39 protein-coding genes and 1 tRNA gene (2 of these 40 cut by a window edge) are annotated in these 57671 nt (G+C 53.3%); 20 read left to right on the forward strand and 20 right to left on the reverse strand.

The window, feature by feature from the left end; all coding sequences use genetic code 11:
• From gldM to JS578_04110, 9 genes are all read left to right on the forward strand, one after another.
• Positions 1-886, forward strand: partial view of a gliding motility protein GldM gene (gldM, locus tag JS578_04070; GenBank protein QRX64431.1) — the 3' portion only. 665 nt of this gene lie to the left of the window's left edge; only the last 886 of its 1551 coding nucleotides appear in the window; its start codon lies off the left edge, out of view; its stop codon occupies positions 884-886.
• Positions 887-907: 21 nt separating this feature from the next.
• Positions 908-1873, forward strand: coding sequence for a gliding motility protein GldN (gldN, locus tag JS578_04075; protein ID QRX64432.1), 966 nt, complete (start codon positions 908-910; stop codon positions 1871-1873).
• Positions 1874-2162: 289 nt separating this feature from the next.
• Positions 2163-2516 carry a DUF2200 domain-containing protein gene (locus JS578_04080; protein QRX64433.1) on the forward strand — a complete coding sequence of 118 codons (354 nt, stop codon included), beginning with the start codon at positions 2163-2165 and terminating at the stop codon, positions 2514-2516.
• 376 nt (positions 2517-2892) lie between these two features.
• The gene (locus JS578_04085) at positions 2893-3885 is read left to right on the forward strand and encodes a sugar phosphate isomerase/epimerase (protein ID QRX64434.1); all 993 of its coding nucleotides are present in this window, start codon (positions 2893-2895) and stop codon (positions 3883-3885) included.
• 20 nt (positions 3886-3905) lie between these two features.
• Positions 3906-5072, forward strand: a complete 1167-nt coding sequence (locus tag JS578_04090) for a Gfo/Idh/MocA family oxidoreductase (GenBank protein ID QRX64435.1) — start codon at positions 3906-3908, stop codon at positions 5070-5072.
• A 33-nt stretch (positions 5073-5105) separates the two neighbouring features.
• Positions 5106-6458, forward strand: a complete 1353-nt coding sequence (locus JS578_04095; protein QRX64436.1) for a Gfo/Idh/MocA family oxidoreductase — start codon at positions 5106-5108, stop codon at positions 6456-6458.
• 85 nt (positions 6459-6543) lie between these two features.
• Positions 6544-6981, forward strand: coding sequence for a peptidylprolyl isomerase (locus JS578_04100; protein ID QRX64437.1), 438 nt, complete (start codon positions 6544-6546; stop codon positions 6979-6981).
• A gap of 91 nt (positions 6982-7072) precedes the next feature.
• On the forward strand, positions 7073-8422 hold the full coding sequence (locus JS578_04105; protein ID QRX64438.1) for a serine hydrolase: 1350 nt from the start codon (positions 7073-7075) through the stop codon (positions 8420-8422).
• Positions 8423-8490: 68 nt separating this feature from the next.
• Positions 8491-9735 (forward strand): hypothetical protein, encoded by a 1245-nt coding sequence (locus tag JS578_04110; protein QRX64439.1) that lies wholly within the window; start codon positions 8491-8493, stop codon positions 9733-9735.
• Between the two features lie 92 nt (positions 9736-9827).
• On the opposite strand, the gene JS578_04115 is transcribed toward JS578_04110, so the two are convergent.
• From JS578_04115 to nifJ, 13 genes are all read right to left on the reverse strand, one after another.
• Positions 9828-10262 carry a heavy-metal-associated domain-containing protein gene (locus JS578_04115; protein ID QRX64440.1) on the reverse strand — a complete coding sequence of 145 codons (435 nt, stop codon included), beginning with the start codon at positions 10260-10262 and terminating at the stop codon, positions 9828-9830.
• A 36-nt stretch (positions 10263-10298) separates the two neighbouring features.
• Entirely contained in the window at positions 10299-11849 is a 1551-nt protein-coding gene (locus JS578_04120; GenBank protein ID QRX64441.1) for an efflux RND transporter periplasmic adaptor subunit, read from the reverse strand.
• A gap of 14 nt (positions 11850-11863) precedes the next feature.
• Positions 11864-13183 carry a TolC family protein gene (locus JS578_04125; protein QRX64442.1) on the reverse strand — a complete coding sequence of 440 codons (1320 nt, stop codon included), beginning with the start codon at positions 13181-13183 and terminating at the stop codon, positions 11864-11866.
• Positions 13170-17015 (reverse strand): efflux RND transporter permease subunit, encoded by a 3846-nt coding sequence (locus JS578_04130; protein ID QRX64443.1) that lies wholly within the window; start codon positions 17013-17015, stop codon positions 13170-13172. The genes JS578_04125 and JS578_04130 overlap by 14 nt, the downstream gene beginning before the upstream one ends.
• 98 nt (positions 17016-17113) lie before the next feature.
• Positions 17114-17545 carry a hypothetical protein gene (locus JS578_04135; GenBank protein QRX64444.1) on the reverse strand — a complete coding sequence of 144 codons (432 nt, stop codon included), beginning with the start codon at positions 17543-17545 and terminating at the stop codon, positions 17114-17116.
• A gap of 244 nt (positions 17546-17789) precedes the next feature.
• Positions 17790-19316: a DUF1846 domain-containing protein gene (locus JS578_04140; protein QRX64445.1), complete on the reverse strand. Its 1527-nt coding sequence runs from the start codon at positions 19314-19316 to the stop codon at positions 17790-17792.
• Positions 19317-19441: 125 nt separating this feature from the next.
• Positions 19442-20761 (reverse strand): UDP-glucose/GDP-mannose dehydrogenase family protein, encoded by a 1320-nt coding sequence (locus JS578_04145; GenBank protein QRX64446.1) that lies wholly within the window; start codon positions 20759-20761, stop codon positions 19442-19444.
• 50 nt (positions 20762-20811) lie between these two features.
• A complete protein-coding gene (locus JS578_04150) occupies positions 20812-22050 on the reverse strand; it encodes an FtsX-like permease family protein (protein QRX64447.1) in 1239 nt (412 codons plus the stop codon).
• Positions 22051-22059: 9 nt separating this feature from the next.
• Positions 22060-22398, reverse strand: a complete 339-nt coding sequence (rbfA, locus tag JS578_04155) for a 30S ribosome-binding factor RbfA (protein QRX64912.1) — start codon at positions 22396-22398, stop codon at positions 22060-22062.
• Between the two features lie 6 nt (positions 22399-22404).
• Entirely contained in the window at positions 22405-23046 is a 642-nt protein-coding gene (locus JS578_04160) for a class I SAM-dependent methyltransferase (protein ID QRX64448.1), read from the reverse strand.
• Between the two features lie 26 nt (positions 23047-23072).
• A complete protein-coding gene (gene pyk / locus JS578_04165) occupies positions 23073-24545 on the reverse strand; it encodes a pyruvate kinase (protein QRX64449.1) in 1473 nt (490 codons plus the stop codon).
• Positions 24546-24585: 40 nt separating this feature from the next.
• Entirely contained in the window at positions 24586-25014 is a 429-nt protein-coding gene (aroQ, locus tag JS578_04170; GenBank protein ID QRX64450.1) for a type II 3-dehydroquinate dehydratase, read from the reverse strand.
• A 235-nt stretch (positions 25015-25249) separates the two neighbouring features.
• Positions 25250-28819, reverse strand: a complete 3570-nt coding sequence (nifJ, locus tag JS578_04175; GenBank protein QRX64451.1) for a pyruvate:ferredoxin (flavodoxin) oxidoreductase — start codon at positions 28817-28819, stop codon at positions 25250-25252.
• Positions 28820-29197: 378 nt separating this feature from the next.
• Here nifJ and JS578_04180 point away from each other — a divergent pair, with 378 nt between their 5' ends.
• Both JS578_04180 and JS578_04185 read left to right on the forward strand, forming a co-directional pair.
• The gene (locus JS578_04180) at positions 29198-31369 is read left to right on the forward strand and encodes a bifunctional alpha,alpha-trehalose-phosphate synthase (UDP-forming)/trehalose-phosphatase (protein QRX64452.1); all 2172 of its coding nucleotides are present in this window, start codon (positions 29198-29200) and stop codon (positions 31367-31369) included.
• A 15-nt stretch (positions 31370-31384) separates the two neighbouring features.
• On the forward strand, positions 31385-32494 hold the full coding sequence (locus JS578_04185) for a mechanosensitive ion channel (GenBank protein QRX64453.1): 1110 nt from the start codon (positions 31385-31387) through the stop codon (positions 32492-32494).
• Between the two features lie 8 nt (positions 32495-32502).
• Here the strand turns inward: JS578_04185 and JS578_04190 are convergent, their stop codons facing one another.
• Positions 32503-34299 (reverse strand): glycoside hydrolase family 15 protein, encoded by a 1797-nt coding sequence (locus tag JS578_04190; protein QRX64454.1) that lies wholly within the window; start codon positions 34297-34299, stop codon positions 32503-32505.
• A 132-nt stretch (positions 34300-34431) separates the two neighbouring features.
• Positions 34432-35475 carry a type I asparaginase gene (locus JS578_04195; GenBank protein QRX64455.1) on the reverse strand — a complete coding sequence of 348 codons (1044 nt, stop codon included), beginning with the start codon at positions 35473-35475 and terminating at the stop codon, positions 34432-34434.
• A gap of 184 nt (positions 35476-35659) precedes the next feature.
• On the opposite strand from JS578_04195, the gene JS578_04200 reads away from it, so the two are divergent.
• The 4 genes from JS578_04200 (at position 35660) to JS578_04215 (ending at position 40882) form a co-directional block, all read left to right on the forward strand.
• The gene (locus JS578_04200; protein ID QRX64456.1) at positions 35660-36082 is read left to right on the forward strand and encodes an OsmC family protein; all 423 of its coding nucleotides are present in this window, start codon (positions 35660-35662) and stop codon (positions 36080-36082) included.
• A 109-nt stretch (positions 36083-36191) separates the two neighbouring features.
• A complete protein-coding gene (locus tag JS578_04205) occupies positions 36192-37454 on the forward strand; it encodes a phosphoglycerate kinase (GenBank protein ID QRX64457.1) in 1263 nt (420 codons plus the stop codon).
• 150 nt (positions 37455-37604) lie between these two features.
• A complete protein-coding gene (locus JS578_04210) occupies positions 37605-40067 on the forward strand; it encodes a phenylalanine--tRNA ligase subunit beta (protein QRX64458.1) in 2463 nt (820 codons plus the stop codon).
• 104 nt (positions 40068-40171) lie between these two features.
• Positions 40172-40882 (forward strand): YebC/PmpR family DNA-binding transcriptional regulator, encoded by a 711-nt coding sequence (locus tag JS578_04215; GenBank protein QRX64459.1) that lies wholly within the window; start codon positions 40172-40174, stop codon positions 40880-40882.
• A gap of 378 nt (positions 40883-41260) precedes the next feature.
• Here JS578_04215 and JS578_04220 read toward each other — a convergent pair.
• The 5 genes from JS578_04220 to JS578_04240 all read right to left on the reverse strand — a co-directional run bounded on the left by JS578_04220 (position 41261) and on the right by JS578_04240 (position 52059).
• Positions 41261-41332: transfer RNA gene (locus JS578_04220), tRNA-Glu, on the reverse strand.
• Between the two features lie 74 nt (positions 41333-41406).
• Entirely contained in the window at positions 41407-42498 is a 1092-nt protein-coding gene (gene meaB / locus JS578_04225) for a methylmalonyl Co-A mutase-associated GTPase MeaB (protein QRX64460.1), read from the reverse strand.
• An 82-nt stretch (positions 42499-42580) separates the two neighbouring features.
• Positions 42581-42967 (reverse strand): DUF1573 domain-containing protein, encoded by a 387-nt coding sequence (locus JS578_04230; protein QRX64461.1) that lies wholly within the window; start codon positions 42965-42967, stop codon positions 42581-42583.
• Between the two features lie 78 nt (positions 42968-43045).
• On the reverse strand, positions 43046-48853 hold the full coding sequence (locus tag JS578_04235) for a hypothetical protein (protein ID QRX64462.1): 5808 nt from the start codon (positions 48851-48853) through the stop codon (positions 43046-43048).
• 194 nt (positions 48854-49047) lie between these two features.
• Positions 49048-52059 (reverse strand): phosphoenolpyruvate synthase, encoded by a 3012-nt coding sequence (locus JS578_04240; protein QRX64463.1) that lies wholly within the window; start codon positions 52057-52059, stop codon positions 49048-49050.
• A gap of 150 nt (positions 52060-52209) precedes the next feature.
• On the opposite strand from JS578_04240, the gene JS578_04245 reads away from it, so the two are divergent.
• The 5 genes from JS578_04245 to JS578_04265 all read left to right on the forward strand — a co-directional run.
• Positions 52210-53190 (forward strand): transglycosylase SLT domain-containing protein, encoded by a 981-nt coding sequence (locus JS578_04245; GenBank protein QRX64913.1) that lies wholly within the window; start codon positions 52210-52212, stop codon positions 53188-53190.
• Between the two features lie 33 nt (positions 53191-53223).
• On the forward strand, positions 53224-56055 hold the full coding sequence (uvrA, locus tag JS578_04250; protein ID QRX64464.1) for an excinuclease ABC subunit UvrA: 2832 nt from the start codon (positions 53224-53226) through the stop codon (positions 56053-56055).
• Between the two features lie 99 nt (positions 56056-56154).
• On the forward strand, positions 56155-56655 hold the full coding sequence (gene tpx / locus JS578_04255) for a thiol peroxidase (GenBank protein QRX64465.1): 501 nt from the start codon (positions 56155-56157) through the stop codon (positions 56653-56655).
• A 133-nt stretch (positions 56656-56788) separates the two neighbouring features.
• The gene (locus JS578_04260) at positions 56789-57010 is read left to right on the forward strand and encodes a hypothetical protein (GenBank protein ID QRX64466.1); all 222 of its coding nucleotides are present in this window, start codon (positions 56789-56791) and stop codon (positions 57008-57010) included.
• Between the two features lie 200 nt (positions 57011-57210).
• A protein-coding gene (locus JS578_04265) for a DNA translocase FtsK (protein ID QRX64467.1) crosses the window boundary here: on the forward strand, positions 57211-57671 show its beginning. It continues 2038 nt past the right edge of the window; only the first 461 of its 2499 coding nucleotides appear in the window; it begins with the start codon at positions 57211-57213; its stop codon lies off the right edge, out of view.

A 57671-nucleotide genomic window follows, 5' to 3' on the forward strand; every position in this document is an offset into this window, starting at 1 on the left:
CCGCCTGAACAGACTCAATGCCTGGCTGATCCCCGAAGCGGAGACCGTCCTTCAGGGAGGGAACTACCGTGCCCGCGTGGTCCTGGCAGCAGAAGATACCACCCAACGTCCCCGTATCGTGGTAGAGGGAGAGCCGCTGGAGGCGGGAGAGGATGGCTTCTTCACGCTGGCAGCACCTCGCAGCGGCACCTTCCCGGTGGAGGGATATGTAGAACTGACCGGCAGTGACGGCAACGTCACCCGCCGCGACTTCAGCAGCAGCTACACTGTGATCGAGCCCATGGCTACCGTTGCCCCCACATTGATGAACGTACTCTATGCCGGTATCGACAATGAAGTAAGCATCTCGGTGCCAGGTGTCCCACCGCAAGAGGTGAGTGCCCAGATGAGCAACGGCAGCCTCAGTCGCCGCGGCAACCTCTGGATAGCCCGTCCCGCAGCGGTAGGCAGCGAGGCTGTGATCACCGTCTCCGCCACCATGGCAGGGGGTGAAACACGCAATATGGCAACCCGATCATTCAGGGTACGCGCACTCCCCGACCCCACCCCCTATATCGAGTACCGCGATGCGGGAGGAAACCCGGTGGCACGGAAAGGAGGCAGCATCCCCAAGGCAGCCCTCCTGCAAAGCGACGGCCTGAAAGCGGCCATCGATGATGGCATCCTGCATGTGCCGTTCCGGGTGACCAGCTTTCGCACCATCCTCCTTGATGCGATGGGCAATGCCATTCCGGAGGTGTCTGATGGCAGCCGTTTCTCGGAACGACAGAAAGAGCAGATCCGGCGACTGACCCGCGGCAGTTATTTCTACATCTCCGGCATACGTGCTGCCGGTCCCGATGGCTCGGAGCGTGAGATCGCGGTGATGGAACTGAGAGTGAATTAATAAAGCTGAACACAAAAAAATATGACAACCAGAACAATATTCATCCTACTCGTATTACTGGGGCAAGTGAACGCCCTCTACCCGCAAACCACCCTGCACGAACGGATGGAGCAGCGGCGGCAGCAGGTCGAACAAGCTTCGGCAACCCCGAATATCAGAAAGAACCAGCCTGACACCAACTGGGAAGAGGTGATTGCTGACGCGCGCTGGTCGCGCGTCATCTACCGATACATCGACCTGTCGAAGGAGGCCAACATGCCGCTCTATCATCCGGTTACTCCCACTGCAGGGCAGCGCAACCTCTTCACCCTGATCTTCCGGTTGCTGCAGGAGGATCGCATCCGGGCATATGAATACCTCGACGGGCGGGAGGAGTTCACCGAGGAGTACCGCATCGATTTCAAGGGACTGGTCGACCGGTTCAACATCTACCATGAAACAGAGAATGGCCTGATCAGCGTGAACGATGCCGATATCCCCTCCAACGAAGTGCTGGGTTATTACCTGAAAGAGCTCTACTACTTCGGCAGCGCCACATCCGGTTTTCGGGTGATACCCCTCGCCCTCTGCCCCATCCTCTTCCGGCAGGAGGAGGTCGCATCGGCCAACACCCGCTATCCCCTCTTCTGGATCACCTATGATGAGCTGGCGCCCTACACCCGCCGCATGCCGCTGATGGCTTCGTCGCTCAACAACAGCAGCAGAGAAAGTGTGGATGACTTCTTCCGGAAACGAACTTACGAAGGGGAGATCTACAAGACAGGGACTCCCGGCAACAGGCCAATCTCACAATACACCACCACCCCGGAAGAGATGAAAGCAGAACAGGAGCGCATCGAACAGGAGTTGCTCGATTTCGAACAGCTCATCCGCCTGGAGGCAGAGGTACTCTCCTCGCCTGTTCCCGAGAGCAACCGGCGCGGCAACAGGCGTACCGCCGAAAGCAGCAGCTCCTCAGCACAGACCATGCGCGACCGGAGGTACTGAGAGCAACTCACCCTTTGCAGGTTTTTCGCCTGTTTTTGGAAGCTATTCTTTCATGCTAACCTTATTGCATCTTTGTATCCACTCCGATAATTTTTGGAGTGGATATAAGGGTGCTATAAGGATAGAATAAGGCTAGAGACACCGAATCCCCTGTCTCGTCATGAAATAGGGTTTAGGATATTGAGACTTAAAACAAAAAAAGGCTGTCTCATGTTTTATGAGACAGCCTCCTCAGTGATCCTGATTTGATGAATCGTCTTAATGTTTAAACAGTATCTAAAACGGAAGTATGAAGCATAAAGAGAAAATTTACAAATTATCATTTGCCGGTGTATATCCATATTACATCGCAAAAGCGGAGAAGAAAGGCCGCAGTAAGGCAGAGGTTGATGCAATCATATGCTGGCTGACTGGATACAGTGAAAACGATCTGCAGGAGATATTGGCCGGCGACATGGATTTTGAAACATTCTTCAGGCAGGCACCTCAAATGAATCCCAATGCATCCAAGATTACCGGTCTGATCTGCGGTATTCGAGTGGAAGAGATTGAAGACGAGATCGTACAAAAAATCCGATACCTGGACAAGCTGATTGACGAACTAGCCAAAGGAAAGGCCATGGAGAAGATTTTAAGAAAATGAATCTCCAAAGTCTCGAATACAATCGGGAAAATTATGGCCATGGCAATCGAGGAAGGAACACAAACCCTGGAACAGTTTAGTGGAATGGCTTAGGAGATGGGCATCACGTTGCTGAACCTCATGACAACCTCGTTCTTTGTTGAATTTGGCATGAGGGGATAATGAGGGGGGGGACAAGCCAAAGAACCGCCCTGTAGAGATTCAACAGCTGACCGGAGGAGTTAAAATGAAAATAACAGGCATCTATAGTACAGTCATCCAAAAAAAATGTATCTTTATTTTTTGAATCATCAAACGTCTGCATCAGGATGCAGGGCGAAAACCTGAAAACACCGCACATGATGATATGTACTAATCCCATAAAAATCTAACCAACATGGCTCGACTGGTCACACTTTATTCGCTTCAATGGGGAGACCTCTCCCTTGAAGAGGTATGCATCAAAGCAAAAGAATTCGGATACGACGGACTGGAACTGGGACTGCCGGATCACCTGGATGTGCGGCAAAAGGATCCGGCATATTACGAGGGTATCAAAGTATTGCTGGTAAAACATGGTCTGCAGCTGCGCACCATCTCCTCCCACCTGGTGGGGCAGGCGGTCTGCGACCGTATAGATGAGCGTCACAAAGCCATCCTGCCGGCCCACATCTGGGGAGACGGCGACCCGGAGGGTGTAAGCCGTCGCGCTGCGGAGGAGCTGATACGGACGGCGGAAGCGGCCAAGGTACTGGGTGTGGAGACGGTAGTGGGATTCACCGGCAGCCCTATCTGGCACCTGCTCTATGCATTTCCGCCCGTTACACAACAGATGATTGATGAGGGCTATCAACTGTTTGCCGAACGGTTCACACCCATCCTGGACGCCTATGAAAAACTGGGCATCCGTTTTGCGCTGGAGGTACACCCCACCGAGATCGCCTTCGACACCTTCTCGGCCGCGAGGGCGCTGGAAGCGCTGCACCATCACCCTGCTTTCGGCTTCAACTACGACCCCAGCCACCTGGGCTACCAGGGGGTAGACTATGTGGATTTCATCTACCAATTCCCCGAAAGGATCTTCCATGTGCACATGAAGGATGTATACTGGAGTGACACTCCCCGGCAGGTGGGTGTTTTCGGGGGGCATGTGCCCTTCGGTGACCCCCGTCGCTACTGGAACTTCAGGAGCGTGGGCAGGGGCAGTATCAACTTCGAGGAGATCATCCGTGCACTCAACGCCATCGGGTACCGGGGACCACTCTCCATTGAATGGGAGGATAGCGCAATGGATCGTGAGCAGGGTGCGCGTGAGTCATGCGCCTTCACCAAGCAGATCGATTTTCAAACATCGGGGCATGCATTCGATGCATTTTTCGCAAAGGATTAACCAACAACACAACATAGAAGATGAACAAGAAACTGAAAATGGGTATGGTGGGCGGCGGCACCACCGGCTTTATCGGAGCGATCCACCTACGGGCGGCAATCATGGAAAACATGGCAGAGCTGGTCTGCGGATGCTTCAGCTCGAAACCGGAGGTCTCCCTGGCGTCGGGACGGCAGTATGGCCTTCCCGATGAGCGCATCTACTCCAGCTATGAGGAGATGTTCGACAAGGAGATGGCACTGCCGGAAACAGAACGGATGGATTTCGTGGTGATCGTGACCCCCAACAAGCTCCATTTTGAGCCGGCAATGATGGCCCTCGAGCGGGGCATTCACGTGGTGCTGGACAAGCCGATGACCTTCTCGCTCGAGAAGGCGAAAGCATTGCAGCAGAAGGTGGAGGAAACAGGACTGGTGCTGGCCCTGACGCATGTTTACACCGGCTACCCGGCCGTGAAGGAGATGAAGGCCAGGATTGCGGCAGGTGAGCTGGGGAAGCTGCGCCGCATCTATGTGGAGTACCCTCAGGGATGGCTGTCGGAACGGATTGAGACGCAGAGCGGCAACAACGCCGGCTGGCGTACCGACCCGGCTCAGTCGGGCAAGGCAGGTTGTATGGGCGACATCGGCACGCACGCCTGGCATCTCTGCGAGTATGTATCGGGACTGAAAGTGCGAGAGCTGTGTGCCGAGTTAAACACCTTCGTGCCGGGGCGGCCAATCGACGATGACGGCGTGGCCATGATGCGGCTGGACGAAGGTGTGAAAGCGCTGCTCTCGGCCAGTCAGATCGCCGTGGGAGAGGCCAACGGTGTCAACATCCGCATCTACGGGGAGAAGGCAAGCCTGCGGTGGGTACAGATGGATCCCAACAGGCTGATCATCAAGAGCGGCGGCAACAGGGAGGAGATCATCCACATCGGCGGCAACCAACCCGATCTGGGTAAAGCAGCGCTCTGGAACATCCGCACCCCGGGCGGGCACCCCGAGGGTTTCATCGAAGCGTTCGCCAACATCTACCGCAACTTCACCCTTACCGTGATGGCACAACGCTCAGGTGAACAACCCACGCCCGAGATGCTGGACTTCCCAGACGTGCAGGATGGCGTGCGTGGCATGCAGTTCATCGAAACAATCGTGAAAGCGGGATGGAACGATGAGCAGAAATGGGTGAAATGGGAAGAATGAACGAATCAAACAAACTACTAAATAAAGAGTATCATGAAACGCAGAAAATTTTTAACAAACAGTGCCCTTTTGGGCAGTACCATCCCGTTGGGCATGGCATCGCCTGCAATCCTGTCATCCTGTACGGGAACTTCAGAAAAACGCTCCAAGGCTTCGTTTTCTCCTGAAGAGTTGGGGATGTTTTCATTTGTGGAGACAGCACCCGATGGAGCTCCGTTGAAAGCAGCCCTGATTGGGTGTGGCGACCGGGGAACGGGAGCAGCGGTCGATTTCTTAAGTGCCGGGCCCAACCTGGAGATCATCGCTTTGGCCGATCTCTTTCCTGACCGGATGGAACGTTGTCGCAACATACTTTCCGAGAGGAACAACATTGTGGATGACAGCAACTGCTTCTTCGGCTTTGATGCCTATCAAAAAGTGATGGCCATGCCGGAGGTGGAGCTGGTACTGCTGTGTACCCCCACACATTTCAGGCCTGAGCAGTTCAAAGCTGCCATTGAAGCAGGGAAACATGTATTCATGGAAAAACCCTGTGCTGTAGATCCAACCGGAATCCGTACGGTGATAGCCGCCTCGAAGGTGGCTACGGCAAAAGGACTGAGCGTTGTCACCGGCAACCAAAGAAGACATCGGCGTGATTACTGGGAAGCCTTCCTGGAGGTGAAAAACGGAATCATCGGTGAAATCATTTCGGCCACCTCCCACTGGAACCAGGGGGCATGGTGGAACAAACAGAAACAACCGGAATGGAGCGACATGGAGTATTGCATTCGCAACTGGTTTAACATCAAGTGGCTGAGTGGCGACCACATCCTTGATCAGGGCATTCACAACATTGATGTGGTCACCTGGTTCATGGGAGAGCAACCCATCAAAGCGGTTGGTTACGGTGGCTCGGCACGACGCCTGACAGGAGACATTTTCGATTTTTTCAGTGTGGATTACACTTACAACAACCACAAACGGATGCTGCATACTGCGCGACAGATCGATGGGTGCGACGGTAACATCTCGGAACAGGTGCTGGGTACAAAAGGGATTGCCCAACTGAATGATGCCGGAGAGATCAAGATCCTCGACTGGGAAGGAAATCTCTTGTGGGAATATGATTACGAAAACAAACCGGTACAGAACCCCTACAAGCAGGAACATGTACATCTTGTGGAATCGATCCGGTTGAACAAGAAAATTAATCAGGGGGAAGATCTGGCCTATTCAACACAAATCGCTATCATGGGTAGGGAAGCAGCCTACACCGGGCAAGCAATCAGCTGGGACCAGATTATGGCCTCCGGATTGCGATATGGTCCGGAGACCTATGAAATGGGTCCGCTGCCTGATTACCATGAGAAAGTAGTCCCTGTTCCGGGAAGAAATCCCTCCTAAGTCCTTTTTTCTGCCGGGTGATAATTTTTATATCACAGTTAAAACGGCTACTTTTGCAAATCATTCAAATCAAATAAGAAGAAATATGCTTACAGCTGAGATACACACCGGAAAAGGAGTAATGAAAGTGAAGTTTTATGAGGAAGATGCCCCCAATACGGTGGCCAATTTCGTGAAGCTGGCCGAGGGTGGCTTTTACGACGGACTGACATTCCATCGCGTGATCCCTAACTTTGTGATCCAGGGCGGTTGCCCCGACGGCACAGGTGCCGGGGGACCGGGTTACACCATCAAGTGCGAGCTGGATGGCAACAACCAGTACCACGATCGCGGCGTATTGTCGATGGCACATGCCGGCCGCGATACGGGCGGCTCCCAGTTTTTCATCTGCCACAGTCGCGACAACACCGCCCATCTGGACCGTCACCACACCTGCTTCGGCAAAGTGTACGAAGGAGTGGAGGTGATTGATCAGATTCGCCAGGACGATGAGATCGAGAAAATACTGATTTTTGAGGATTGACCATTGAACCATGGTAGAAATGAAGCAGGGTGCATAAATCATCCTGCTTTTTTTATCTATCTTTGTGCATTGAATCACTAAAACTGTTCCCATGAAAAGAGCAGGCGCCGTTCTATCGACACTTCTTCTGGTCATCCTCCTGGGAGGATTTCTCTACATGAGACCCCTGATGCCGATCATCACCGGTTATGCAGCCAAGAACCTCTCGTCGGGCATCTTCGTGGGCAACCGCACACAGGAATCGATGGAGGCGACCGATCTCAATTTCTCCTTCATCCGGTTCGTAAAAAACAGCGTCGACAGCAGGAGCAAGAGCGTCAAGAGTCGCTTCCTCTGGCACAACTCGCGCACCACCTTCGTAAACGGTTACGGCAGCATCCTGCTAAACGACTATCCGGTGGATGACATCCAGGCACGCCCCTACCCCATTGTGCCGCTCCTTCCCGAGAACCCCGACACCATCGCCTGGCCCATGGGGGACCTGATGGCAGACACCATCCCGAACGGTATCGACCTGCAACAGCTCAACAAGGCCCTGGATCAGGCTTTCGACGACACCATCCCCTACAAGGGGACCTTCGCGGTGATGGTCACCTACAAAGGTCAGCCCGTCGCGGAAAGATATGCAGAAGGATTTGGTCCCGAGAACCGCTTCCTGAGCTGGTCGATGGCCAAGAGCTTCACCAACACCCTGACAGGCATCCTGGTGCAAGAGGGAAGGCTGGATTTGGATGCACCTGCCGACATCGAGGAGTGGCAGCAGGATGAACGGCGCCAGATCACCCTCCGCCACCTGATGCAGATGAACAGCGGCCTTGAGTGGAACGAAGATTATGGTAACAGTTCCGACGTGAACAACATGCTGCACAAGGAGGGTGATATGGCAAAGTTTGCAATCTCGAAACAACTGGAGTATACACCCGGTTCTGTTTTTGAATATGCATCGGGATCCACCAATATTGTCTCATACCTGATGCGAAAGGCAATTGGCAACGATGCTGACTATTTAGCCTTTCCGCGGGAGAAGCTCTTCAACAGGATTGGCATGCGCAGTGCCATTTTCGAGGTAGATGCATCGGGCACGTTCGTGGGCTCCTCCTATCTCTATGCCACGCTGCGAGATTACACCCGCTTCGGCCTGCTCTACCTCAACAACGGCAACTGGCTGGGGGAACAGATCCTGCCCGAAAAATGGGTGGAATACAGTACCACTGAAGCCAACGGCTCTGACGGCACCTACGGTGCATTCTTCTGGTTGAATAAATCCGGCAGCGACTATCCAGATGTCCCACGCGACATGTTTTGCTGTCGCGGGCACGACGGGCAGTACATCTACATCATCCCCTCAAAAGAGCTGGTGATTGTCCGTACCGGTTTCTCCAAACAAGGGGAGTTCGACGAGAACGGATTCCTCGCAGGGATCCTGCAAGCAATCAGGTAAGAATGTGAAAGCAGCCACTGAAAGAGAATACACAATCCCGTTTTATAAAAATGAATCAACTGCAATCAATGAAAAGCGTATTTTTCCCGTTCGTATTGTTCTTTTGTTCCCTCGTCACAACCACTTTGGCGCAGGAGAACGATTCCCTCCGCAATGAGATCCTGAGCAGAGAAGCGAGTGACATCGAGATAATCACTAAAGGACGTTCACTCACCCTGGAGCACCTGCAAAAGGGCGATCTCTATGCCTTGAAGGAGGTGAAAGCATATCTTACCGCTGAGGCGGGGAACCCCTACAGGGCGTATCTGCCTGTGGAGTACTGGCTCCTCTCTTTCTGGAGCGAGGAGTATGAGATCCTCCTGCAGGAGGCGAAGCTGTTTTCGGCTGACATCGACTGGCAGGAGGAGGGTTTCTGGGAGATGCCCGAAAGATACAGACCTTCCTCACTGTTGCGCATGATTGCAGAGAACGATCGTTTGTCGCAGGAGGTGGGCCGTAAGTCGGCCGAATCCTATTTGCCACTGACGGTCACCATCGATGCCGCTGCACTGAATAACGAAGAGAAAGCGTTTCTCAAGCTATGGCTCTACGCGCTGCTCTTCACACCCGAGCGGGTGGACAACGAAGCGGAGATGGCAGAGTTGAACGGGATGGCTGACACTTTCCTGGAGGAGTACAGTGGGAGTGACTATGCCGACTATACCCGTCGTTTTATCCGGTATCGGTTCCGGCCGGGCAAATGGGGCTTTGGCTACGAACTGTTTTTGGGATACAACACCTTAACGGGGGGACTCAACCGTCATTTCGGCAACAGTATTGCGGGAGGGTTCGCCTTCAACGTCCTCTACCGCGACTTCGACCTCTCGCTACGCTTCAACTATGCCTCCGCCAAAAGCCGGCGGGAGGTGATGCACCGGGATATAACCTGGCCGGCAGATGTGGGGGGATACCTGGTTGGTGCCGACCTGGCACTCCACTATCCACTCTATCAAAGCAATGATCTCAAGCTGATGCCTTTCGTCGGTATCGGAGGAATGGGCATAGGCCCCACGGATGTGGAGATCAAAAACCATCCCGAACTGGAAGATTTCAAGGAGCTCTCCACGTTGAACTACCTGGTGGGGTTGGAGCTGAAGCTAAACAGCTGGAGCCGTGATGTTGATCTCTCCGGCAGCGGGGGTGGCTACCTGGGTATCCGCTACAGTTACTATATGCCACACTACAAGCGCACACACGAGCTGCTGGAAGGGAACATGCACATGATCACCCTCAGCTTCGGCGGTTTCGGTCGCCCCGTGAAAAGGGAACTATGAACATTCTGATTCCGACATCAATCCACACGAGATCAGAGCAGAAGGTCTACACCTTGTCACTTTTTACTGAGTAATACATTTCCCTATTGCGATCACTCCCTGTACTTGCAGCAGGAGGGTAACGCATCGTAGACAGCCTGTTCGGCTTTGTCCTTGTCCGTGTCATGTCCTGCAGCCGCGATCACTTTGCTGATCGCTTCGAGATTGGTTTTGGCCGGATCGAAATTCATATGCAGTTCCTGCTTTTCCATATCCCAGCTTGCAAAAGTGACACCTTCCACACTCTTTGCACCATTCTCGATCCGTTCCTTGCACATCTCACAGCTCCCCTTGACGCCCAGCATGGCATGTTCTTCGTCTTGGGCACCCTGCTGCATGTGTGCACCGTCATGCTGTGGATCACCCGTTGTCATCTGATTCATCTCCGTGTGTTCACGCTCTGATTGATGTTTGTTGGATGCGCCTGTATTACACGCGGTGAATAGGACTACACCCAGGATCATGATTGTTGTGATAAAATTTTTCATTGTTGTTGCATTTTTAAAGTTTATTGATTCAATGACCTAATCTCTGTATTTACAGCAGTCAGGCAAAGCATCATAGGTAGTCTTGTCTGCCTTGTATTGTTCTGTATCGTGCCCTGCTTTGGCAATGGCTTTGGCAACGGCATCGGCCGATGTTTGGGCCGGATCGAAACCGAGATGCAGTTGTTTGGTCTTCAGATCCCAGCTGGCCGTGTGGACCCCGTTTACTGCCTTCGCGGTTTTCTCGATGCGTTCCTTGCACATCTCGCACAATCCCTGTACCGTCAGCATCGCATGCTCACCCCCCATTTCATTGTTCATCATACTGCGCTTACCTGCCAGTTGGGCACTCGCATCGATGGTGAAGGCTCCATTGGTCACGATCTCATCACCATCGTTGATACCTGATAACACCACGTAGGCATCTCCCAGTGACGGCCCAAGTTCGACTTCCCGGAGCATGAACGCAGGAATTTCGGTGTCCGGCTGTTTCACGTATACGATAGAGCGCTTGCCGGTCCACAGGATGGCCGACTTAGGAATAACAACTTCATTGTTGTATAGTTTAAGCGGTGCGTCGATGAGGGCGTTGGCATACATCTCCGGTTTCAGCTCCATACGCGGATTGGTTGTCTCCACCCGCACCTTTGCGGTACGCGTGGACGGATCGAGAATGGGATTGATAAAGGAGATCCTTCCGGAGAATGTTTTGCCGGGGAGTGACTGGAGGGTATATTCCAATCGGTCACCCACTTTCAGAAAGGGCAGATCAGACTCGTATGCATCGAAAACAGCCCAGACCTGCGAAAGGTTGGCCACATCGAACAGCACGGTGCCGGTATTCACATAGTCGCCCTGGTTCACATTTTTGGAGATCACAATACCGCTGGTGGTAGCAACCACATCGATCAACGGAGAAACTTCACCCGATTGTTCAATGCGCGCAATCTGCGCATCGGTCAGCTTCCACAATCGCAGCTTTTCTCTCACCGCTTGTAGCAGTGCGGGCTGCAGTTCCTGCATTTTCACTGCTTCAATCAGTTCCTGCTGTGCACTTAATAATTCAGGCGAATAGATAGAGGCAATGGGTTGCCCCCGGCGCACACTCTCACCGGTGAAGGTGACAAACAATTTTTCGATACGCCCGCTCACATGGGATGTCTGCGACTGCGACAATCGCTCGTCCACCTGGATGGAACCGTAGAGCTGCACCTCTTTTACCGGGTTTTGTCTGCTCACCACCGTCGTTTGTACATTGGCCAGTGCAGCCGCTTCGGCACTCAACTGGATGGCATCGGGATCTATCGAGGCATCGCCCGTGCCGGTAGTCTGAAGGGGTATCAAATCCATCCCGCATAGAGGGCAGTCACCAGGTTCATCCATCCTGATCTGCGGATGCATCGAGCAGGTCCAGATGGTTGATTCAGCTTCATGATCATGTGCTTCTTCCACCGCAGCCGTTTGCTGTGGCGATTGCTTCCGGTTGCCGCCGGAGAATAGTAGCCAGCCGAGAAACAAGCCGGCCAGCAGGATCAATCCGTACCTGAAGTAAGGCTGATTGGTGATTTCTCTTATTTTATTCTTATCCATTATTATAGCTTTGTTTAATTGTTTGATTTGTCGAAGGAACGCAATTTTCGAATGGACGCCACCCTGGTGTTGTATTCGGCGATGGCTTCGGCCTCCCGCAGCTGGTACTCGAGCAGCTGCCTTTGCACCTGGATCACGTTGGTGAGATCACTCTTTGCCGATATAAACTCCTGCACCACCAACTGATAGGTTGTCCGTGCCAGTTGTTCCTGTTTCCGGTAAAGCGTAATCTTCCGCTCCGCATCATCAAGCTGGTGTTTCAGCCTGAAAAGGTCCGACTGAAGCATGTTCAACGTGTTGTTGTACTTCTCACGGGCCAATTGCCACAGAAAACGACTCTCGCGTTGCTGTGCCTTGTATTTATTCCGATAAAGTGGAATGGAGATGGAAACCATCGGCATGATCATATCCATGCCAGTCATTTCCGGTTCCATTCCCTGCTCCATCTGCGCTGTCGCACTTTCGTCTATCAGCATGTACTGCAGTCCGATGCCGAACATGGGATAACTCATTTTTTTTTTCATCTCACCTTTTGCCCGATAGGCCTGTTCTTCTTCGACCAGCATGTCCAGCATAGGGTTCCGGTTTTCAATCTCGCTCATGGTAACACCTTCATCAAAGAAAAAAGGTACTTTTGCGATGGAGTCGGGCAGGATGACTTCCCTGTCGGCAGAACGGTTCAACAACGCATTGAATATCGCTTTTTCGGCTGCAATCTCCGAGAGGATGCTCTCGATGTTGTTTTCGATCTCAGCCATCTCCAGTTGCACGCGGAGCACATCTGACATACCCGGGGCAGTGTTTCCCATTCCAGATGATATCCCTGATGAAGATGAGGAGACCTTGCGCAGGGCCAGCTCCTCCAGTTGCTTCAGCAGTTGCAGGTTCTCGCGGTTGTTCCGCAGCTGTTGCACCAACGTGGAGAGGAGATACCACTGGGTATATACCTCGAGGTAGAGGTTGTCCCTTGTCTCCGTGAATCGGGCATACGCCATTCTGGCCATATGCGTAGCTTCGGTCTGCGCAGCTTTTTTGGTGCCGAACCAGGGGAACATCTGCATCAGGGTGAAATCGGCTATCTGGCGCCCCCCCACAATATCCATCGGCTTCAGGAAAAAGCCGATGTCCAGCCTGGGATCGGACCAGGCACCGGCCTGCGGCACCTTTTCCAATGATGCCTTATAGGCCAGGAAATCGGCATTCAGACCGGGATTGTTCATCGCCGCTGTTTCCAGGTAACGGTCGAGTGAATCGGGTGTTTGTGCCATTAGAAGGTGGGGACCCATGAGTCCCAGCACCACCAGGAGGAGGCCGAAGAGGTTATATGGTTTCATAATCTGTCGTTTTAGCTTGTTGTTTTTCTTTTTTCCGGATCGCGCCTTCCCGCCACCAGCATTGAAGGATGGGTACGATAAACATGGTCATCGACTGGATCAGCATCCCGCCAAAGGTGGGGATAGACATGGGAATCATGATCTCGGATCCCTTGCCCGTGGAAGTCAGCACCGGCAGGAGTGCAATCAGCGTGGTGGCAGTGGTCATCACTGCCGGGCGGACCCTCTTTAAACCAGCGTGGACAACCGCTTCCCTGATCTCCTCCCTTGTCTGCGGGTCTCTTTCCAGGAAGGTATCGTGGATATAGGTTCCCATCAGCACCCCATCATCAGTGGCAATGCCAAAGAGGGCGATAAACCCTACCCACACGGCAATACTGAGGTTGATGGGATGCATGCTGAACATATCACGGATATTGACACCGGCAACCGAAAAATTCATAAACCACGGTTCACCGTACAGCCATAGAAGGATGAATCCTCCGGACAGTGCGACGAAAACCCCCGAAAAGTGAATCAGCGAGGCAGTCACCGTTTTGAACTGAAAATAGAGGATGAGCAGGATGATGAGCAAAGCAATAGGTATAATGATCATCAGTCGCTTTGAAGCACGGGCCTGCTGTTCGTAGTTGCCGGCGAAGGTATAGGAGACCCCATGGGGCAGGTTGATCTCACCGTTGCGCAGTTTCGCCTGTAACATCGCATCGGCCTCTTTCACCACATCTACCTCGGCCTTGCCAACCACCTTGTCAAAAATCACATAACCTACCAGGAACGTATTTTCACTCTGGATCATCTGAGCACCGCGGGTATATTCGATCTCCGCCACTTCTCCCAATGGTATCTGCGCCCCGGTTGCTGTGGGTATAATCAGCCGCGCCAACTCATCGGGGTTCTCTCTCAGTTCACGCGGATAGCGCAAGCGTACGGGAAAACGCTCACGTCCCTCAACCGTGGTTGTTAACGGCATGCCTCCTACTGCCGCCCCAATCACATCCTGCAGGTCGGCCACCGTGATACCGTATCGGGCCATATGCTGCCGGTTCAGCTTGATTTCGATGTAAGGGGCTCCCACAGCGCGGTCGTAGAATACAGTGGAAGAGAGGACAGAAGGCACCTGTTTCAAAGCGGCTTCCAGTATCTTGCCACCTTGCTCGATCGACTCCAGGTCGGGCCCCGACACCTTCACACCCATCGGTGCACGCATGCCGGTAGAGAGCATCACGGTACGTGCTTCAATGGGTTGCAGCTTCGGTGCCGATGTCAGGCCGGCGATATGAGATACATTGATGATCTCCTGCCAGATGTCATCTTCATTCCTAATTTCAGGACGCCATTGCCTGAAGTAATCACCCCTTCTGTCGGGAACCAGGCTATCCACGGGTATGAGCCTGAATCCCTCTTCCGGATCATAGGTTGTCTGGTCGATCAGGATAAATTCTCCTTTCCGGTTGACCTTGAAACGTTGCCGGTTACCGTCTTCATCCAGGATATATTCGGGACGGTAGATGATCGTGTTCTCGAACATCTGGGTTGGTGCCGGATCGAGTGCCGAATTGACCCGTCCCCATTTGCCGACGGTCGTCTCCACTTCCGGAATATGGCTGATTCGCTTGTCCAGTATTTCAATATATTGCTGGTTCTGCTCAATCCCCGTATGGGGCATGCTGGTTGGCATCAGCAGGAAGGATCCCTCGTTGAGGCTGGGCATAAACTCCTGTCCGATTCCCGGAAAACGGTGACTGGCTGTCTGCCAGAAACCGGTCTGTCGGAAAGTACCCCAACCCACTGTTTCAAAACCTTTTGCCACCATACCGAATGTCTTGTCGAAACCCATCCAGATGACCAGTCCAAAAAGTACCGTTGCGATAGGCAGTGTCATGAACTTCCACCGGTTGGCCAGGCTCCAACGCAGAATCTTTTCATAATAGATCACCAACAGCCAGAGAAGCGAGAGAATGAGCGCGATAATCAGGATCACGAACAACAGGTTGCGGGGTAGACCTGTCTGTGTGCCCATGGGCAGCCATTCCATCGTTAGCAGGTAGACTACCGCCAGCAGGGAAATCCCGATATTGAGGAAAGTGGGTATTCGCGGGTTCTTCCACCGTGGGGCAAACAAGTTGTTCAGTGCGAACAGTGTGAATGCAATATAAAGGCCGTAGCCGGTGACAATTACCAGCGTCATGCCGGCAACAGCCAACAAGATATTGGCCCATTGGAGTACTTTCTTGGAAGTGATCCTGATTGAGAAGATGTAATAGAAGAGTGTGGGGAGTACTGCGATTCCAAGGAGGTAGGCGGAGATGAGTGCGAAGGTCTTGGTAAAGGCCAACGGCGTGAAGAGTTTGCCCTCCTGAGCTTCCAGAAAAAAGACAGGGAGGAAACTGACGACAGTGGTGAGCTGCGCGGTGAGCACTGCTCCCGATACTTCACTTACACTCGTGTATATCAGATTGGTGAACGCTTTTCCCTTTCGAATGCCCTTGTTCTCCTCCATCTCCATGTGTCGGATGATGTTCTCGACAAAGACCACACCGATATCAATCATAATCCCGATGGCGATGGCGATACCCGATAATGCCACTATATTAGCATCAATGCCCGCATATCGCATGATGATAAAAGCAGCCAGCACCCCCACGGGAAGTATACTGGAGATAACGATCGATGCCCTGAGGTTCAAAATGATAACGATGACCACGATTATGGCAATGAGCGTCTCATGGGTCAGCGCGGTCTCCAGCGTGCCGATGGTCTCATGGATCACGCTGGTCCTGTCGTAAAACGGAACGACGGTGACTTTCGAGACGGTGCCGTCAGGCAGTATCTTCTGGGGTAATCCGGCTTCCATTTCCGAGATCTTCTCCTTCACATTGTTGATCACCTCCAGCGGATTGGATCCGTAACGTGCCACAACCACGCCACCTACAGCTTCCACACCTTCCTTGTCGAGGCCGCCGCGCCGCGTTGCAGGGCCGAGATTGACAAAGGCCACATCTTTGATTTTTATCGGCACTCCATTGCGGACCGTAATGACCGCCTCTTCGAGATCTGATACATTTTTGATGTATCCCAGCCCACGGACGAGGTATTCTACCTTATTAACCTCCACCGTCTCTGCACCAATATCGAGATTGCTCTTCTGTATGGCATTCATCACATCCATGATGGAGAGGTTGTAGGCGCGCATGGAGTTCGGGTTGATCTCCACCTGGTATTCTTTCACAAAGCCACCTACAGAGGCCACTTCGGCCACACCCTCAGCCGATGAAAGCGTATACTTTGCGTAGAAATCCTGAACGGTTCTCAACTCGTCGGGACCCCAACCACCGGTGGGTTCACCCGTATCGGGATTTCTGCCTTCCAGCGTGTACCAGTATATCTGGCCCAGGGCAGTTGCATCGGGTCCCAGGCTGGGTTGTACTCCTTCGGGTAATGTTCCCGATGGCAGTGAATTCAATTTTTCCAGAATGCGCGAACGACTCCAGTAGAATTCGATCTCCTCATCAAATATGATGTAGATAAACGACATCCCGAACATGGAGGTACTGCGGATGGTCTTTACACCGGGAATACCGAGCAGTGAGGTGGTCAGCGGATAGGTGATCTGATCCTGGATATCTTTGGGTGAGCGCCCCATCCACTCTGTGGCAACGATCTGTTGGTTGTCACCCAGGTCGGGGATGGCATCCACAGGCACCGGATCACGTGGCAACAGGCTATACCAGTTAAAGGGAGCCGTGGAGATGCCCCATACGATGATCACGAGGAGTAACAACATTGTGATCAGCCTATTGTGTAACAGGTAATGAATAACTTTTTGAAGCATGATGAAATATTTTGATTTGTACACATGAGGAATTGATCCTGCAATTGGGATTACAAGTATGACACAAGGGGTGGTTGCCTCTCAGCAACCCGGACAAATCAAAGTCGGTAGATACAGATCAGGGTGAGCAAGTTGGTGGTGAGCCTGCCCAAACCGGCAGGTGGGTAGAGTTGCAGCAGAGGTTGGGGTTCGTCGGGAAGAACCTGATGGAGGAGCGACCGGATCACTGCCCAGAGGGGAACGGTGACGGGTGTCTGGCTGCGATGGTTCTGCTGATCAACCTCGTGACTGAAATCATCCGTGGAGAGTTCCAGCGACTGGAAGTCACAGCAATCGGCATGATAGGTAGAAAAAGCAGGAGAGTTTTCCGGTGTAGCCGTCTCCGGAATGTCACAGCAGGTCAAAGGTGCAACCTCTTCAACCAGGGAGACAGAGAAGAGGTTACCTCCGCAGAGATGCAGCGAGAGCACCGGCTGGATGCCGGTCAGCAGCATGATCATTGTCAGCAGTATGGCGACTCCTTTTCTCATTTTTTATGCACTGAATCTTCGGTGAAAGAACAAATATAACAAATTCAAAACAAATTCTTCCCATAATTGTTTCAAAAAACGGCTTTAATAAATCAAAAGGGTAGGCAATTCATAGTATCTCGAATGAAACATAACACCTCAATCCGCAGGAAAAATGAAATATAAAAAGTAGAATGCAGCTACTATTTGGGATCAACGGTATGCGGGCAATGAATATATCTGTGGCATGGAGTTCAATCTCTCCTTATTCACTCACGAAGAGCCGCTTGCTGGAGAAAAGAGGATCGCAGGTAAAATTAATTTTCAATTTCCGGAGACCTGCTTCATCCCCGGGTGTGGGGATGTGAGAGGAGTGCATCTCACAGTTGTTCAACTCGGTGAGCTTGTGCAGGGCCATTTGAGCTGCAGGGTTTGATATCGCACTGATGGAGAGGGCAATCAACGTCTCTTCCACATCCAGGCTGACATTTTTACCGTTCAGGATATTCTTCTTCAGATGCGTGACCGAGTCAATGATGTTCTCCGGAAGGAGGATCATACTGTCGGGCAACCCGGCCAGATGTTTGGTCGCATTGAGAATCATGCTGGAGGAGGCGTGCAGCAAAGTGGAGTTCTTACCTGTGACAATGGTACCGTCATGCAATTCAATGGCAGCACCGCAATAGATGCCGCCATACCCCTTCTCGTTGAGTTCGGCATCTTTCGCTGCCCGGCGGGCGGGCTCAACCACCAGACGGTCTTCATCTTTGGCCCCTACTTTGTCCATGATCTCGGTGTTGCGGTTCACCGTATCTTTCCCAGCTCTTCCCGTGGCATATTCCACGAAACTTCTCAGGTGTCGGCGAATAATCTCCTGATAGGCAGCATCCTGACATATCTTGTCGTCGATGATCCCTGAACTGATACGGTTCACACCCATATCGGTGGGAGACAAGTAGACCGATGTTGACCCGGTGATCTTTTCCAGCATCTTTTTCAACAACCCAAACGCCTCTATGTCTCGGTTGTAGTTCACAACTTTCACGCCATAGGCTTTCAGGTGATGCGTATCAATCATGTTCACATCCCTCAGATCGGCTGTTGCCGCTTCGTAGGCAACGTTCACCAAATGATCGGCCGGCAGATCCCATACAGGAAAAGTTTCAAATTTGGCGTACCCGGCTTTCAGTCCCTTTTTGATGTCGTGGTATAAATTGCCCAGTGCGGTAGCCAGCTTGCCACTTCCCGGACCGGGTCCGGTCAGTACGACAATCGGCTTCGTGGTTTCGATGTATTCGTTGGCACCATATCCCTCGTCGCTGACAATCAGCTCCACATTCTTGGGATACCCTTTGGTGGGGTGGTGCAGGTAAACCCTGATTCCTTTCAGTTCAAGCTTGTTCTTGAATACAGTAGCAGCAGGCTGACCCTCAAAACGGGTGATCACCACCGCGGCCACATGAATCCCGTACCATTTCAGGTCATCAATGCTTTTCAGTACATCCACATCGTAGGTGATTCCAAAATCGGCCCTGATCTTGTTTCTTTCGATGTCTCCGGCAAAAACGCACATGATGACATCTACCTGATCCTTGAGGTTCTGCAACAAACGAATCTTCACGTTCGGGGCAAAGCCCGGCAGCACACGCGACGCATGGTAATCGTACAGGATTTTACCTCCAAATTCAAGGTATAATTTATCGCTAAACTGATTGACTCTTTCCAGGATAGCTTTGCTCTGTTCCTGTAGGTATTTCTCGTTGTCAAAACCTATACGACTTGTTTGTTCCATCTTCCCGAATCTTCCATTCCTAAATTCGGAATCAAAATTACCAAAATTGCGGGGGGATTGAAAGCATTTCGTTGGCTTTTTCGAAATAATCTTTCAACCTGCTCCGGATGCAGTAACTTGAGGCGTCATTTCTGCCCGATCCCGTGGTAGGCGAAACCAAGAGAAGTCAGTTCCGGGCCATTGTAGATGTTGCGGCCGTCTATCACCACGTGGCACCGCATGATCTTCTTCAAAACGTCCCAGTTTGGCAGGCGGAATTCTTTCCACTCGGTGGGTACGATCAATGCATCTGCATCGAGCGCCGCATCGTAGATGTCATTGGCGTAGTAGACAGCATCACCCAGTAGGTGGCGAGCCTCTTCAATTGCTGCCGGATCGTAGGTGCGGATAGTGACACCGGCATCAAGCAGGCTGCGGATCAGTGTGAGTGAGGGAGCATCACGTACGTCATCGGTCTCCGGCTTAAAGGAGAGCCCCCAGACGGCAACCGTCAGCCCCTTCAGCTCTCCGTTAAAATGTTTTGCAAACTTCTCAAAGAGGATGTTTTTCTGTTGGTTGTTCACCTCCTCCACCGCCTTGAGCAGTTTCATCTCATAACCTACCCCCTCGGCCACGCTGATTAGGGCGCGTATATCCTTAGGGAAACAGCTGCCGCCGTAACCGCACCCGGGGTAGAGAAAGCTGCGTCCGATGCGGGAGTCACTACCCATGCCCCGTCGCACCATGTTCACGTCGGCTCCCACCCGCTCGCAGAGGTTGGCAATGTCGTTCATGAAGCTGATACGCGTGGCCAGCATCGCGTTGGAGGCATATTTGGTCATCTCTGAGGAGAGGATGTCCATGAAGATTACCCGGAAGTTGTTGAGCAGGAAGGGGCGGTATAGCTTCGTCATCAGCTCTTTGGCCCGTTCGCTCTCCACGCCCACCACCACACGGTCGGGGCTCATGAAGTCATTGATGGCGGCACCCTCTTTCAGGAACTCAGGATTGGAGGCTACATCGAAAAACAGGTCCTGCAGTCCCCTGTTGTCGAGTCGCTGCCGCACCAGGTCACGGATGCGGTGTGAGGTACCCACCGGCACGGTGCTTTTGGTGACAATCAGCAAAGGTTTGGTAATGTGATCTGCTATGGTCTCAGCAACCTTCATCACATAGGAGAGATCGGCGTTGCCCCCCTCGTCGGAAGGTGTTCCCACAGCGATAAAAACGATTGACATTTGGTTGATCACCGATGAAAGATCAGTGGTGAAGTGAAGTCGCTCCGCCTCGCGGTTCCGTTCTACAATCCTGTTGAGTCCGGGCTCATAGATGGGAATCACGCCCTGATTCAATCCTTCTATCTTTTTCCGGTCGATGTCAACGCAGGTTACATCCACACCCATCTCCGCAAAGCAGGCACCTGAGACCAGTCCCACGTACCCCGTTCCAACTACAGCAATTTTCATATTATGTTTCTCTTTTCTTTGTATGCATTCACAAGGTTAGAATTACCTGCTTACAACTGATAAGTGACAGCCGACAGCTGTTTCCTCAGGTTATTCACCGGGTAGAGCACCGTGAGGATTCCGATCAGGCTCACCACACCAAAGACCACCAGCAGGTCAACAAAATTCACGATCACAGGATAGGCATCGATGATGTAGGCGCCCGGCACATTGCTCAGGCGCAACAGGCCAAAGTGCTGCTGGAGGAGGCAGAGCGCGAGTCCCGCCACCATTCCGCTGATGATGCCGATAAAGGTGATGAGCCAACCTTCGTAAAGGAAGATACGGGCCACGAGGCGATTGGAAGCACCCATATGCTGCAGGCTGCGGATGTCGGCTCGCTTTTCAACGATCAGCATGGAGAGAGACCCCACGACATTGAAAACGGCAATCAGCAGAATAAAAACCAGAATCAGGAAGGTGACCCATTTCTCGATCTGAAGCATCCGGAACGACTCACGTTGTTGCTCATAGCGATCCTCCACCAGAAAATCATCACCCAGGAATCGTTCAATTTGCTTTTTTGTTTTCTTCACCGACGCATCGGCAGTAAGCATGATATCGAGGGAGGTGACCTCATCCTCATAGCTGAAGAGCTCACGCGCCAGAGAGATGGGGATGATGGCCATCTGCTCATCCACTTCCGGCTGGTTAAGGGTGAAAACACCCCCAATCTGTGCATATCCAATCCTGAATGCGGCTGATGGGTTGGCCAGATTGACCCGTGCATCACGTCGCGGAGCATAGATCTCCACAGGGTTGATGAAGCCGGGGCGGGCACCTAGCGTGGCGGCTAATCCCGCGCCAAGCGTTGTGTAGTTGACCACATCTTCCTGCAGGCGAAAGGCACCATCCACCATAAGCCGTTCCATGTCGGTCATCAGACGAAACTCCTCGGGCACTCCTTTCACCCGTACCGGTACCTGCTGATCCTCGAACTTGAACAATGCATTTTCTTCAAGCGACTCGGAAACGGTCATTATCGTCGGGAGCTGTAACAACTTGTCAAATGCAGGAGTGTTGTAACTGAATACTTTCCCTTCCCTTGCCGTAATCTTGAGATGGGGGTCAAAGGCACTGAAGAGTCCCTCCACGATACCCCCGAAACCATTAAAGACAGAAAGCACCGTCACCATGGCCATGGTGGCAATGGCAATGCCGCAAACAGAGATGGCGGAGATCACATTGATGGCATTGTGTGATTTCCGGGCAAAAAGATACCGGCGCGCTATGAATAGGGATAGATTCAATCTGCCTGGTTAATCGTTTTTAAGCAATCGGTCAATGTTCTCGATATAGTCGAGCGAGTCGTCCAGGTGAAAGGTGAGTTCGGGTATCACCCGCAGCTGCTTACCCACCCGCTTTCCCAGGTCGTAACGCAATGACTTCACGTTGTCGTTGATATTGGTGATCAGCGTCTCTGCATTTTCTGAGGGGAAGATGCTGAGATAGGCGTGTGCAATACCCAGGTCGGGGGAGACCCTCACGTTGGTCACCGAGATGAAGACGCCATGCATCTTCTTTGTTTCCAGCAGGAAGATCTCGCTCAGTTCTTTCTGGATCAACCGGTTTATTTTCTGTTGTCTGTTCGATTCCATCATGTTTTATTTTTTCCTGATCAGCGTCAATCCGTCGCGGAGAGGTATGATCACCTTCTCTACACGGCTGTCGGCTGCCAGTCGTTCGTTAAACTCCTGTATCCCCAGTGTCTGCCTGTCGGCTGATCCTGCTGTTTCAAGCACCTTGCCATGCCAGAGGGTATTGTCAGCCAGGAGAAACCCACCCTTTTTGACCTTCGGCAGTGTTGCCTCATAGACCGACCAATAGTTCCGCTTGTCTCCATCGATGAAGGCCAGATCGAAGGAATCATCTTCAAACTGCGGCAGCAGCTCTTCCGCATCTCCAATGTGAAGTGTAATGCGCTCCCCATGTTTTGAGCGCTTGAAATTGCGACGAATCATCTCCTCCAGCTCATCATCGATCTCGATGGTATGCAACTCGGCTCCCTCCTCCAGTCCCTCGGCGATGCAGAGTGCCGAATAGCCGGTATAGGTGCCAATCTCAAGCACACGGGAGGGACCTATCATCTGCACCAGCATTTTCAACACCCTACCCTGGAGATGTCCCGAAACCATATAACCGTGCAGCAGCTTCAGATGTGTTTCACGGTGAATCTCCCGCAACAGTTCAGGCTCCTCATCGATGTGACGAAGCAGATACGCATCCATGGGATCGGTATTGATCATATGCCCTGCAAAGAACTTGCTATGGATTACTCGGTGTAATCCGGCAGGTTATACTTCTCCTTCGCTTCCATGATGCGCCATGCCTCGATGATCTCCAGGTAGGTTGTTCCTCCCACTTCACCAAAGCTACCGCCCAGGTAGGCCACACGATCTTTGCGTTCAATCAGTCCCCTCTCCAGCAAGCGCTTGATGGCAGCCACAAAGTATGCTCTACGGCTCTCCTTGGTGTTGCCATCACCCTTACCCTGTTGATACTCTGCCCATACACCATATGAAAGCGCCAGCTCCCGAGCGAGTCGCTCAGAGGTGGCAATGGCATATACAGTGCTCTTGCCGCGGAAGGCTGCCAGCACGCGTGCCGTACGTCCGGTATGACTGTCGGTCACGATTGCCTTTACGTTCATCCGCATAGTAGCTTTAACCGCCTGTTTGGCTAAGAACTCAGTCACCTCACGGTCATCATATTGCACGTATGGCACCCTGATGTCGTTCTCAGCCAGCTTGGTCTTCTCAGCTTCGTAAGCAGTTTTGGTCATGGTGCGCACCGCCTCAACAGGATACTTGCCATAAGCGGTCTCACCACTGAGCATCACAGCATCGGTACGGTAATAGATGGCGTTGGCGATATCGGTGATCTCCGCCCTTGTGGGACGAGGGTTGTGAATCATGGAGTGAAGCATCTGCGTGGCCACGATCACCGGCTTCTTGTGTTGTACTGCCTGTTTGATCAGCACCCGCTGAATGCCGGGGATCTTCTCCTGCGGCACTTCGATGCCCAGGTCGCCACGGGCAACCATGATGCCGAAGGCCACATCCAGGATCTCATCGGCATTGTCCACGCCCTCCTGGTTCTCAATCTTAGCGATGATCTTGATCGGACTCTTCAACTCGTCGAGGATCTCCTGTACCGCTATCACATCAGCTTTGCTGCGCACGAATGAGTGGGCAATGAAATCGACATCATGTTTGACTGACAATGCAATAAACTCACGATCTCGTTCTGTGATGGCCGGCAGACTGATGCGCACACCGGGGATGTTAACACTCTTGCGGCTCCCCACGGTGCCGTCGTTCTGGGCACTACAGAGCAGGTAACCGGGAGTGACGGCGATCACCTTCAGATCAATCTCACCATCATCAATCAGGATATCATCGCCCACCTTCATCTCTTCCGTGATGTTGGGATAGGAGATGCAGATGGTTTCGCGTGTGGAGATGCCGGCAGGATTGCCAACAATCTTCACCTGGTCGCCCGTCTTGAGATCAATGGGGTTTTCGGCAACGGTAGTCCGTATCTCAGGGCCCTTGGTGTCTACAAGAATAGCAATACGGTTTGATACCTCACGGGTGTTGTTGATGATTTTCAAAAAACCCTCTTCATCGAGGTGTGCTGAGTTAAGCCGCACCACATTCATTCCTGCCTCAAACAGTTCACGGAGAAAAGGCACGTCGCATCGCTTGTCGGAAATGGTAGCGATGATCTTAGTTTGTTTAAGCATATATTTCTTTTGGATTGTTCAATTTATGTAACGTTTGGATTTACTTTTTGTTTGCTTCCAGTAACGCTTCCAAAGCCAGTCGATAGGAGTCGAGGCCAAACCCGGCTATCACACCGCGGCAGACGGCCGACAGCAGGGAGTGGTGACGGAACTCTTCCCTGGCATGTACGTTGGAGATATGCACCTCCACAACCGGTGCGGGCACGGCTTTGATCGCATCACGCATGGCCACAGAGGTGTGGGTGTAGCCCCCGGCATTGAGGATGATGCCATCGCTTCCATAACCTGCCTCCTGGATCTTGTTGATCAACTCCCCTTCCACATTCGACTGGTAAACAGTGAGAGTGACAGCAGGGTAAGCAGCCTGCAATCTGTCCAGGTAGTGATCAAAAGATTGGCTGCCATAGGTCTCCGGTTCACGGAGACCCAGCAGGTTCAGGTTGGGACCGTTGATGATTTGAATCTTCATAAAAGTAATTTTGAGTACCGGATTTCCGATATCGGTCTAGGGCATTCACATCCCAAAACAGCGATATCAGAGTCCTTCTTTTCACTGCAAAGATACAACTATTTCCCGGTGAAAGAATCATTTCTGTCATTCAGTATTTCATCTTCAAAACCATCACGTTGATGCAAAAAAAACCGGTGGTGTCACATCAAAGCAACACCACCGGAATCAAAGTGTATGATCGTTATTATCAGTTTTATTCCTCAACAGTCCCTACCGCTTCTCCGGCCGGCTCACCATAGTGCGCCGCAGCCATCCGCTGGTAGGAGCGATAACGCCATTGCGCGTTATCACGGGCTGCATCGAACAGCTCGTCGGCCTGACGGGGGAAAGACTTGATCAGCTGCGTGTAACGCACCTCTCCCATCAGGAAGTCGCGGAACTTGCTCCAGTCCGGTTCCTTGCTGTCGAGTTGGAACGGGTTCTTCCCTTCATCTTCCAGGCGCGGATCATAGCGCCAGAGGTGCCAGTAACCGCATTCTACCGCTGCTTTCTCTTCCGACTGTGCAGTACCCATACCCTTTTTCAGTCCATGGCTGATACAGGGCGAGTAGGCGATGATGATGGAGGGACCGTGATAGGACTCCGCCTCTTTCAAGGCCTTGAGGTAGTGCGACTGGTTGGCACCCATTGCTACCTGTGCAACGTAAACGTAGCCATAGGTGGCGGCGATCATGCCTAGATCCTTCTTGCGGATCCGCTTGCCCGCTGCCGCGAACTTGGCTACCGCAGCCGTTGGTGTGGACTTGGAAGACTGACCTCCGGTGTTGGAGTAGACTTCTGTGTCGAGCACCAGGATGTTGATATCCTGACCGCTGGCCAGCACATGGTCGAGACCGCCGAAGCCGATGTCATAGGCCCAGCCGTCACCACCAAACACCCAGATCGATTTCTTGGTGAGGTACTTTTCCATCGAGAGGATCTCCTGTGCCACGGGATGATTGACTCCTGTGAGGGCAGCCACCAGCTGTGCAGAAGCTTCTTTCGATCCCTCTGCATCAGCTTTCTTCTCCAGCCATTGGGTAAAGAGATCTTTCTGTTCTGCGGTGAAGTCATCGGATGCAAGACCTTTCTGCATCAGCTCGCTGAGGTGGTTGCGCATGCTGTTGTGTGCAATAACGAAACCATAACCGAACTCGGCATTGTCCTCAAAGAGCGAGTTGGCCCATGAGGGACCCTTGCCCTCCTCGTTCGTGGTGTAGGGGGTAGCCGGTGCGGAAGCTCCATAGATGGAGGAACATCCGGTGGCGTTGGCAATCATCATCCGGTCGCCATAGAGCTGTGTGATCAGCTTGATGTAGGGCGTTTCTCCACAACCGGAACAGGCTCCGGAGAACTCAAAGAGCGGTTTGGCGAACTGTGTATTCTTCACGTTCAGCGTCACATCGACCAGGTGCGCCTTGCTGGAGACATTCTTCACCATGTAATCCCAGTTCTGCTGGTTGTCATACTGCGTACCGATCGGCACCATCTCAAGTGCCTTCTCGCCCTTCTTGCCGGGACACACATCAACGCAGTTGCCGCAACCGAGACAGTCGAGCACGTCGACCTGAATGCGGAAAGCCATTCCGGACAGTTGCTTACCCTGTGCCTTTAGCAACTCAACGCCTTCACCCAGACCCTGCTGTTCCGATTCATCGAGTACAAACGGACGAATTGTGGCGTGGGGGCACACATAGGCACATTGGTTACACTGAATACAAGTATCAGGATTCCATACAGGTACGCTGGCAGCTACACCACGCTTCTCGAATGCTGTAGTCCCCTGCTCCCAAGTTCCGTCCTCACGTCCAGTGAAAGCAGACACCGGAAGGTCATACCCGCGCTGAGCGTTCACGGGACGTACCACCTGATGGATAAAGGCAGGAGCATCATCGGTTGTTGTCTCAACAACACCCAGCGTTGCCCATTCTGGCAGCACCTCTACCTCTTCCACGTCACCACCGCGATCAACGGCAGCAAAGTTCATCTTCACCACCTCTTCACCCTTCTTTCCGTAGGACTTCACAATGAATTTCTTCATCTGCTCCACCGCCTGGTCGTAGGGGATCACGTTCGAGATCTTGAAGAATGCCGATTGCAGGATGGTGTTGGTACGGTTGCCCAGGCCAATTTCATCAGCTATTACCGTCGCATTGATGATATAGAAGCGAATGTTGTTCAACGCGAAGTAGCGCTTCACATTGTCGGGCAGGTGGTTGGCCACCTCTTCTTTGGGCCATACTGAGTTCAGCAGGAAAGTACCGTTCTTCTTCAATCCCTTGGTCACATCATAAAGATGCAGATAGGCCGGCACATGGCATGCCACGAAATTGGGAGTGTTCACCAGATAGGTGGAACGGATGGCATTGTCGCCAAAACGTAGGTGTGAACAGGTGAAACCGCCCGACTTCTTGGAGTCGTAGGCAAAGTATGCCTGCACATATTTGTCGGTGTTGTCACCAATGATCTTGATCGAATTCTTGTTGGCACCAACGGTACCATCAGAACCCAACCCGTAAAACTTGGCCTCATAGGTGGTCTCATCCATCGCAACCTCCTCCTTCATGGGGAGCGACTTGAAAGTGACATCGTCCACGATGCCGATGGTGAAATCATTCTTCGGCAGGTTCATCGAGAGATTCTCGAATACCGAGAGGATCTGTGAGGGAGTAGTATCTTTCGATGAAAGACCGTAGATACCGCCCACCACCTCCGGTGCATTCTCCTTGCCAAAGTAGCAGTCCTTCACATCCAGGTATAGCGGCTGACCGGTAGCTCCCGGCTCCTTGGTGCGGTCGAGCACCGCAATCCTTTTCGCAGTGGCTGGTACTGCCGAGAGGAAGGCGGATGCCTTGAAGGGGCGGTAAAGGTGTACAGCTACCACACCCACCTTCTCACCCTTGGCGGTGAGATGATCCACAACCTCACGGATGGTTTCCGTAACAGAGCCCATGGCGATCACCACCCGTTCCGCTTCCGGATCACCGTAGTAGTCGAACAATCCATACTTGCGGCCTGTGACGGCTGCCAACTTATCCAGATACTTCTCCACCACGTCCGGCACATTGGCATAGAATGGGTTGGAGGCTTCGCGTGCCTGGAAATAAATATCGTCGTTCTGTGCTGTTCCGCGTGTCACGGGTGCATCGGGCGAGAGGGCCCTGTCGCGGAATCCTTTGAGTGCTTCCTGATTGATCAGCGGTGCCAGGTCGTCGTTCGTCAATGCTTCAATCTTCTGGATCTCGTGTGAAGTGCGGAATCCGTCGAAGAAATGAAGGAAGGGGATACGACTCTCAATTGCTGCCAGGTGTGCTACCGCCGACATGTCCATCACCTCCTGCACCGAACCGGTAGCAAAGAGGGCGAAGCCGGTGGGGCGTGCAGCCATCACATCCTGATGATCACCGAAGATGGAAAGGGCATGCGATGCCAATGCTCGTGCCGACACATGAAAGACACCCGGAAGCAACTCCCCTGCCATCTTATACATGTTGGGCAGCATCAGCAGCAGTCCCTGTGAGGCGGTAAAGGTGGAGGTGAGGGCGCCGGCCTGCAACGATCCGTGCATGGCCCCGGCAGCTCCCGCTTCCGATTGCATTTCCTGCACCAGGACTGGCTGCCCGAAGATGTTTTTCCTCCCGGCAGCTGCCCACTCATCCACATACTCCGCCATGGTGGAGGAGGGTGTGATCGGGTAGATTGCAGCCACCTCGCTGAACATGTAGGCGATGTGTGCAGCAGCCTGATTCCCGTCGCAGGTCAAATAATTTTTCTGTTTTGCCATAATGATATGTTTACTAAAAATGTTAAATTTTAGTTAATAATGTGCTAATTTATTGGGCTTCGGACTACGAAATTACGATAAAAAAGCGGAAACAACAAAAGATGCTCGCTTTTTGTTCACTCTCGTCACCCCATTCCTCAGGAGAAAATTTAAAATATATTAATTTTTAATCTTTACCGGCATGTGAATGTTATAATAACGTATCATTGCATCTCATGCCTCTTCAATTGTCAGGGCATACTGACCTTTTATCAACCACAGGGGATTCAGACCACATCATCATGTTTGATCCTTTGAAATAAATCGATGCTGAGGGGCAAACAATACAGATGATACTGATGCGACATTCACAATTGAAACAAATACAACAAAGACCATATGAAGATTGTAATCATTGCCAACAGGCTACCGGTAAAAATTGAACGTTCAGAAGAGGGATTCACCATTGAACGCAGTGAAGGAGGACTGGCTACCGGTCTCGGATCACTGGAGACCAAAGCTGAGAAGTATTGGGTTGGCTGGCCCGGCATCCACACCGACGATGAAACGGAGAGACAAGAGATCACCGAAAAGCTTCACGAGCTCAACTTCCATCCGGTTTTCCTGAGTGACGAACAGATCAGCAACTACTACGAGGGGTACAGCAACAGCACCATCTGGCCCCTCTGCCACTATTTCTTCTCTTATATTGAATACAAGGCGGAGTACTGGGCAGCATACCGCGAGGTGAACGCCCTCTTCAGCCGGGAGTCGCTCCCTTTCATCGAGAACGATGACATCGTGTGGGTACAGGACTACCAGCTGATGCTGCTGCCGAAGATGATACGCGACCGGAAACCGGCTACCAGCATCGGTTACTTCCACCACATACCCTTCCCCTCCTATGAGCTCTTCAGGGTACTCCCCGAACGGGAGGAGGTGCTGGAAGGATTGTTGGGAGCCGACTTGATCGGCTTTCACACGCACGACTACATGCGTCACTTCATCAGTGCCATCTACCGCGTGCTCAACCTGAACTGCAACCTCGACGAGATCACCCTCAAGGAGCGGATTGTACATGTGGATGCCTTCCCCATGGGAATCAACTATGAGCAGTACCACGAGGCACCCGCATTGCCTGCGGTACGCGAGAAATCGGCCATGCTCAGGGAAAAGCTGTCAGACAAGCAGGTGATCCTTTCGGTGGACCGCCTCGACTACAGCAAGGGGATCCTGCACCGGCTCGACGGGTACGCCCAGTTCCTGGAAAACAACCCTGAATACCACGAGCAGGTGTCACTGGCCATGATCGTGGTTCCCTCACGCGACAACGTGGAGATGTATGCTGAGCTGAAAGCGAAGATAGACCAGGCCATCGGCGAGATCAACGGCAGGTATGCCAGACTGGGCTGGAGCCCCATCTTCTACTTCTATCGCAGCTTCTCGTTCGAGGAGTTGATTGCCATGTATGACATCGCTGACATCGCACTGGTAACACCATTGCGTGACGGGATGAACCTGGTAGCCAAAGAGTACCTCGCCGCCAAGCGGGATCAACCGGGTGTACTCATCCTCAGCGAAATGGCTGGCGCATCCATCGAATTGCAGGATGCACTGATCATCAACCCCAACGACAAGGATGAGATCGAGAAGGCGATCCTGCAGGCGCTCACCATGCCGTTAGAGGAGAAAAGGGAACGAATGAGCCGGATGCAGAAACGGATCGCCTCCCGCACCGTGAAGCGCTGGGCAAACGATTTTGTGAAAGAGCTTCGAAGCATCAAGGAACAGAACAGGGAGATCCTGCAGAAGGTGGTGGGTAAGCGGCAGCTAACCCAAATAAAGAGCGCCTACGATGAGGCTTCTTCACGACTTATCCTACTCGACTATGATGGCACCCTCTCACCCTTCGTCAGGAAACCGGAAGATGCCATTCCCTCGGAACAGTTATTAGAACTGATCAGAAGAATGAGTGCTGACAAGCACAACAAGGTTGTGATCAACAGCGGTCGCAACCACCAGATCCTGGACAAGTGGTTCGCTGGGCTCCCTATCGACTTTGCCGCTGAACATGGTGTCTTTTACAAAGATGACGGAGTGTGGCACCGCAATATAATGGAGGAGATCGAGTGGGATGAAGAGATCCTCGACATCATTCATCACACAATCGATAAGACGCCCCGCTCGCACCTGGAGCAGAAGGATGCAGCCCTGGTATGGCATTACCGCAACGTGGATGTATGGCTGGCCGAGCTGCGTGCACAACAGTTGATCAATGCACTGATTGGCCCCTGTGCACGACTCAACCTGCAAATTGTGCCGGGCAACAAGATTGTAGAGATCAAACCACCCGATTACAACAAGGGAAGTGAAGTGATTCGTCGCCTGGAGAAGGACACTTACGACTTCGTGCTGGCGATTGGTGACGACACCACCGACGAGGATATGTTCCGCGCCCTGCCGACCGACGGTATCAGCATCAAGGTGGGCAGCTTCTCACCGGCGGCGAAGTATCGCATCCCCCTTCAATCCTCCGTGATACCGTTCCTCTCCAAACTGATACAACAATAAAGCAGCACAATCAAGATGGAAATTATCGATCAATTTATCTCACCGGAAAGCCCTCTCCGTTATCCTCTCATCGCGTTACTCTTCCTGACACTCTTTGGAATCCTGACACTGATCTACAGGCAGATCATTAAAATGTGGCGCAAACGGGTCCACAATAGCAAAAGCGTGCTGGACGACTTTATCGTGCGACTCTTCACCCTTCCGGGCATATGGCTTATCTTCGCCCTGCTGCTCAACCTTTTCAGCGGACTGCTCAGCGAAGAGGAGCAGGTCTACAACGTGCTGCGCAAGATAAGCCAGATCATGCTGATCCTCATCGTCGGCTGGATCCTGGTACAGGTGGTCAGGGCTCTCTTTCACCACTGGCAGAAGAAGTTCGACATCGAGAACCCCAACAACCTGGAAGCGCGCAAGCGCCTCACCCAGATGAACATGATTGAACGGATCATGGTGGTCACCATCGTCTTCCTCTTCATCGCCATTGCACTGATGACCATTGAGCAGGTGAGACAGCTCGGGATGAGCCTGCTGGCATCGGCCGGTGTGGCCGGTATCATCATCGGCTTCGCCGCCCAGCGCAGCTTCGGACAGATCTTCTCCGGCATCCAGATTGCCTTTACACAGCCCATCAGGTTGGATGACGTGGTGGTGATCGAGGGGGAGTGGGGTCGCGTGGAAGAGATACACATCACCTACGCTGTGGTGAGGATATGGGATGAGCGGAGGCTGATCGTACCAATCGATTACTTCCTCAACAACCCGATACAGAACTGGACGCGCAGCACTTCGCAGATACTGGGCAGCGCCATGCTCTATGTCTCATACGACTTGCCGGTGGAGCCGTTGCGCGAGGAGCTGGCCCGCATCGTGAAGGATGATCCCAACTGGGATGGCAGGGCACAGAACATACAGGTGACCGACAGCAGGGAATGGTTCAAGGAACTGCGGGTTCTGGTGAGCAGTGCCGACTCCTCACGCAACTGGGACCTGCGGGTGGCCGTGCGCGAGAAACTGATCGACTTTATCAACACCCACTACCCTGGCTCATTTGCAAAGATAACCGCCGGCACACCCTCATCTGCCGCTCCGGCAATCCGGCAGGCATCTGATCAGGGCCCATCCTAACACCCTGTTTAAGGGCGTATAAACTTGGAGAGCTCCTTCTCCTCGGAGAAGAGCACCGCGGTGTTGATCAGCGCCAGGTGCGAGTAGGCCTGCGGGAAGTTGCCCAACTGCCGCTTGGTACGGAAGTCGAGGTCCTCACTATAAAGCCCCACATGGTTCGAATAGGAGATCATCTTCTCGAAGATCTCCTTCGCCTCCTCCCGCTCGCCGATCATGAAGAGCGCCTCGACCAGCCAGAAGGTACAAATGGTGAAGGAGGAGGTGGGCACCCCAAAGTCATCCTCCGCCTTGTAGCGGTACATCAGTCCCTCATGGTAGAGGTTCTCCTTGATCGCCTTCACCGTCTTCACATAGCGCTCATCGTCCGGGGCGATAAAATCGTAAAACTGCATCAGCAACAGCGACGAATCGTAGTCCCTGTTGCCGTAAGCCTGCGTGAAGCATTGCAGCTCCTCGTTCCACCCATTCTCATGGACCTCCGCGCGAATCGATTCGGCTTCATCGCGCCACTTTCTGGCGTAGCTGTCCTTGTGCAGCAGCTCCGCGATCAGGGAAGCCCTGTCGAAAGCCACCCAGCTCATCACCTTGGAGAATACGAAATGCATCTCCCGGGTGCGGAACTCCCATATGCTGCGGTCCGGCTTGTGCCAGGCTGCCTTCACCGAGCGCACCATGTTCTTGATGATCTCCCAGATCTCCTCCACCTCGTCGAGTGTGCCGGGGAAGTAGAGGTAGTACTTGTAGATCACATCCATCAGGTAGCCGATGGAGTCGTTCTGTACCTGGTGGTAAGCAGCGTTGCCAATCCGCACCGGGCGTGAGTGCTCGTAACCGCTCAGGTGATCGAGTGTCTCTTCGGTGAGCGTTTGCTCGCCGCGGATGCCGTACATGATCTGTATCGGCTCATCGCGCGACGACTTGAGTATTTTCTTCACGAAGCCGATGAAGCGTTCCGCGGCGGTACGCTGTTTCATAAAGAGCAGCGTGTCGATCGACATGGAGGCATCGCGCAGCCAGCAGAAGCGGTAATCCCAGTTGCGGGTCTCACCGATGCTCTCCGGCAGGCTGGTGGTGGCTGCCGCCAGCATCGCCCCGGAGCTTTGGTAGGAGAGCAGCTTGAGCACCAGCAGGCTGCGCTTGATCATGTCGTTGTACTGATAATATTCTCGTGAACGATTTACGTAGTTGAGCCAGTAGACCTTTGTCCGCTCGTAGTCCAGCAGGATGCGGTTGATATCCACCGTCACCAGCTTCTGGTTGTAGGAGAGCAGGAAAAACTGGTGTCCCTCCAGTACAACCTCCTCGCGGTTGAGCACCTTCTCAAAGTCGAGGCTGGAGTAAAGGTAGACCTTGTCTTCAGAGTCCTCTTCCGAGTGTGTCTTGATGTATTGATCCCCTATCTCGTGCCGCACCTTCTCACGTGCGTAGTTGATCTGCGGGTCGTAGACCACGCGCACCGTCGGTTGTCCCTTGGTGACCCGTATATAGCGGTGTATCTCGGGCGGCATGTAATAGCGATTGGCCTCGGTCGTGTAACGCGGCATATAGTCGAAAACGATAAAGCCGTGATCAGGCGACTCGAAACGGGTCAGCAGGATATTGGTATGTCCGTTGTATCGTTGCGTGATCTGGTAATCCGCCGACACCTCAAAGTGAAAGCTGCCACCTTTCTCCCTGTCGAGCAGAGCTGCAAAGATGGAGGGTGAGTCGAAGTCGGGCAGGCAGAACCAGTCGATGCTCCCCGTTTTAGATACCAGTGCCGCTGTACGGCAGTTGCCGATGATTCCGTAGTCAAGATTTTGCATAGATAAGCTGTTTCACCCCTGCCGGCATTCGGGAAGAGCGGCAAAAGCCGGTTAATCATTGCCGGGCAGGAATGTTCATATTCTGTTTAGAGCAGAACAAAGATAGAAAAAGGAGTCAAATAATGAAAGGAATTATCTCCTCACCGTGATTTCTCCGCGCAACGACTGGTACATCAGCTCCTTCACCTCATTGGGCCGGCACCCTTTCCCAAAGAGAGCCATCAGCTTGGCCAACGCCGCCTCGGTGGTGATGTCGTAGCCGCCGATCACCCCGATCCTCTCGAGTCGTTGTCCATTCTCGTATCGGTGCATCTCCACCGATCCATAAAGGCACTGCGTGACGTTGACCACCACGATGCCACGCTCTACGGCATCACGGATCAACTCCATAAACCAGGGATTGATGGGTGAATTGCCGATACCATATGTCTCCAGCACCACACCTCTCAGTCCGGGCACGGTGAGATGTGCCCGCACCACTTCACGACTGATGCCGGGAAATAGTTTCAAGACCACCATGTAACGGTCCAGCTCATAATTAAAACATACCGGACGAGCTGCATCCGGCTGGAGAATGGCAGATATGTTGTAGCGTATATCCAGTCCCGCCTCCGCCAGATAGGGGTAGTTGGGGCTGTTGAAAGCACTGAAATGGTCGGCATTCACCTTGGTAGTCCTGTTGCCCCGCATCAACAGTTTCTGCATGTAGATGCAGAGCTCCGGCACCACCGGACGTCCGGTTTCATCCTTGTCGGCAGCGATCTCCAGTGCTGTGATCAGGTTCTCCTTGCCGTCGGTGCGCAACTTGCCGATGGGCAGTTGTGAGCCGGTGAGGATCACGGGCTTGTTCAGGTTCTCCAGCATGAAGCTGAGGGCCGAAGCCGTATAGGCCATGGTATCGGTGCCGTGCAGGATCACAAAACCGTCGTAACGGTCGTAGTGTGATTCGATCACCTGAACCATCTGCTGCCAGATGGTGATGGAGACGTCCGACGAGTCGATGGGTGGATCGAAGAGGTAGGTATCCACGTTGAAGTTGAGCCGCTTGATCTCCGGCATATTCGAACGCAGGTGACTGAAGTTGAAAGGCTCCAGCGCACCACTCTCGGGATTCTCCACCATTCCGATGGTTCCACCGGTATATATCAGCAATACGTTTGCGTTTATATCGATCATCACGGACAATTTTGCAGCAAATATAGCATTTTGCATCGACAGTGGTTTCTTTTTGACATACTTTTTCACAAACAGGAACGAGCCGGAGGAGTAATCCTGACCATCGGTTTCACAATGATCGAACCAAACGGATGACAGTTTGTTTAACGGGGTAGAAAATTACAAACAGATAAAACAGGTTTTTATGGCTACACATTCCATTCAGACAATTTGGCGAGAGAACAATATTTTTGATACCGAGATCGACGGGCACACCATATCCATCGACCTGGGAAAAGAACAGGGGGGTGATGATGCCGGTCCGCGGCCCAAGAAGCTGCTGCTGATCTCAGCGGCAGGGTGCTCGGGTCTCGACATCGTGGAGATCGCCCGCAAAATGCGCATCAACCTGAAGAAATTTGAAATCCGCATCGATGCAGAGCTGGCCGAAGAGCATCCCAAGCAATACACCTCACTGAAGGTGGTCTATGAATTTGAAGGGGAGAATCTGCCGAAGGCGAAGCTGGAGAGAGCCTGCAACCTCTCGTTCGAGAGCTACTGCGGGGTGATGGCGATGTACCGCAAAGCCATACCGCTGAGCTATGAGGTGGTAGTGAAGGAGGGATGAACAAATTGAACCGATTATGGAAATTTTTCTGTAAAAAATTAGTTATCTTTGCAGTCAGGTTATTCAAACGGAAAGAGATTTCTCACATCAACAACATAAACAGAGAACTATGCAAACAATGGACTCATTCAATTTTGCCGGTAAAAAGGCATTCGTTCGCGTGGATTTCAACGTACCACTCGACGAGAACTTCCACATCACTGACGACACCCGCATCCGGGCGGCCGTTCCCACGCTGAAAAAGATCCTCAGGGATGGCGGCAGCGTGATCATCGGTTCACACCTTGGCCGGCCGAAAGGGGCGACCGACAAGTTCTCCCTGCGCCACATCCTGCCCCATGTTTCGGAGCTGTTGGGTGTAGATGTACAGTTTGCCGACGACTGCATCGGTGCTGAGACCGAGGCCAAGGCGGCCGCACTGCGTCCGGGCGAGGCCCTGCTGCTGGAGAACCTCCGCTTTTATGCAGAGGAGGAGGGCAAACCCCGCGGGCTGGCTGAGGATGCCACCGAGGAGGAGACAGCTACCGCGAAGAAGGCAGTGAAGAAATCACAGAAGGAGTTCACCAAAAAGCTGGCCTCCTATGCCGATGTCTATGTCAACGATGCCTTCGGCACCGCACACCGTGCCCACGCCTCCACAGCCCTGATCGCCGATCATTTCGATGCAGATCACAAGCTGTTCGGCTACCTCCTGCAAAATGAGATCACCGCCGTAGAGAAGGTGATGAAGGAGACAGAACGTCCCTTCACCGCCATCATGGGTGGTTCTAAAGTATCCTCCAAGATCGAGATCATCCGCAACCTGCTCGACAAGGTAGACAACCTGATCCTGGCAGGAGGCATGACCTACACCTTCGCGAAGGCTTTCGACGGCAAGATTGGCGACTCCATCGTGGAGAACGACAAGCTGGACCTGGCCCGTGAGCTGGTGGAGATGGCAAAAGCAAAGGGTGTGAACCTGGTGCTGGCCGCCGACGCCAAGATCGCTGACAGCTTCAGCAACGATGCCAACACCGGCTTCGCGTCGGTGAAGGAGATCCCCGACGGCTGGGAAGGTCTCGACATCGGTCCGGACGCTGAGAAACTGTTCACCGAGGTGATCAAGAACTCAAAAACCATCCTCTGGAACGGACCGGTGGGTGTGTTCGAGTTCGATAACTTCGACAAGGGATCACGTGCCGTCTCCGACGCCATCGTGGAAGCAACCCAGAAAGGTGCCTTCTCACTCGTTGGCGGCGGCGACTCTGTTGCCTGCGTCAACAAGTTCGGCCATGCCGATCAGGTATCCTACGTATCCACCGGCGGGGGTGCCCTGCTGGAGATGATCGAGGGTAAGGTGCTTCCCGGCATCAAGGCGATCCGCGGATACTAAACAGCAAAAGGGACCGCCCCCTGCAGTCCCGCTAAATCAATAGACCGTACGAGCAACTTGTTCGTACGGTTTTTGTTTTGCACCCCTCCCTTTATGTTATCTCATCATTTTTTTGTAATTTTGGGCTCAATTTGACTCAATCATTCAACAATGAACATTTCGTACAACTGGCTCAGGGAATATCTGCAATTTGAGATGACGCCGCAACAGACGGCCGACATGCTCACCTCCATCGGACTGGAAACAGGCAGCGTGGAGGAGATCCAAACCATCCGTGGCGGTCTGGAGGGACTGGTGATTGGTGAGGTGCTCACCTGCACCGAGCATCCCAACTCCGACCATCTGCACCTCACCACCGTAAACACCGGCAACGGCGGGGAACCGCTGAAAATTGTCTGCGGCGCGCCCAACGTGGCTGCCGGACAGAAGGTGGTGGTGGCTACCGTGGGCACCAGGCTCTGGTTCGGTGAGGAGGAGATCACCATCAAGCGATCCAAGATTCGCGGCGAAGAATCCCTCGGGATGATCTGCGCCGAGGATGAGATCGGCATCGGCACCTCGCACGACGGCATCATCGTTCTTCCCTCCGATGCGGAGGTAGGGACCCCTGCCAAAGAGTACTACAATGTGAAGAGCGACTGGGTGCTGGAGGTGGACATCACCCCCAACCGGGTGGATGCGGCTTCCCACTATGGGGTGGCGCGCGACCTGGCAGCAGCACTCACACAGGCTGGCATCCCCTGCAAGCTGCAGAAACCCTCGGTCGACGCGTTTACCGTAGACAAGAGCGATGGCGGCATCGAGGTAATCGTAGAGGACCTGGAAGCCTGCCCCCGCTACTCCGGTCTCACCATTCGCGGCGTCACCGTTCAGGAGAGCCCCGACTGGCTGAAGAACCGGTTGCAGGTGATTGGCCTGCGCCCCATCAACAACATCGTGGACATCACCAATTATGTGTTGCATGAGACGGGACATCCCCTCCATGCCTTCGACGCGGCATACATCAGCGGCAACGAGGTGGTGGTGCGTACCCAACCCGAAAAGACAAAATTCATAACACTCGACGAACAGGAGCGGGAGCTGAGCGACCGTGACCTGATGATCTGCAACAGCGATGAGGGGATGTGCATTGCCGGTGTCTTCGGGGGACTCCATTCGGGCGTCACCATGGAGACCCGCGACATCTTCCTCGAGTCGGCCTACTTCAACCCCACCCGGGTACGGAAGACCGCACGGCGGCACGGCCTTAACACCGACTCCTCCTTCCGCTTCGAACGGGGTGCCGACCCCAACAACACGCTCTACGTGCTCAAACGGGCTGCACTGCTCGTGAAGGAGCTGGCAGGCGGCACCATCGAAGGCGAGATACGGGACATCTACCCCACACCGGTGGAAAAAGCCACCGTGAGCCTCGCCTACAAAAAAGTCAATTCCCTCATCGGGAAGGAGATCCCCGCGGAGACGGTGAAAAACATCCTCCGCAGCCTGGAGATCGATATCGAACGGGAGAACAGTGAAGAGCTGACCCTCCGCATCCCCACCTACCGTGTGGATGTGACCCGCGACGTGGATGTGATCGAGGATATCCTCCGCATCTACGGATACAACAACGTGGAGTTTAGTCACTCACTCAAGGGGAACCTCTCCTACCAGACCCCTACCGACCGTAAGCACAAGCTGCAGACGCTGATCTCCGAGCAGCTCACCGCCGCCGGCTTCAGCGAGATCCTCAACAACTCGCTCACGAAAAAGAGCTATTACGAACCGCTCACCTCCTACCCCGCCCCACACTGCGTATCACTGGTCAACCCGCTGAGCGGCGACCTGAGCGTGATGCGGCAGACACTGCTGTTCGGGGGACTGGAGAGCATCGCCTACAACCGCAACCGCAAAAACAACGATCTCCGCCTCTATGAGTTCGGTAACTGCTATCACTACGACGGGGAGAAACAACAACAGGAGCAAATCCTGGCGCCCTACTCCGAGGAGACGATGATTGGGCTCTGGCTCTGCGGCAAGCGCACCCGCAAGAACTGGGCCGCCGCGGAGGAGCAGACCAGCGTCTACGAGTTGAAAGCCCACCTGGAGAACATCCTCAGGAGGCTGGGCATCAACGGCAACGGCATCCGCTACGAGATGCTGCAGAACGACATCTATTCCACGGCCATGAGACTGAGCACCCGCAAGGAGCTGATCGGCAGCTTCGGCATCGTCAACCCGCAGCTGTGCAAGCAGTTCGACATCGACACCGAGGTCTTCTATGCAGAGATGAGCTGGGACAAGCTGATGCAGGAGAGTGATAAAAAGAGCGTGAGCTTCACCGAGATCTCCCGCTTCCCTGCCGTGAGCAGGGACCTGGCACTGCTGATCGACCAGGGTGTCTCCTTCACGCAGATCGAGCAGGTGGCCCGAACTACCGAGAAGAAGCTGCTGAAGCAGGTGGCCCTCTTCGATGTATACGAGGGGAAGAACCTGCCGGAGGGCAAGAAATCCTACGCGGTCAACTTCCTGCTGCAGGATGAAACAAAGACACTGAACGACAAACAGATCGACGGCGTGATGAACCGCATCCGGCAGAACCTGGAACAGGAGCTGGGGGCACAGCTCCGTTGATCTGTCGCTTCGTGGATGTGAAAATGTGCCGATAACAATCAATATAAACATACAACCAATCCGTTGCGCCTTGCACAAAGACCGGGGATCAGATTCAAAACAATATGGGAAGAGCATTTGAATACAGGAAAGCAACCAAGATGAAACGCTGGGGCAACATGGCCCGCGTCTTCACCAAACTGGGGAAACAGATCACCATCGCCGTACGCGAGGGGGGACCGGAACCAGACACCAACCCGCGCCTGCGCGTGCTGATGCAGCAGGCCAAGAAGGAGAACATGCCGAAGGATAACGTGGAACGGGCCATCAAGAAGGCTACCGACAAGGATGTCTCCGACTATAAGGAGATGGTCTACGAAGGATACGGACCTTTCGGCATCGCCATCGTGGTGGAGACCGCCACCGACAACCCCACCCGCACCGTGGCCAACGTGCGCAGCTACTTCAACAAGCATGGCGGCTCGCTCGGCACCTCGGGCAGCCTCGAGTTCCTCTTCGACCACAAGTGCGTCTTCAAGATTGCCGAGAAAGAGGGTGTCTCCATCGAGGATCTTGAGCTGGAGCTGATCGACTATGGCGTGGACGAGCTGGAGGTGGAGGAAGGAGAGATCCTGCTCTACGGCGAATTCAAATCCTATTCCGACATCCAGTCCTACCTCGAGGAGAACGGCTATGAGATCCACTCTGCCGAGTTCGAACGGATCCCGCACGACACCAAGGAGCTGGACGAGGAGCAGCGCACCCAGATCGAGAAGCTGCTCGACAAGTTCGAAGAGGACGAAGATGTGCAGAACGTGTTCCACAACATGGCGTAAACAGCACGAGCCGTTTCCTTAAAAGTGAAACGGGTCTAAATATTGAGAAAGCGAGGGGTGTTGCATCCCTCGCTTTTTTATCGCCCTTTTGGCGATTTTATCCTCACCCTCTCCGGTATAGGTTCTAATCTCGTTCTAATATGGTTCTAATATGGTTCTAATCTCGTTCTAATATATTCGAAGGAGTAAAGAGTCAGTTCAGACCCAGTTCACAGTTTTTTACGACCGATCACCCTCGCAGCATATCCAAATACCTTCGCTTTGGCTGAAACTACATTGAAAATAACATGCGCCACTTGCGTCGCTGATTTTCACCCCACAATCGGTAAAAAAAAAGGCTTCCCAATACTGAAGTATTGCAGAAGCCTGTTAAAGTCGTAGCGCATAGCGGAATCGAACCGCTATTCATTGCCTGAGAAACAATTTTCCTAACCGTTAGAAGAATGCGCCCTTTGGAATGATGGTGCAAAGTTATGGAAAAAAATAAAACAGTGTTTCTTTCCGGGATTATTTTTTTCTCTTTTTTACCGGTGAATACGATAGTAGGCATCCAGCGCCTCCCGCGCGGCCGTGAAAGAGCTCTTGCGGTCCTGCAGCACCTCACCTTCGAGACGTGTCAGCAGCTGCGCGATTGCAGGATCACGGTAGAAGCCATTGCGCAGCTGCTCGTTGATGCTCTCAAACATCCAGTACTTCGCCTGCTCCTTGCGCTTGCGGTCGAAGTATCCATTCTCCCTCACAAAGGTGATATAGCGGTGGATCATCTCCCACACCTCAGCAATCCCGATCTTATAATAGCCTGAATAGGTGAGCACCTCGGGCGACCAGCCTGATTCAGGCAGGGGATAGAGATGCAGGGCGTTGCGCAGCTGACGCCGTGCCATGTTCGCCTTGTCGATGTTGTCGCCGTCCGCCTTGTTGATCACGATGCCGTCGGCCATCTCCATGATGCCCCGCTTGATGCCCTGCAGCTCATCGCCGGTGCCGGCCAGCTGGATCAGCAGGAAGAAGTCGACCATCGAGTGGACCGCTGTCTCCGACTGCCCCACCCCCACTGTCTCCACGAAGAGGTAATCGAACCCCGCTGCTTCACAGAGCACGATGATCTCGCGGGTCTTGCGTGCCACGCCGCCCAGCGAGCCGGCCGAAGGTGAAGGGCGGATGAAAGCGTTCTCCGCCATGGAGAGCTTCTCCATCCGTGTCTTGTCCCCCAGGATGCTCCCCTTGGAGCGCTCGCTGGAGGGGTCGATGGCCAGCACCGCCAGCTTGTGCCCCTGCTCAAGCAGGTGCATGCCGAACGCATCGATGGAAGTGCTCTTTCCCGCTCCCGGCACTCCGGTGATCCCCACCCTGATGGAGTTGCCCGAATGGGGGAGGCACTGTTCGATGATGGCCTGAGCCGTCTCCTGGTGCTCCGGCAGCGAGCTCTCCACCAGGGTCACCGCCTGACTGAGGAGCACCCTGTCGCCCGAGAAAATTCCTTTCACATACTCCTCCACGGGTCGCAATGTTTGCCTGTTGCGTCTTTTCAGATAGGGGTTCACGCTGGGTGGTTGCAGGATGCCTTTGTTCACTTTCAGGCCGTTGTATTTTGGGTCGTTTTCGGGATGTTCCATTTTAGCTGTTCAAATTAAAAAAACCGAATGAAGCACCTGCAAAGATACTCCATCCGGCCAGTATTATCAATTCCTGTTGAATCTATTTCTTCGGGAGCACGTTCCCCTTGATCCGCAACACATAAACTGTATCGGGAACATTGGTGTAGACGGTGATGCTTTTGTTGAAGGTGCCGGGACGGGCTACCGTGGAATATTTGGCGGAGATAATCCCTTTCTTGCCAGGCAGGATCGGTTCTCGGGTAAAACCCGGAGTGGTGCAACCACAGGAGGCAGAAACACGTCTGATGATCAGCGGTGTTGTGCCGGTATTGGTAAATTCAAACTGGGTGGTGACCGCGCCCATCTCCTCCTTGATGGTTCCGAAGTTGTGTTCCGTTTTCTCAAACTCCATCCCCGGCTTCTCCTGTGAGAAGGCCATCAGGCTGCAGAGCATCACGGTAAAAATCAAAAGAGTTGCTCGTTTCATATCAGTTTCTGTTAATCGTTTTCGTTCGTTTCAATCATTCACTCGTCTGCAAATGTAACAATTTTGCCCGTGCAGCGTTTATTCTTTAACAATAATTCGCATACCGGCGGTATGTGAGATGAACTCCGGCGCATAGAGCGATTGCACGGTGGCGATGCCGTTGGAATAGCTGCCGGCACGGGTTACATAAACGGCATACTCGAACAGACGGGTGCCGCGCGGCAACTGATCGAAAAAGAAGGAGGTGGAAGCATCCTTCGTCACACGGTAATAGGGCACTCCGTTTTGCCAGGCCATGCCGGAGAGCTGTGTGACCGGCTCGAAGCTGGCGGCACGCATATCCTTGAGTTGTACGAACTCAAGGTCGCGGTCGTTGCGGAGAGTAAGCCGCACCACCACCTTGTCGCCCACCTGCAGGGGTCGTTCTTCCGTCAGCGGCACCAGCACCCTGCCGCTCTCATCGGTAAGCTCAAGAAAGAGCTCCTTTTCGATATCGAGCGAGCCATCGCTTTTCACCACCTTGTCCATCTCCTCGAAATATTGGCGGTAGAGGGCACCCCAGGCGGGACCGCTGCCGTTGTGCTCCACGGTGACACGTCCCATTGCGGGAGTGATCTCCGAGCGGCTCCAGCTCTCCTTGAAGTAACCCGTTCCAGCTGCCCTTTCGGTCGGTTCAACCACCATTTCACCCAGGGTGACGTTGGTCTCTCCCGTGGCTGCAAACCAGTCGCTGCCACTGCTCAGCAGCGTGTAGACAGCATCGGTGGTGGCATGCGTCGACTCCCACTGCTGTGTCTGCTTCTGTTTGAGCAGCCACCGTTTCATCCGGTCCATCTCACCGGTGGAGGCACCCCCCAACCGGAAGGCATCCATGATGAAGGTGTGCACCGAGATGGCCGATTGTGACATGAACACCTGTGCACGATTGTTGGCCCAGTACATCCCCAGCTCGTCGGATTGGGTGGCATGCTCACGGTAGGAGCGCAGGATCGCCTGCAACAGCTCCTTCTGCTGATTGCGATGCATCAGCACCGCGATAAGGGATCGCTCGTAGAGTCCATAAGAGGTCCAGTGCTGCTGCAGCAGAGAGCGGTAGAAGTCGCTCATCTCTTTCAGCTCCTTGTCCAGGGGATGGTCTCTGTATGCCGATCTCACGTAGAGATACTCCAGATCGGTGAGCGATATCATTTTTATTTTCTTCCAATCCTTGTTGGTACGTTTCAATGCTTCGAAGCGCCTCAAGGCCTCCGCATCGGCAAAGGCGACAGCCTGCGACTGCATGGAAAGCGTCTCATCGCCGGACTGCAAAGCTCCCATCTCCTGCAGGCGATTCAAGCCGTAAAGGATGTAATGGGTGATCCCGACAGAGGGACGGAATCCCTTGAACCAGCTCCAGCCACCTTCCCCGGTTTGCAGCTCCTGCAGACGCCGCAGCGAGCGACCGAGCTGGTCACGGCTCCGATTCAGGTCGAACAACAGCGAGAGCCGCTGCCGCTGTTCCGATTCATCGTGTGCCTCGAGCACCCAGGGAGTCTCCTCCAGCAGGAGGTTTTTCAGTTCTTCGTTTTTGGAGAGCTGCGACTGCAACGACGTACCGCTGCCCCCCTCTTTTTGCCAGGCATCTACCATGGCGGTCACCCGGGGGTAACTTTTACCGATGTAGGCACCCAGTGAAGTGCTGTAGTAGGCGGCAAACCAGGCCACCGCATTGTCGCTCGCGGGGTCGCTCATCACCGGCAGGGCCTGCACGGCGTACCAGGCGGGTGAGGAGGCAAACTCCAGCGTGAGCCGGTACTCCTCCGCCGTGGGGGAGCTGCTTTCCAGCAGTCGGTCCATGGTGAACTGCTTCGTTTCACTGCCGTTCAGGTCCATGCGCAGGCTTTCGGTCACCAGCATCCGGTTGGGCAACACCGCCAGTGCATGCTGCTCACCATCGCTGAAGAGCTCGCTTTCCGCCACGATGCGCACCCCGAGGAGATCGATCCCTGTGGGGAGAGCAAAGCTCCAGGCAACCTCGGTTGATGCGCCGGCAGCCAGGGTGAAGGGCATTACAGCATCGTCGATCCTGATTTCAGCGATCAATTCTTCGGTAAGGGGATTGAAGAGCTGCATCGTTACCTCACCCTTCAGCAGGCTGTCGGAGAGGTTGGAAATCTTGCTGCTGATGGTGGCATGATCGCCCTCCCTGAGGAAACGCGGCATGTTGGGTGTCACCATCAGCTCTTTTTGTGAGACGGTGAATGCTTCAGCCTCACCGCTTCTTATTTGCTTGTCGTGTGCCAGCAGGCGGAAACGCCAGCGGGTGTTGCTCTCCGGCACGGTGAAAGCGATCTGTGTCTCCCCCTTCTCGTTGGTGCGCAGCTGCGGATAGAAGAAGGCGGTCTCGCTGAAATTGCGCCGCACCTGCGGAACTGATTCCACCTCAGGTGCCGGGGGCGGGGGTGCTGCAGCACCGTCACCAACAGTCATCACCTCCTCCACGGCGCCGGCTGCCATATCGTTTTCAGTCGCCATCTGCTTTTTGGTAGTGCCATATCCTATCACCTTCTCATCCAAACTAAAGGCCATTGTTATTCCCCGGATTGAGATTTGATTGTGAAATGAAAAGCCCTGCCAGTTGAAACTGTCGAAACTGAACCCGGGCACCTCTTTCCTGGAAACAGGGATGTAGCCGCCGGCATAGACCGTGTTGAACGAGTTGTCGCTTGAGAAGCGTGCAGCCGATCGGTAGCGCAGCAAGGACGCCGTCGGAAAGTTCCATGACTGTGATGGGTAAATCTGGTCGAGTGAGAAGTCATACATCGAGGCGAGCAACTCTGCGGCGGCAGGGTTTCCCTTCTCATCAGTCACCGTGACCCGCCACTCCTCATTGGCACCGGGACGGATCCTGTCGCGGAAGATATCCAGCTTCACCTTCAGCTCTCTGTTCTCCTCTTTGCGAAGCAGGTCGGTGTGGTGGGTGGTAAACTGTTGTTCCTTCACATGGGTGAGCATCAGCGTGACACCTTCACCGTACTCCTCCTTATAAGGGAAGCTGAAACGTCTGTTCTCGTTATCCAATATGAGCCACTGGCGTTCCAGTAACGTCTCCTCATTCCATAGCTCGTAGAGTAGATGAACCTTGCCGGTCGCTCCAATCAGTATTTCGGCAGGCTTACCCGGTGCAAAGGTGTTGTTGCGGACGACAAACCAGTCGTTCGTCTTCAGGGGAGGCCGTTTGTCGGCAAACGAAAAAAGGAGCAGATCTTTCTCCGCCTCTACCGGATTGCCTCTGTCATCTTTTGAAAACAACTTCACCCTGTACTTGCCGGAGCGAAGACGGGCAAGTCGTTTTTTCAGCTCCGGCTGCGGGCCTGTCTCAAAGTCCCCCATGGCAACCCGCTTGCCGGTGGAATCATTCTCTTCAACGGCATAGACCTGATAGCTTCCCGTTGCCTTGACATCACTGCCGCCAAGGTTTTTCGCCGTGATGAGGATCGGGTCAGCGCCCTCTTTCTCCCACCGCTCCGGCATCTCCAGCTGCAACATCATCGAGACATCCCCCACGGAGAGAGCGTATGTGCCTACCTGTGTCTCACCGTTCAGGTCGGTGACGGTTGCCTCAACGACGAAGGTGAAGGCTGACCGCCTGCCCTGTTGCGTGTCACTCTTTTCGGGGGTGAAGGGGATCTCAAAGCCACCCTGATCATCGCTGGTCACCACCCCTTCCGCGAACTGTTCCGGTGCCCCGCCCCAGAAGCGCCACCAGCTCTGTTGCCGCGTGATGCGGTAGGCAACAGAAGCATTCTGTAGTGCGACACCCGAGTAGGCAACAGCCTTACCACTGAGGGTCACCTCCTCACCAAAGCGATAGCTTCCCTCCACGGGATCGAATGTCACTTCGAAGGTAGGACGCTTGTACTCCTCCACCCTGAAAGAAACAGTACCCGATTCGGTGCGGAGAGAGAAGAATCCGGGAAGAACTCCCTGCGGCAACACAAACGCACCGGTCGTTGAGCCAAACTCGTTGGTCACACCCTCCTGTGAAGCGATCTTCTCACCATTGGCATCGTGAAGCGAAACAATTGTCTTGCTGCCAGTGGCTAGTGACCTTTTCGAATCTGCCCGGCGGGTCATCACCGCCTTGTAATGAACCGTCTGTCCCGGACGGTAGAGCGACCGGTCGGTGAAGAGGTCGGTCTGCTCACGCGGTTCCTCATAGATTGCGGAGGTGAAATAGCGGTAGTTGTTCAGCCGTGTCAGCTGCGACCCGTTATCAGTCCCCCTGACGGCGTGATAGAAGAGGTTGTTTCCGTCATCCTCGATCCGGTAAACAGCCAACCCTTCCCTGTTGGTGGCAACCCTCGCTGCTTCCGTGAAGCGTGAGTTGCGCCAGTTGCCGGTTTGTTTGTAGAGCACAATCTCTGCATCGGCCAACGGTTTGCCGGTCACCCGTTCCACCACGAAGAAGTGATGGAGATTTTCACCTGCCACGCGGCTGAACACCGCCAGATCGGACAGGGTAAAAAAGTAGGAGGGTTGTTCACTGTCGTTCGTCTCAGGATGTGAGTCGAACGTGAGCATGTAGCTGCCCGGCTCCGTAAGTGTCACTTCCATTGCGGTCTCACCCTCGAGATAGGGAGGGATCTCAGGCAGATTCACCGGGATCTCCTTTACAAATGACCTCCTGTTTTGAAGGGTTTGCCGCACCCCTGACTGGTGCATCTGTAAATCGACAGGAGAGTCGATGCGATAGAGCCTGGCGTTGAGTGAACGCAGATTTTTGTAAGTGACCATTATCTTCTTCACCCCATCAGTGGGAAAAGTGTTGTTGCCGGAGAGAGAGAATTGAGGGGTTGTAAGGTTTCTCAACCTGTTTTCCAGCAGGGCGATTCTCTCATAGCCGGGATGATCTCCAATGGCCTGTTGCAGGAAGTGGTAGAGTTCTTTCGTTCTTTCATTGCGAAGGGAATCACGCTCCCCGGGTGTTCGATAAATCTCCTCCTGATGCACTGCTGCAATCCGATCGATGATCTCCACACTGAAGGGGTCACCCTGCCACTTACGTAGCAACGCTTCCAGCGTCGGGAGGGCATGCGAGCGGTATGTCTCGTGCATCAACCCTGAAAGCAATTCCAGATTATTCAACTCCTCGAGGAGCAGTGATTGGTGAAGTCCTCTCTCCATCAGGGAGGCCATCAGCTTGCGCCGGGTTTCATGGACCATCAGGTTGTACTCTCCCTCCCTGGGATTGATGGGGAGATGGATGTACGCATCTGCAGGTGCAAAGAGAGATGCAGGTGTAAGCTCCCTGCGCGCCAGTGTGCGACTCATATCCTCGTCGCTCTCCAGCTGCCCGTACTGCTCTATGGCCCTTAATGCAAGAAAGTCATACATCGTGGGATAAAACCGGCGGGAGTCCTTCCCCTCATCCACCACCGCGGAGTAGGTGGAGACTGAGGCCGCTTCGAGCTGTTTCCGGTCGGCCAGTGATGCCTCCATATGTTCCACCACCTTGTCGTAAAAGATGTTGCGGGTCCATTCCTTCATATCGGAAGGGATGTAGCCTCGCAGCTCCGTACGCTGCCTGTTCTGCCACTGATTGATCTGGTAATAATGCATGTAAAGCTCACCCAGCATAGAGTGCAACACGGCCTTCTCCACCACGTCACTGCTCTTCTCAAGCATCCCCTGCAACCGGTTGAAAACGAGGGTGTCGTTTTCAGCATCACGCGCCAGGTCGTATTTCCCAAGGTGAATCAACGCCTTGATCACCTGTGGACTGTTTTGTTCATCTACTGCCAGGTGAAGGATCGCGTTCACCTCCTCCGCGGCCGACTGTGGCAGTGACTTTTTCTCCAGGAAAGCCACCTTCTCCCATCGACGGGCATACTCGTTTTCGTGCATTGTTTTGTTTTGTTGCGCTGACATCCCGCAAACAGTGAGCAGGAGCATGATTAGCAGGGAAAAGGATCTCATATCATTCTACGGTTAGCGTAAATAAAGCCTAAGCAACAGGCCTACCTTCTTTATTGAAACAAGCAAACTGTTCTTTTGTTTTGATGCAATGCGACAGGAAAGGTTGCGCCGCAACCCTCTTTTTAACCCTCCTTAACGCAGGGTTCTCCGCCCTCCTGCGGCTTCATCACCACGCCGATCCGTTTTTTGCCGTTGATCTTGATGCAGATCGGATTGCCGAAACGGACATGCCGCACGAAAGCTGTTTCCTGCACCGCGGGGATGCTTTTGAGCCATGCCTCATCGAAGAAACCATCATTCTCCAGGAATGGGTTCACCGTGAAGTAACCCACCCCGAATGAGGTGAGGTTCTGGAAGAAGTGGGTGCCCTGGCTCGGCTCGATACGGTAGTTCTCCAGCCCCTTCTCCACGATCACCCTCGCTTGTGAAATGTGGGGCCATTTCACCGGGATGCCCAGCCAGGGGTCGGATGAACCCCAACGTCCTGGTCCTACCAGCACATAATTCCTGCCGGCCTCTGCGAAGGTGCGGTTGATCGCCTCGATCTCACGGGCGATGAGGGGGTTTTGGGAAGCGTTGAAGGCTTCACTCTTCACGTAGATCAGGTCCTGCACATCACTCGTGATGCCGTTACCCAGGGCGTTGCGCGAGTAGAGGATGGTCTCTTGAGGGTCAATCTTCTCCAGGTTCTCGTGCACCACCTCACGGCTGTCCACAATGGGACGAATCTGCAACACGTAGAAGGAGGCGAGCTGGTTGTCCCGGATGTCCACCGCGAACTCGATCTCCACCGGTCGCCCCATCTCCTTCTGTCCCGCCTTGAGCAGCTTCTCCAGGATCTCATTCAGCGGGAACATGTCATGCTGCAAGATGTTGGCGAAGGAGATGATTTTCCTCCCACCCTCATAATAGCCGTCACGGATGATTTGGTCCTGCGGATCGTAGGTGGAGGCCACATAGCGCAACGGCCCCTCCTTTTCTGCTTCTTTCAGACGTAACTTCAGCAGGTTGAAGCCATCGTCGATGGTAAAATCCTTCGACACCGAATTGAGGTCGAGTGCAAAGTATTGTGTCTGTGTATCGCGCAGCGCCAGGTCGAGGGAGCTGAGCTGCAGGATGCGTGCAGCGTGCAATGGTGAAAAGCGTAGTCCCATGTTGCCGTCCATGATGTATTTGCCCAGACCGAAGGCCATGTTGACGATGCCGTCATCGGTACGCTCATCGCCAATGGGGTAATAGTTGATGGATCGGGCCACACCCGAGATGGCAGGATAGAACTGACTGCCGTACTGTGATCCCACCACCTCCTGCAGCACGATCGCCATCTTCTCCTGGTCGATCAGGTTGTGCGTGGCGGCCATGTAGCTCTTGCTGTCACGGTAGAAGACCGATGCGTAAACCGCCTTGATGGCATTGCTGAGCAGCCGCACCATCTCATACTTATCATCCACGTAGGGAATCATATAGGTGGAGTAGATGCCGGCAAAGGGCTGATACTGGGAGTCCTCCAGCAAGCTCGAGGAGCGGATGGCAATGGGACTGTCGATGGCATCGAAGAAGACCAGAAAGTCGCTCACCAGCCGTTTGGGCAGCTTGGCTGCCAGGAAATGTTTCAGGATGTCTTCGTCATCGCGTTCCGAGAGAGCAACCGGATAGAGGTTGTTGGCCTCCATGAACTCGTCGAACAGGTCGGTGCAGAGCACCACCGTCTTGGGGGTGGTGACCGGGAAATTGGGGTTGTTGTTCAGCTCCAGGTGGGTCTTCACCATGTAGCCGATAAAGGCGAGACCTCTCCCCTTCCCTCCCAGCGATCCCTCGCCGATGCGGGCGAAGTTGGAGTACTGGTCGAACCGTTCCTTCTCAAAGACCGCCACCACACCGGTGTTCTTCATCCGACGGTACTGCACGATGGTGGCATGGATCAGCTCCCGGGCATCGTGCATGCTAGCATACTCCGAGACATCGATCTTCTTCAACATCTCAGCCACGGGAAACATGGCCCTGGAGTAGAAGAAGCGGGAGAAATGGTTTCGGGAGAGATGGTAATAGAGTGCATCGTCGGGGATGTTACGGATATTCATCTGCAGCTCTTTCAGATTGCGGATGCGGAAGATCTCCTCCCTCGTATGGGGATCAGTGATGATGAAATCGCCGAAGCCGAGATTCTCCTTGATGGAGCGGCGCAGATCCTGGGGGAAGGTCTTTGAGTTCTTGTCGATAAAGACATCACTTATTCCTTTAATCTGTTCTCTGTTATTCGATTCAGAGGAGGTGAAAATGATAGGGATATAGGTATCTTTGGTGCGGATCCACTCACCCAACCGTTTACCGGCCAACCGTTCCTTCTCACCCTTCACATGAAAGCTCATATCGCTGATCACCCCCAGCATGTTGTCGCCATACTTCTTGTAGTAGGAGACCGCCTCCTCGTAATTACGTGCCAGCAGGATCTTGGGACGACCGCGCATGCGGAGCATCCGCAGGTGGTCGTTGAGCGCCTCTTTCGAGAACTCCTTCGACTCAGAGAGCACAAATTTATAGAGCAGTGGCAATGCCGAGGAGTAGAACCGTACCGAGTCCTCCACCAGGAGGATGGTCTGCACCCCCACTGTTTTCACGTCATGATCCACATTCATGCGGTCCTCCACCACCTTGATGATGGCGAGCAGCAGGTCAGTGTCACCCAGCCAGCTGAAGACATAGTCGATGCCACTCAGGTCTTCCTTGCTGAGCGAGCGGGTGACTGCCTTCGAGAAAGGAGTGAGCAGCACCACGTGCATCCCCGGGTAGCGTTCCTTGATCTGTATCGCCAGGTCGAAGGCATCGCTGTTGTCCATGTTGGGCATGCAGATCACCAGTTCGTAGTGGTTTTGCTTCAACTCTGAGAGCGCTTCCCTGCCGCCGTTCACCTGTGTGAAGCGTGGCGGGTAGCGCAGGTTGAGGGATACATATTCGTTGAAGATCTGTTCATCGACCCTTCCATCATCTTCCAGCATGAACATGTCGTAGCGGGAGGCGACCATCAGGATGTTGTAGATCCGCTTGTTCATCAACTTCACGAAAGGGGTGTCTCGAAAGCGGAGCTGACTGATATCGTGTGCTTTAACGACCGATCTGGGTGTCTTCAGTTTCATAGGCTGCTGTTATGGATTACAACTGTTTCATTTCTTGTAAGCGGATACAAACTTAGGAATTTTTTTGTATATTTGTTAGCCATTCGGAGAGGAGAGGCAATAACCCACCCTATTCCGGTGGCAATTGTTTTACGAATAGAGATAAAAATGATGATCAAAAAAACGACCCTTTATATTTCAATATTCTCAGCAATCATGATTGGCGGAGCGTTGCTGCTGGCACTCACAGCAGGGAACGACCCGGAAAAAAGTGATGCGGAGCGACCGTTGGTGCTCTCCATGACCGCTTCGGTGGAGATACCTGAAAGCATGACTTTTGCAGGTGAACGGATCACCTTCGACCGGTACGACAAACGGGAGCGGCTGGACCGTGAGCTCAACAGCTTCACCTACTTCCACTCCACCACCCTTTTGTTGTTCAAACGTGCCAACAGGCTCTTCCCGGTGATTGAGCCAATCTTGAAGAAACAAGGGTTGCCTGACGACCTGAAGTATCTCGCGGTGATTGAGAGCAGCCTCGATCCGCGAGCGATCTCACCGGCTCGTGCGGCGGGGTTGTGGCAGTTTCTGCAGAGCACCGGCAAGCAATATGGCCTGGAGGTGACCAGTGATGTGGATGAGCGCTATCATGTGGAGAAGGCAACGGTGGCTGCCAGTCGTTACCTGCTCGATGCCTACCGCAAGTTTGGTTCCTGGAGTGCCGCCGCCATGGCCTACAACGGGGGGCAGGCTCGTATCAGCAAGGAATTGGCAGCACAGAGTGCCGACGAGGCACTCGATCTATGGCTGGTAGAAGAAACAACCCGCTATTACTACAGGATGCTGGCCATCAAGCTGGTGTTTGAACATCCGCAGCAGTATGGCTTCGTCATCAAACCGGAACATCTCTACAAACCGATGACATTCAAACAGGTAGAGGTCACCATATCGATCCCTGACCTGGCAGCTTTTGCCCGTGAACATAAGATTACCTATGCCCAGTTAAAAGATTTCAACTCTTGGCTGCGAAATACGAAGCTGACGGTTCCCGCGGGCAAACGATATACGCTGTTGATTCCCACGAAAGAGGGTCTTTATTACCGCAAGGGAGAAAAGAGAACAATACACCAGAATGGATGGGTGGTGAAGTAAACATTTAAGGCCAATCAACCGTTTAATTAAACTATGGCATCTGAAACTGAACAGATACGGGTGTATGGCGCCCGTGTGCACAATCTCAAGAACATCGACGTCACCATCCCGCGCAATGCACTCACCGTGATCACCGGACTGAGTGGCAGCGGTAAATCGTCACTCGCTTTCGACACGATCTTCGCGGAGGGACAACGTCGTTACATCGAGACCTTCTCTGCCTATGCCCGCGGTTTCCTGGGTAAGATGGAGCGGCCTGACGTGGACAAGATCACCGGACTGAGTCCTGTCATCTCCATCGAGCAAAAAACCACCAACAAGAACCCCCGCTCCACGGTGGGCACCACCACCGAGGTGTACGACTTCCTCCGACTGCTCTATGCCCGTGCGGGAGAGGCCTACTCCTACCTCACCGGGGAAAAGATGGTAAAGTATACCGACGAACAAATCCTGGAACTGATCCTTGAGAAGTATATCGGCAAAAAGATTTACATCCTGGCACCGGTGGTGCGCAACCGCAAGGGACATTACAAGGAGTTATTTGAACAGATCCGCAAGAAAGGGTACCTGCATGTGCGGGTGGATGGTGAGATTCGTGAGATCCTCCCCGGCATGCGGGTGGACCGCTACAAGAACCACAGCATCGAGATCCTGATCGACAAGCTGGTGGTCTCGAACAAGTTCGCCGACAAGCTCAAGGCAAGCGTGCGTACCGCCATGAAGCAAGGATCGGGGTTGATACTGATACAGGATGTGGAACAAGACGAAGTGCGTCATTACAGCCGCAGCCTGATGTGCCCCACCACAGGTTTGTCGTACAACGAACCGGCACCACACAACTTCTCATTCAACTCACCACAGGGTGCCTGCCCCCGTTGCAAGGGGATCGGCTACGTGGACCAAATCGACCTCGATAAAATCATCCCGAATCCAGAGCTCTCCATAGCTGGCGGTGGCATTGTCCCCTTGGGTAAAGAGAAGAGCAACCTGCTCTTCTGGCAAATTGCTGCCATTTGCGAAAAATATGAAGTGACACTGAAAACAGCGATCAAGGAGATCCCGCAGGAGGCGATTGAGGAGATCATGTTTGGTACCGATGAGCGGTTGAAGATCAAGAACGAGTCGCTGGGCAACTCCAACTACATGGTCACCTACGAGGGGGTGGCCCGATACATCGAGATGCAGCAGGAGGAGGATGCCTCAGCGACGGCACAAAAGTGGGCAGGTCAGTTCATCACCACCTCTGCTTGTCCCGAGTGCAACGGACAACGACTAAACAAGGAGGCTCTTAACTTCCGGATCAATGGTAAGAATATTGCCGAACTGGCAGCGATGGATATCCGCTCCCTTCATGAGTGGATTGTAGAATCTGATTCGGCGGTTACAGAAAAACAGCGCCTGATTGCCGAGGAGATCAAAAAAGAGATCCTCACCCGCCTGCAGTTTCTGCTCGATGTGGGACTTGGCTACCTCTCCCTTTCACGGGCTTCCGCCTCACTCTCGGGAGGTGAGAGCCAACGCATACGGCTGGCCACCCAGATTGGGTCCCAGCTCGTGAATGTGTTGTACATCCTCGACGAGCCCAGCATCGGGTTGCACCAGCGTGACAACCACCGTCTTATCGACTCACTGCGCAAGCTGCGTGATGCGGGCAACTCAGTAGTAGTGGTGGAACATGACAAGGATATGATGTTGGCTTCTGACTATATCGTCGACATGGGTCCCTTTGCGGGAGAGCATGGCGGAGATGTGGTATTTGAAGGTCATCCCGATGAGATGCTCAAGCAGAACACCCTCACCTCCAACTACCTCAACGGAAAGCTGGAGGTGGCCCTGCCGGAAAAAAGACGTACCGGCAACGGCAAGTGGTTGGTCATTGAGGGCGCTTCGGGCAACAACCTGAAAGAGGTGACTGCCTCCTTTCCCCTTGGTGTGCTGATCTGTGTGACCGGTGTCTCCGGCAGCGGCAAGTCGACGCTGATCAACGAGACAGTGCAACCAATCCTCAGTCAGAAGTTTTATCGTTCACTGAAAGACCCTTTGCCCTTCAGGGCGGTGAAAGGTATCGAACACCTGGACAAGGTGGTGAGTGTAGATCAATCGCCCATAGGTCGCACTCCTCGCTCCAACCCTGCCACCTACACCGGTGTCTTCTCCGACATCCGCAACCTCTTCGCCGGCATGCCGGAAGCGAAGATCAGGGCCTACAAACCGGGGCGCTTCTCTTTCAATGTGAAGGGAGGACGCTGCGAACATTGCAGCGGCAATGGCTACAAGACCATCGAAATGAACTTCCTGCCCGATGTGATGGTACCCTGCGAGGTGTGTCACGGGAAGCGCTACAACCGCGAGACTCTGGAAGTGCGATTTAAGGGTAAGTCGATCGCGGACGTGCTGGAGATGAGCATCAGCGAGGCGGTTGACTTTTTCGAAAACGTGCCTGCCATCCTACACAAGATACAGGTGCTGCAGGAGGTGGGACTGGGCTACATCAAGCTGGGACAATCATCCACTACCCTCTCGGGGGGTGAGAGCCAGCGGGTAAAGCTGGCCACCGAGCTGGCCCGCACAGACACAGGCAACACCCTTTATGTACTGGATGAGCCCACCACCGGCCTTCATTTCGAAGATATCCGCGTGCTGCTTGGGGTGCTCAACAAGCTGGTAGAGAAGGGAAACACCGTGATTGTCATTGAGCACAACCTCGACATCATCAAATGTGCCGACCACATCATCGATCTGGGACCAGAAGGGGGCGAAAAAGGGGGTTTGATCCTGGCATCAGGCACGCCGGAAGAGATTGCATGTAAAAGTGAGAGCTATACGGCACGTTACCTGCGCGATGAGTTAAAGCAGGTGCGATGAACGTTAAAATGAGCAAGACAATGAACATTCGAAACAACTTATTGTTTATTTTGCAGAGAGAGCATACAATTCAGAATAATTTTAAATTGAAAATATTATATGGCAAATATCACATTTAAAGGCAATCCCGTGCATACCATTGGCGACCTACCCCTGAAAGGCAATCAGGCTCCTGACTTCAAGCTGGTGAAAGGCGACCTCTCCGAGGTCGGCTTATCGGATTACAAGGGCAAATATGTTGTCCTGAACATCTTCCCGAGTCTTGACACCGGTGTCTGCGCCGCATCGGTACGCCGCTTCAACAAAGAGGCAGCAGCAATGGACAACACGGTTGTGCTGGGGATATCGGCCGACCTCCCGTTTGCAGCAGGGCGATTCTGCAGCACCGAAGGAATAGAAAATGTGGTGACCCTCTCCTGTTTCCGTGACGAAAAGTTCGGAAAAGATTATGGTCTACTGATGATTGACGGTCCGCTGAAAGGCCTTATGGCACGCGCCGTGGTTGTTGTCGACCCCGAAGGAAAGGTAATCCATACGGAACTGGTTCCTGAGATTGCACAGGAGCCGGATTATCAATCTGCAATCAACTCGATAGTGTAGTTTGTTTCATGAAGATTGTGTTAACAAGGGAAGTCTGCGAAGTGATTCGCGGACTTCCCGCTTTTTATGGCATGCCTGAAGAACAATCTCCTGTAACTGTTGTTAGAATGTAAATCCCAAAAAAGAAGATCATATGAAGAAAGTAATTGGAATTCTGTTAATTGTTGCAGCAATCGTACTGGGCTACCTGGGAATTACCGGGGTGAGCCAAAGCGAGAAGTCGGTCGATCTGATGGGCCTGGAGATCACCGCCCAGGACAACAATGCAAAACAAACGGCATATATTGAACTGGTATTGGGCGTTGTTGCACTGGTGGGTGGCGTCTATCTGTTGGGACAGGATAAAAAAAGATGAGATCCTGATCAGCGATCTCCCCAAGTCGTTAGATACACCCCCGAGGGTGTATCTTTTTTGCTTAATCGGGTTTTCACTCTTTCAACCTAACGTTCTTTTTTTTACATTTGTACATTCATTCACACATCATGCTTTCACCTGTGCCAAACATCACAGAAAAGAAGGGATAAACAGCAGAAACAGGTTGAAACGAAAAAACTATGGTTAAACGAAAGAGGAAGAAAACAACTGCATCGAGAAGAAAGGGTGTCAATCGCTTTGCATTTCTCAAGAATGAACGGGTTCATTTTCTCACGGGAGTAGTAATTGCATTCGTCGGCATCTTTCTCCTGCTGGCAATCATCTCCTTTTTCTTCACAGGAGCTGCCGATCAGAGCAAGGTACTGAACCGCTCCTTCTTTGAACTTGTTCGCTCCGGCAACTCAGAGGTAGACAATTGGACCGGTGCGGGAGGAGCATTCCTGGCAGAGATGCTTGTCAACGAATGGTTTGGCATCTTTTCCGTGATGATCCCCCTGTTTATGATTTACATTGGACTGCGCATCATGAAGGTATCCAGTTTCACCTTCTTCAAAGCGCTTTTCATCACTGCTTTCGGGCTGATCAGTGGCTCCATTGCCAGTGCATTCATATTTGGAAAGCTCTTTCCTGACAGCCATGT

The sequence above is a fragment of the Dysgonomonadaceae bacterium zrk40 genome (genome assembly GCA_016916535.1).
Classification (GTDB): domain Bacteria; phylum Bacteroidota; class Bacteroidia; order Bacteroidales; family Dysgonomonadaceae; genus Proteiniphilum.

Excerpts from the sequence above, each read along its gene's own strand:
- gldN (QRX64432.1), top strand. The coding sequence starts at position 908 with ATGACAACCAGAACAATATTCATCCTACTCGTATTACTGGGGCAAGTG.
- JS578_04080 (QRX64433.1), top strand. The coding sequence starts at position 2,163 with ATGAAGCATAAAGAGAAAATTTACAAATTATCATTTGCCGGTGTATAT.
- JS578_04085 (QRX64434.1), top strand. The coding sequence starts at position 2,893 with ATGGCTCGACTGGTCACACTTTATTCGCTTCAATGGGGAGACCTCTCC.
- JS578_04090 (QRX64435.1), top strand. The coding sequence starts at position 3,906 with ATGAACAAGAAACTGAAAATGGGTATGGTGGGCGGCGGCACCACCGGC.
- JS578_04095 (QRX64436.1), top strand. The coding sequence starts at position 5,106 with ATGAAACGCAGAAAATTTTTAACAAACAGTGCCCTTTTGGGCAGTACC.
- JS578_04100 (QRX64437.1), top strand. The coding sequence starts at position 6,544 with ATGCTTACAGCTGAGATACACACCGGAAAAGGAGTAATGAAAGTGAAG.
- JS578_04105 (QRX64438.1), top strand. The coding sequence starts at position 7,073 with ATGAAAAGAGCAGGCGCCGTTCTATCGACACTTCTTCTGGTCATCCTC.
- JS578_04110 (QRX64439.1), top strand. The coding sequence starts at position 8,491 with ATGAAAAGCGTATTTTTCCCGTTCGTATTGTTCTTTTGTTCCCTCGTC.
- JS578_04115 (QRX64440.1), bottom strand. The coding sequence starts at position 10,262 with ATGAAAAATTTTATCACAACAATCATGATCCTGGGTGTAGTCCTATTC.
- JS578_04120 (QRX64441.1), bottom strand. The coding sequence starts at position 11,849 with ATGGATAAGAATAAAATAAGAGAAATCACCAATCAGCCTTACTTCAGG.
- JS578_04125 (QRX64442.1), bottom strand. The coding sequence starts at position 13,183 with ATGAAACCATATAACCTCTTCGGCCTCCTCCTGGTGGTGCTGGGACTC.
- JS578_04130 (QRX64443.1), bottom strand. The coding sequence starts at position 17,015 with ATGCTTCAAAAAGTTATTCATTACCTGTTACACAATAGGCTGATCACA.
- JS578_04135 (QRX64444.1), bottom strand. The coding sequence starts at position 17,545 with ATGAGAAAAGGAGTCGCCATACTGCTGACAATGATCATGCTGCTGACC.
- JS578_04140 (QRX64445.1), bottom strand. The coding sequence starts at position 19,316 with ATGGAACAAACAAGTCGTATAGGTTTTGACAACGAGAAATACCTACAG.
- JS578_04145 (QRX64446.1), bottom strand. The coding sequence starts at position 20,761 with ATGAAAATTGCTGTAGTTGGAACGGGGTACGTGGGACTGGTCTCAGGT.
- rbfA (QRX64912.1), bottom strand. The coding sequence starts at position 22,398 with ATGGAATCGAACAGACAACAGAAAATAAACCGGTTGATCCAGAAAGAA.
- JS578_04160 (QRX64448.1), bottom strand. The coding sequence starts at position 23,046 with ATGATCAATACCGATCCCATGGATGCGTATCTGCTTCGTCACATCGAT.
- pyk (QRX64449.1), bottom strand. The coding sequence starts at position 24,545 with ATGCTTAAACAAACTAAGATCATCGCTACCATTTCCGACAAGCGATGC.
- aroQ (QRX64450.1), bottom strand. The coding sequence starts at position 25,014 with ATGAAGATTCAAATCATCAACGGTCCCAACCTGAACCTGCTGGGTCTC.
- nifJ (QRX64451.1), bottom strand. The coding sequence starts at position 28,819 with ATGGCAAAACAGAAAAATTATTTGACCTGCGACGGGAATCAGGCTGCT.
- JS578_04180 (QRX64452.1), top strand. The coding sequence starts at position 29,198 with ATGAAGATTGTAATCATTGCCAACAGGCTACCGGTAAAAATTGAACGT.
- JS578_04185 (QRX64453.1), top strand. The coding sequence starts at position 31,385 with ATGGAAATTATCGATCAATTTATCTCACCGGAAAGCCCTCTCCGTTAT.
- JS578_04190 (QRX64454.1), bottom strand. The coding sequence starts at position 34,299 with ATGCAAAATCTTGACTACGGAATCATCGGCAACTGCCGTACAGCGGCA.
- JS578_04195 (QRX64455.1), bottom strand. The coding sequence starts at position 35,475 with ATGATCGATATAAACGCAAACGTATTGCTGATATATACCGGTGGAACC.
- JS578_04200 (QRX64456.1), top strand. The coding sequence starts at position 35,660 with ATGGCTACACATTCCATTCAGACAATTTGGCGAGAGAACAATATTTTT.
- JS578_04205 (QRX64457.1), top strand. The coding sequence starts at position 36,192 with ATGCAAACAATGGACTCATTCAATTTTGCCGGTAAAAAGGCATTCGTT.
- JS578_04210 (QRX64458.1), top strand. The coding sequence starts at position 37,605 with ATGAACATTTCGTACAACTGGCTCAGGGAATATCTGCAATTTGAGATG.
- JS578_04215 (QRX64459.1), top strand. The coding sequence starts at position 40,172 with ATGGGAAGAGCATTTGAATACAGGAAAGCAACCAAGATGAAACGCTGG.
- meaB (QRX64460.1), bottom strand. The coding sequence starts at position 42,498 with ATGGAACATCCCGAAAACGACCCAAAATACAACGGCCTGAAAGTGAAC.
- JS578_04230 (QRX64461.1), bottom strand. The coding sequence starts at position 42,967 with ATGAAACGAGCAACTCTTTTGATTTTTACCGTGATGCTCTGCAGCCTG.
- JS578_04235 (QRX64462.1), bottom strand. The coding sequence starts at position 48,853 with ATGCACGAAAACGAGTATGCCCGTCGATGGGAGAAGGTGGCTTTCCTG.
- JS578_04240 (QRX64463.1), bottom strand. The coding sequence starts at position 52,059 with ATGAAACTGAAGACACCCAGATCGGTCGTTAAAGCACACGATATCAGT.
- JS578_04245 (QRX64913.1), top strand. The coding sequence starts at position 52,210 with ATGATCAAAAAAACGACCCTTTATATTTCAATATTCTCAGCAATCATG.
- uvrA (QRX64464.1), top strand. The coding sequence starts at position 53,224 with ATGGCATCTGAAACTGAACAGATACGGGTGTATGGCGCCCGTGTGCAC.
- tpx (QRX64465.1), top strand. The coding sequence starts at position 56,155 with ATGGCAAATATCACATTTAAAGGCAATCCCGTGCATACCATTGGCGAC.
- JS578_04260 (QRX64466.1), top strand. The coding sequence starts at position 56,789 with ATGAAGAAAGTAATTGGAATTCTGTTAATTGTTGCAGCAATCGTACTG.